Raw genomic sequence first — 57,550 nt, 5'->3', positions numbered from 1 at the left:
CCTCTTACGACAATCGGCATGCCAGTTGACATTCCGCCTTCAAGACCACCTAAGCGGTTTGTTTTTCTCGTATAGCCTTTTTCTTCATCCCAGATGATTTCATCATGAACTTCACTGCCACTTTTAGAAGCTGCCTCAAAGCCAATACCAAATTCAACACCTTTAAAAGCGTTGATACTCAGTACTGCACCTGCAAGCTTGCTATCCAGTTTGCGGTCATAGTGCACATAGCTGCCGACTCCAACTGGCATCCCTTCAACGATGACTTCGACAATACCACCAATTGAATCGCCGTTTTGCTTCGCTTCGTCAATGGCATCCATCATTTTTTGACCAGCTTCACTGTCATAGCAGCGAACAGGTGATTCTTCTGTTACTTTTTGCAAATCTTCAATAGATTCATAAGTGGTATGGGAAGCTTTTACTCCACCAATTTCAAGGACGTGACCAGCCACTTTGATTCCAAGGTGAGCCAAAATTTGTTTCGCTACTGCACCTGCTGCTACACGAACCGTTGTCTCGCGTGCTGATGAGCGCTCTAATACGTTTCTCATATCACGGTGACCATATTTAATCGCACCATTTAAATCCGCATGCCCTGGTCTTGGACGAGAGATTTGACGCTTCATTTCACTCTCTTCTTCTTCAGTAATTGGCTCTGCACCCATGACCTTTGTCCAGTGCTTCCAATCATTATTTTCAACAACAAGTGCAATAGGAGAACCTAATGTTTTCCCGTGGCGGACTCCACTTAACACTTTCGCTTGGTCTTTTTCAATCTGCATTCTTCTTCCGCGGCCATGACCTTTTTGTCTTCTAGCCAGTTCATAATTGATGTCATCCTGCTCTATGTAAAGTCCCGCTGGAACTCCTTCAATAATTGTGGTCAGTTGTGGACCATGTGATTCACCTGCTGTTAAGTACCTCATGACTTATTCTCCCTTCATCGCATTAACGCTTTTAAGTAAAACTATAATAACACACTTCCTACTAAAAAGTCAGCTACTACCCCTTCTTTTGATAAAAGAAAGTATCAGCAGAGGTTAGTCCAAACTTTTCTGGGTGAAAAATTTGTTCTGTAGAACCAACAAATAATACGCCGTTTTGCTTTAAACTGCTGCTCATTTTTAAGTAAATTTCTTCTTTCGCCTCTTCTGTAAAGTAGATGAGGACATTTCGGCACACGATGAGATCCAGCTGTTTTTCATATGGATCCGCTAAAAGGTTGTGTTTCTTAAATTGAATGTGCTTTCGAATCTCATCCTTCACCGTGTAAAATGAAGAATCTTCTTTGGTGAAATATTTTTGCTTGATTTGATCTGGCACCTCTTGCAAAGATCGTTCATGATATCTTCCTTTTTGCGCGGATTGCAGGACTTTATCATCAATATCCGTTGCAATAATTTGGAAGTCTTTCACAAGCTGATGGCTTGATAGCAGCATTGAGAGTGTATACGGCTCTTCTCCAGTTGAGCAAGCTGCACTCCATATTTTTAGGGTGCCGCTGTTTTTTGAAAGCAGCGGCAGGATTTTTTGATCAAGTACTTCCCAGCGCTGATAGTTTCGGTAAAATTCTGACACATTGATCGTCATTCGATCCATCGTTTCATCTAATAGTGCTTTGTCCTTTTCAAGAGCAGACGCAAATGCCTCAAAATCTTTATATCCTTTTTTATCATAAAGAGATGTTAATCTTCGTTTCATTTGTGCTTCTTTATATAAATTCAGATCTACCCCAGTTAGTTTTTTCCATTTTCCAACAAATACTTGATACTGATCCATCAATGTCCTCTCCTGTCTCATCTATCTTTGTCCTAGTATAGCTGTTTTTATCATAAATTTGTATCATCTCATGCGAAAATTCGTATAGAAATCTCAATATAAAAAAGCCAAAGTGATCGTTTGATGAACACTTTGGCTTGAACATTAATAAATCCAGCTTGAGATCGTTTGATCCCAGTTTGTCAGTTCTTCTTGTTTGAAGAACAGGTTGATTTCTCTTTCGGCACTTTCTGGTGAGTCTGAGCCATGGATAATGTTTTTGCCAACAGTTAATCCATAGTCGCCTCTTATTGTTCCCGGAAGCGCTTCCTTCGGATTTGTCTTTCCAATTATCTGCCTTGTTACGTCTACGACTTGTTCACCTTGCCATACCATCGCAAATACAGGTCCTGACGTAATAAAGTCAACCAATTCACCGAAAAATGGTTTTTCTTTATGCTCTCCGTAATGTGTTTCTGCTACTTCTTTTGGAATGCTCATGAGCTTTGCTCCAACAAGCTGAAGCCCCTTTTTTTCGAATCTTGACACAATTTCACCGATTAATTGTCTTTCCACACCATCAGGTTTGACCATAAGAAATGTTTTGTCCATATACGTTTTCCACCCCGTCGTTATGTATGTATAGGCTTACATTGTTACAAAGTGATCGTATCATTTTTTTTTATAATAATCAATTTTTGACAAAAAATTTCACAAAAAAACCAATCAACGAAACGTTGATCAGAATTTTCGTTTACCAATATATTTTGCAATCGACGCTAATGAAGATTTAGCCCGCCCACGCGGAAGTTGATCGAGCTGTTCAAATGCTTTTTTCAAATACATTTCACTCACTCGAATGGAACGGTCGATCGCATCTGTTTGTTTGAGATGTTCAATCACAGGTTTCAGCTGCTTTTCCGTCGTTTCACTATTGATCAGCTTCAACTGACCTTCTAACGTCGGGTTCTGAAGCGCATATAAAACAGGAAGAGTGACATTTCCTTGTAAAAGGTCCCCACCAACAGGCTTGCCTAATTCTTCTTCAGTTGATGTAAAATCAAGGACATCATCAATAATTTGGTACGACATACCAACATAGTACCCAAACCAGTAAAGGGCTTTATGTGTTTTTTCATCTGTTCCAGCTGCAATCGCACCTAATTGGCAGCTGCCTGCAATAAGCAAGGCTGTTTTTCGCTTAATTCTTCTTAAATATGTACGAAGGTTTTGGTCCATGTTGTATTTATCTTTGACTTGTTCTATTTCCCCAAGACAGAGCTCGACGACCATTTTTGACAAAATTTCATGTGCCATTGGGTGATTGATTTTCGTCATGTACTCGAGTGACCTTGCAAATAAGTAATCCCCCGTGTACATCGCAATTCTGTTGTCCCATTTTGCTTTAATCGTCGGTTTTCCTCTTCTCAGTTCTGCATCATCAATGACATCGTCATGGACAAGTGATGCCATATGAATTAATTCAAGCGCTACGGCTACATATTTAATTTTATTAATATCATAGTCACCAAACATGCCTGAAAGGAGAACAAAAACGGGGCGGATTCGTTTTCCGCCCGCTTGCAGCAAATGAAGACCGGCTTCACTTAATAATGCATAATCAGAGCGAACGGTTTGTTCAAGCTCTTTTTCAATTATATCGATATCATGATTTAGAAAAGAAATCATTGCTTTTAGTTTCATTATTTTCACCCAAATATCGTTTATTCAAAGCTTCTTTCCGATATGTGTTGCTGCTACACCGCCTGTAAATGGATGATACGAGACATCAGATAGACCGGCCTCTTCAAAAAGAGACGCCAGTTCTTTCATGCCAGGGAACGTTTTGGCTGATTCTTGAAGCCATGAATACTCCTGATAGCTTTTGGCAAACAGTTTGCCAAAGAGCGGCATGATGTATTTGAAATAGACATAATACCCTTGTTTAAACCCAATCATCTCAGGCTGTGATGTTTCAAGGCAGACAACCATTCCACCGGGTTTTACCACTCGTGTCATTTCCTTTAGCACTGTTAAATAATCAGGGACATTTCGAAGGCCAAAACCGATTGTGACATAATCAAATGAGTTGTCCTCAAAAGGAAGCTCCATTGCATTGCCGTGGAGCAGCTCAATTTGATTGTAGCCGCCTGTTTCCACCTTCGTTTCGCCAACACTCAGCATATTTTTACTGAAGTCAAGACCTTTGACCTCGCCTGTTTCTCCAACAGCGTCTGCAAGCGCAATCGTCCAATCGGCAGTTCCGCAGCATACATCTAGTGCTTTGGCTCCTTTTTGAACATTCATGAGCTTCATTGTTTTATCGCGCCATTTTTTATGCTGTTTAAAGCTAATGACAGAGTTCATTTGGTCATAGTTTTTATAAATTTTTTCAAATACACCGTGTACTCGCTGTTCTTTTGATTGCTGCATGACTTACCCTTCTTCCACTTTCTGATGGTACGCAGGTTCATTTTTCATATGATCCAAGCGATTTAATAGCTCTTTTTGAACGATCGGAGATGAAACTAGATGCTCCTTGATTGATCGTTTGGCCTTTTCATAGCCTTCATTCTCAAAGTTGTCAAAACATGTATAGGCGTCCGTATAGCTATCGTTCAAAAAAAGTTTTAAATGTTTGTCGTCTTCTGCTTGTTTCATAAAACGTTTATAAACAAGGAAGCGACTTGCAATTTCATTCCAATGCGTCAATTGAAAGTGCTCAGAAATTCTTTGGAATAGCGCAGATTCCACTGTAGCAACACTTTTATAAAAGTGGGCTGCATCTTGAATGGATCGATCATATAGTCTAATTTTATGTTCATTAATCTCTTTGATCGCCGTGGCGAGAGTGCGGATCATGTAAATATCTTTCATGTCAGAGAGAAGAGAGTAATAGAGACCGCTGAAATAGTCTCCTGCTAGGATGGTCAACTGACGATTTTTGAATTCGTCTTGTTTGATGGCTGCAGCAGTTGTGACTTCGTCATGGGTATCAAGGGCAATTTGCACAAGCATCGCCGTTAAAATATAATTTTCTTTTTTCTCAGCATCGATTTGAGCTTCATCAAACATTGCATGAAAAAGAAGGAGCTTATCTTCATCGATGAGCGGCGCACGCAAATGCTTCGCCAAATAAGGATGAGAAAGCTTTTTGTTTAATTTTATATTCAGATTAGATAAAATTCCGTAGATGTCTTGCAAAGATATCACCCTTGTCCCAAAAATTACAGTTTCATATGTAGCTCTCTACATTGTATAGAGATTTATTATACCATATCAGGCCTGACTTTCATGCTATCAAGTGCATAGTCGTGCGTTATTTCTTTGCTTCGCTTTGAATTTCACCGAAGCTTGTTTGAATGACAGCATCGCCCCGCACTTTGATGGCTGATGTGTGCTCAGTAAATTGTGCGATAATGACTTCACCTTTATCGAGCTTTTCGGAATGGTGAAATCTTGTATCGGAACCTCTAGTTAAGCCGATCACATTGACACCATTATCAATGGCTTTAATCACCACAAAATCAGATGCTTTATTTTCACTCAATCTGTTCACCTTCCATCTATGGATTAGTCGTTTTTAATAAAGGAAAGCACTTCTGCTCTTGCTGCCGCATCATTTGCAAATGTACCGCGTACGGCTGAAGTGACTGTTTTAGCGCCGGGCTTCTTCACTCCGCGCATCGTCATACACATATGCTCTGCTTCAACGACAATCATCACACCATGTGGATTTAAAGTTTCCACCATGCTATCTGCAATCGTTGATGTAATGCGCTCCTGAAGCTGCGGGCGCTTTGCCACGGCTTCTACTGCTCTTGCCAGCTTGCTGAGTCCCGTTACTTTTCCGCCGCGCGGAATATAAGCGACATGGGCTTTGCCATAGAATGGCACAAGATGGTGTTCACACATTGAATGAAAAGCAATATCTTTGACAAGAACGAGTTCTTCATGATCTTCACCAAAAATGGTTTTAAAATGTTCTTTTGGATCTTCATTTAATCCCGAGAACACTTCTTCATACATTTTTGCTACTCGTTTTGGGGTATCAAGAAGTCCTTCACGATCTGGATCTTCTCCGATTGCTTTTAATATATCGCGTACTGCGTGTTCGATTAATTCTTTATTTATTTCACTCATGTATTATATCCTCCAAAGGCGATTACATTTCATTCAGATTCTAGCACACTTCAGATCCTAAAAGCAAAGGAGAGCGTTCTAAACAAACCATTTGATTCAAAAGGAAAAGCCCCTTATCAAAGGGGCTTTTCTAGACCAGTGTGAAACTGTATATGTATAACTCCTTCAATAGGATCATTACACATAACGATTATTTACCTGCCACCGCGTCTTTAAGTGCTTTACCTGGTTTGAAAGCAGGTACTTTGCTTGCAGGGATTTCGATCTCTGCACCAGTTTGTGGGTTACGTCCTTTACGAGCTGAACGCTCACGTACTTCAAAGTTACCAAAACCAATAAGTTGGATTTTGTCACCATTTTTAAGTGCATCTAAAATTGTATCAAAAACAGAATCAACTGCTTTTGTCGCGTCTTTTTTAGATAACTCGCTTGCTTCAGCAACCGCGTTAATAAGTTCTGTCTTGTTCATGCCTTTCACCTCCTCCCAAAAATATGCATTCAATAGATTGTTATCATTTCTTCACAATTCATCTTCTTTCTATACACTTTTTTTGAAAAAAAGAGCGTCTAGAAAGCGTCATACATGGCTTTTCATTAGAAAACTTCTCTTTGAAGGAATGTTTGTCCAACAAAGTGAAGATTTTCTGTAAGTAGATTAACACATATGAAATACCATATCAAGCATTTTAAAGGGAAGAATCCTTATTCGTCAAGGATTAAGGGCACTTTTGCGAACGAATATTCCTAATTTCAGCCTGAATCTGACTAATCTTTATACAATTGTCTTTTTATGACTTCACCCGCACGCAAAAAAAGACCCCCATCAATGAGAGGTCTCACATCCTATAGAATAATCGCGATCAGACCGCCTGATCCTTCGTTAATAATTCGTTCAAGCGTTTCCTTTAGTTTATACCTTGCATTTTCCGGCATCAGCGAGAGTTTTGCTTGAATGCCTTCTCTGACAAGCGAGCTGAGTGAGCGTCCAAATATATCGGAATTCCAGATAGAAAGCGGATCATCTTCAAAGTCTTGCATTAAGTATCGGACGAGCTCTTCACTTTGTTTTTCTGTTCCGATAATCGGCGCAAACTCACTTTCTACATCTACCTTAATCATATGAATAGATGGCGCGACTGCTTTTAATCTGACGCCGAATCTTGATCCTTGCCTAATGATTTCCGGCTCATCTAAACTCATATCCGACAAAGCTGGTGCCGCAATTCCGTATCCAGTCTGCTTCACCATTTTTAAAGCGTCAGACACTTGATCATACTCCGTTTTCGCATGTGCAAAATCTTGCATGAGCTCAAGAAGGTGATCTTTGCCCCTAATTTCCACACCAACCACTTCTTTTAGGATATGATCATATAGATCATCCGGCGCATACAGATCAATTTCTGCGATCCCCTGACCCATTTCAATGCCTGCTAAGCCCGCTCTTTCGATAAAATCGAATTCACTGAACTGACCTACCACTCGGTCAACATCTCTTAATCTCTTAATATCCTTGACGGTTTCTTTCACTGAATCCTGATAACTCTCTCTTAGCCAATGATCTTCTTTTAGTACCATGACCCAGCTTGGCAGGTTCACATTCACCTCAAGCACTGGGAATTCATATAATGCTTCACGAAGTACACTGAGGACGTCCTGTTCTCTCATACTTTCGACACTCATCGCGAGTACAGGAATATCATATTTTTGACTAAGTTCCTGCCGCAGTGCTTCTGTTTCAGGGTGATAAGGTCTCACAGAGTTGATTACCATAATAAACGGCTTTCCAACTTCTTTGAGTTCGTCAATGACACGTTCTTCTGATTCAATATAGTCATGTCTTGGGATTTCTCCAATTGATCCATCTGTTGTAATCACAACACCAATGGTTGAATGCTCTTGAATGACCTTGCGTGTACCAATTTCCGCTGCTTCATGAAACGGGATTGGTTCTTCATACCACGGCGTATTAATCATTCTCGGACCATTTTCATCTTCATAACCGCGTGCACCAGGCACGGTGTAGCCAACACAATCGACAAGCCTAATGTTGACATCCAGGCCGTCGCTCACGTGAATGGATGCCGCTTGATTTGGCACAAATTTTGGTTCTGTGGTCATAATGGTTTTTCCTGCTGCGCTTTGCGGCAATTCATCCTGTGCTCTTGCACGGTCTGCCTCATTATTGATATTCGGGAGCACCACGAGCTCCATAAACTTTTTAATAAACGTAGATTTCCCTGTACGAACAGCTCCAACGACTCCTAAATATATATCGCCTCCTGTTCGTTCAGCGATATCCTTGAAAATATCGACTTTTTCCAAGTGATCCCCTCCCGGACTTGCTATCCTCGTTTTCAAATAAAATACTCTATACTTCAATCAAACGGTGCTTGAAAGGTGTCAGGACAATATATGTGTATGACGTTGTCCTATTTGAATATGACACCTTTTTTGTTTTGAGAGTATGTTTAGCCATAAAAAAACCTTTCTCCTCATTTATATGCAGAGGAGAAAGGTTCATTCTTGTTTATGACGTCTTTTTTTCTAAAAAAGCCGGCTCACCTTTTTTGTTGATCGTATATGGAACAGAAAACGCTGGTACAAACGGGGTTTCCTGCCAATAGACATCTTGAATATTTTCACCTGGTTTCAGCTTTTGTTTCGTATTTTTCAAAATCTGGGCAAAATCACTGCGATAGTCAACATAGATTTCGCCATTTGAGGAAATCAGTAATGGAAGTGATTCACCCGTGACAGGGCTCGTCACTGTAGGCGGTGCTTTTAACCCTAGTTTTTTTTCATTTAACGTATATAAATCTTTGGATACTACTTTGCCATATGGCGGATATGTATGTTCATCTTGATATATTTTAATCCTTAGACGTAATTCACTGATCGTTTGTGTCATTTTGACATCAAGCAGTTTCACCGTTGGATTTTGTTCGACGTCTGTGAGGACATAGATATATTCGCCCCCGCCTTCAAAAGATGTCGACGGTACATCGTGTAAATATCTTGGTGACAGACGCTTAAAGTCAATGACATACTTCTGATAAATAGGTGTGTCGCCTTCTTTTGTTTCAATCGGTAAAAGGCCATTTGTCGCTTTTTGAAAATCTTCAATTGCGGTCTGCACACTTTGCAGCTGCTCTTTATATGGCACGCGGTTTTCAGCTTTGCGATTCTCTGGATAGAGGCACCCCGTAAGTAAAATAAGTGTTAACAGCATGACACTGATTTTTGCTTTGATCATCACATTCTTCCTTTTTCTTTATTCATTGACCGGCCCGCTAAATACAACTAAAAACACAATGACACCTGATATGAGCATTAAGCTGTACGCGACAGTTGAGGCTGTTATTTTCAGAAACCGGCTCTTCAGCTTAAATCTACTCAGATAAATGGTTACAACGGCTAAAAACATGAGCCCCATTGAACCAAGCGCAAACCACATCTTGATTAAAGCAAAACTCATCGTGCCTGTCCCCCTTTAATACAAACGAATTGTAAGCGTTTATATTTCATTCTAAACCAAAATTAAGTCAAATATCAATCATTTTTCCAATCATTCAGAAAAAAGTGCATAAAAAAACTGAAGCAAAGAGGGGGACTCTGCTTCAGTCATTAGGTCGACTATTTTTCCTCATTCTGTAGAGGCAAAGCTCTATTCAAACTTCATTGTTATGTTATGCAAGTCTGCCCCTTCTTGCATCCTCTACACGCCTAAGTTCAGTCTTCCAATTACTTTGTTTGGTTTTCGAACATGTTCACAAGGTCTTCCATCTCATGTGTTTTCACACGTGCCATTAAGGATTCTACAGCATCGTCTACCTTTTTCCCTTCAAATAGGACGCCGTAAAGAGCCTCTGTAATCGGCATGCTGACCTTGTATTCTTTGGAGAGCTGATAAGCGCCTTTTGTTGTGCGGACGCCTTCGACAACCATCCCCATTTTTTCAAGCACTTCTTCGAGCTTATATCCTTTACCGAGTAAATTCCCGCAGCGCCAGTTACGTGAATGAACACTTGTACATGTGACAATCAAATCTCCAACACCTGTTAACCCGGCAAACGTAAGAGGGTTTCCTCCCATTTTTGTGCCGAGGCGGGCGATTTCAGCAAGACCCCTTGTGATGAGCGCTGCTTTCGCATTATCGCCATATCCGAGTCCGTCTGTGATCCCTGCCGCAAGAGCGATGATGTTTTTCAGCGCCCCGCCAATTTCCACCCCAATCACATCAGGGTTTGTGTACACTCTGAAGTTGTTGTTCATAAACAAATCTTGAACAAATTGAGCCGCTTCAATATGTTCTGATGAAACTGTAACAGTTGTCGGATGACGCAAGCCAACTTCTTCAGCGTGACTTGGTCCTGACAGGACAACAACTGCTTCTCTTTTTGCTTCTGGGACTTCTTGTTCAATCATTTGAGAAATTCTAAGAAGCGTATCTGGTTCAATTCCTTTACTGACATGAACAAATGGCACCTTTGACGTAATGAACTCATTTGCCTGTTTCAATACTTCTCGAATGGCCTTTGTTGGCACAGCGACAATAATCGCATCTGTCCCTTCTAGTGCCTGTTTCATATCTGTTGTCGCTTGAATAGATGCTGGCAATGCAACATTAGGCAAGTAATCATGATTTTCATGTTTCTCATTGATTTGATCAATTAATTCTTGTCTATGTCCCCACATGTGTACATCATGATGATTATCAGCTAATACAAGCGCAAGAGCTGTTCCCCAGCTCCCTGCTCCAAGTACTGAAATTTTCTTCATCCTGCTCACCCTTTTTATTTTCTCGCTCTCGCAAATATTTTAATTGGTGTTCCTTCAAAACCAAATGCATCTCGAATTCGGTTTTCTAGGAAACGCTCATAAGAAAAGTGCATAAGTTCTGGATCATTTACAAACACAACAAAGGACGGCGGTTTGATCGCCACTTGTGTTGCATAGTAAATTTTCAGACGCTGTCCGTTATGGGTCGGCGTTGGGTTCATCGCTACAGCATCCATTATAATATCGTTTAGAATGTTCGTTTGAACGCGCATCGCATGATTTTCACTAGCGGTAATAATTGTTGGCATTAACGTGTGAATTCTCTTTTTCGTAAGAGCAGACATGAATAAGACAGGTGCATAATCAAGGAATTGAAAATGCTCACGAATGTTTTGCTCAAATTCCTTCATTGTACGCTCGTCTTTTTCAACAGCATCCCACTTGTTCACAATGATCACAACGGCTTTACCCGCTTCGTGTGCGTAGCCGGCAATACGTTTATCCTGTTCAATAATGCCTTCTTCACCATCAAGAACAACAGCGACAACATCCGATCGATCAATGGCTTTCAACGCACGGAGTACACTGTATTTCTCTGTTGTTTCATAAACTTTCCCTTTTTTTCTCATACCTGCTGTGTCGACAATGACAAAGTCACGTTGGTTGTACGTAAACATTGTATCTACAGCATCTCTTGTCGTACCAGCGATGTTGCTGACAATGACACGTTCTTCACCGAGCATCGCATTCACCAAAGAGGATTTCCCTACATTTGGGCGGCCGATTAAGCAGAACTGTACCACTTCTTCATCATACTGTGTATCTGGTAAGTTTTTGAAATGCTCTGCGACAGCATCAAGCAGATCACCTAGACCGAGTCCGTGCGTTCCAGAAATCGGATACGGTTCACCAAATCCAAGTGCATAAAAGTCATACACGTCGCTTCTCATTTCAGGGTTGTCCAATTTATTGACAGCAAGTACGACAGGTTTTTTCGTGCGATATAAAATTTTTGCGACTTCTTCATCCGCAGATGTGACGCCATCTCTTCCATTGACCATAAAGATAATAACATCCGCTTCATCCATTGCGATTTCAGCCTGATGGCGAATTTGCGCCAAAAACGGCTCATCTCCAATATCAATTCCACCAGTATCTATTAAATTAAAGTCATAATTTAACCATTCAGCAGAGCTATAGATTCGATCTCTTGTTACACCAGGTGTGTCTTCTACAATCGATATTCTTTCGCCTGCGATTCGATTAAAAATTGTAGATTTTCCAACGTTGGGCCTTCCAACAATGGCTACGACAGGTTTACCCATAGTACCCTTCCTTTCAATCCAGCCGCGATTCAATATGTTCATCATCATGTTTCAACCGGGATTTATAATTTTCATTCAGTTTTATGAAATAAACCCTTCAAACATGAAGGGTTCAACTTATATATTATATCAATTTTTAATCAGACCACAATGAATAACTTAAAAATGTTTGACAATCAAATAAAGATCTTCTCCAATGCCGTGTGCAATTCCATCTAAAATGGCCTCTAAATTCATGGCATACATGTCGAGCTCTTCTTTATTTTCACAGAAAAAAACGGCTGTTCCGCCAATGACCCGCTCTTTATTTGTTGTCGCCACAGCCAATATAAATTGTTCAATGGTGTTCGCCATGCCCTATTACCTCACTTTCTTTTTAATGAAATCTGTCGGCATTCTAATGGCATTTTCTAAAATAGGCACCTCTTCTAATACACGGACAGCCAAATCTTCACGCTGCCATTGCGGTAAAATGAATACGCCAAGTGTGCCATTATTCAGATCACGTTTTGCGAGCGGACAAAGCGATGGTTCACCAGAATCTCGGTATACACCAAGCACGTTGGATAAATCAAATAAGATGGCTTGCCGCTGCCCAAGGTTTGCGATGGTTGTGGCCGAGTTAAAATTCTTTGGAGTCAAGATGAACCCCATTCCGTGCTCTAAAATCAATTTTTGCTTTTCAGGCAGCCCGATATTCATAATGTAAATATCATTTACGTAAAGTCCTGCGCCGTCAAAGCGAAGTTCCCCTTTTTGAATATTCACGATATCCTTTAATTGGCTCCCTGACATTAATAGTTTTGCCATGAAAAAACAAAGAATACCGACCACTGTCCCAACGACGAGTGAGAAGAAAATACAGGCGGTCGTTGTAATAAGGGCAGTAAGAATGGCAATATAATTTCGACTTTCAAAGGCAATCGCAATGCCTTCGATATATGTACTGCCTCGTGAGACAAGCTCATACGAATCCATTTGGGTCAATGTATTTCTTTCCATATTACGCACATCACGAAATTGCGTGGCTGCAAGCGTCAGAAAGGTAATAGCAGTGAATTCTTCCTGGATCAGTGCAGGCATAATAATAGCACCAAGCCCTGATGCGATAAAACCAAGCGCAATGTGAATCACTTGTCCATGAATATATGTGGGATATTGCCGATAATCAGTTCTTAGCATATAAAGCCTAGCCGCCATCCCAAAGATGACACCAATAATCACAGGAAACGTGTAATCCGTCATGTTGATTTTGCAGCCCCTTTTACTGGTTTTCTAGATGAACGGGTGTTCAAGAGTTTTTCAAGCTGACCTACACCTAATAGAAAAACAGCTCCTTGAACAGCCATGGAAAGAAACGAGAGATCTCCTATGACAATGGAAGATGTGAGGCGATGAATCGTAAGCGCATAAAGGGCTTCCCCCAGACATATAGCCATCATCCATAAAGTGATCCGTTCCGTTAACTGATGCCCATATGTTAAACACATCAAGATCAGCAAGGCAAATACAACCCAGTCCACCTTTATTATCGTGAACCAAACTGGATCATATAATGCAAAAATCATAAAAAAGGCATACGCACTGACCATGGAACCTAATTGCATGAATCGCATGATTCGATGAGCAGGCCGAAAGATTACGAATGACATGCAAGCATATAAAAAGGTCATCAAAAATCCTGCATTGATCCTAATGTCTAAAATAGAAACCATGACATGACTGCATATAATATGAATGAGAACACATACGCCTAGCACATTGCGCCACGTGCTTTTCTCCATGATAAATGTCACCATAATCCAAACGAACCATATTGACCAATAATAGTACAATGCCTCCAACCCTCATCACCTCAATTACATTATGGGAAAATCTCCAGTTTTTAAACGTATGAGAAGGTGCGGGATTTGCATGAAATAAACAAGAGGTGACACCCTAATAGTTGAGGAGGGATGTATAATGGGTAAGGATAGACAGGAAAAACGCCTAAAGGCGTCAAGAAGAGTTGAATCTGACCGCGATCAATCCATTCATCACAAAGGGGCAACAACTTTAGAAGGCCCGGAAGACGCTCGCAAAAGAAATCAATAAAAAAAGACATGTGATCACCACATGTCTCAGCGTGCAAACAAACCCTCGCATTCAATGTCAGTCCTGCGCATTCAATGTCAGTCCTGCGCATTGGTGCTCATGAATGTCAAATTCGCTCCGCAAAAAGCAGCTGTCTTTCGTAGACAAAAAAGTTTTCTTTCACACTGAAAAGAAAACAAAGGGCTAAAATTTCATTTAGTCCTTTGTCTTCTTATTTCTTAAACTATAGTACGTAGTATCCACGCCTCTTTCTTTCAGCCAATGACTTGTTTCCCCTGTAAGCACAATTGGAGCTTGCCGTAGCTCCTCAATTGTTTTCATGCCAAGTACTGTCATCAACATCTTCACATCATCTTGTAGATCAATGATATCAGAAATGAGGCCCTTTTCTCCTCCACTCGTCAGGGATTTTAAGAAAAAGCCGGCTAATCCAGCGGCAGACGCACCAAGAGCAATTGATTTTGTCACATCAAGTGCATCTTGAATGCCTCCAGAAGCTAGGACGGTTTGATCTGGAAAGGCTGTATGTACTTCAGCCAGACTCGCTGCAGTTGGAATTCCCCACTGGTCAAAATAGCGAAGTGCTTTTTGACGGCGCAGGTTCTCGATTTTAGAAAAATTCGTTCCCCCAAATCCACCTACATCAACAGCAGCAACTCCAGCATCAAATAATTTCTTTGCTGTTTCCTTACTCATCCCAAATCCAACTTCTTTGACGACAACAGGTACCTCAATTGATTCAGTGATGGCTGCGATCCGCTCAACAGCACCTCTGAAATCACGATCTCCTTCAGGCATGACGATCTCTTGAATCACGTTTAAGTGAATTTGGAGCATGTTTGCCTCCAGCATGTCAACGGCATCCCGTGCTTGCTGAATTGTCGCCTCACTGCCCAAATTGGCAAAAACGAGTCCATCTGGATTCACCATTCGAACCACTTCATACGTACGACGTTCGTCTGCATCTTTCAATGCAGCCATTTGTGATCCGACTGCTACTGGAATATTGGTTTCCTTCGCTGCGATAGATAAAGAGCGATTAATCTCATAGGTCGATTCTCCGCCTCCACCAGTCATTGCATTGATAAAAATTGGCGAACCGAAAGTCAGTCCGCCAATTGTCGTATGTGTATCAATTTGTGATGTCGCAAGATCTGGTAAACTGGCGTGAACGAAGGAAACATCTTGTAAACCTGTTGCAGCATGCTGGCCAGTCGACAAAGCATGCTCAATATGCTGTTTCTTTCTTTCTGCTCGCGTCAATTTTGATCACCAAATTATTTTAGTTTATTGAGTTTATCACCAATCAGGTCACCAAGCTGGAATCCGCTTGTATTTTCTTCTTTCGCCTGATATTGACGGTAATCCTCTTCGATTTGTTTTTCAGGATTCTCTTCTAATTCACGAATGCTAAGTGAAATGCGCTCTTCATCTTCATTGACATCAAGCACTTTCACTTTCACAGTCTGCCCTTCTTCAAGGACTTCTTGAGGAGTACCGATATGTTTGTGTGAAATTTGGGAAATATGCACAAGTCCTTCTACACCTGGCAGAATTTCAACAAATGCTCCAAAGCTCACAAGACGTTGAACGGTTCCTTCAAGAACATCACCTTGTTTTACCTTTTCACCAATTTGGCTCCAAGGTCCTGGTAATGTTTCTTTAATAGATAGTGAGATACGTTCGTTATCACGGTCAACAGCAAGAACTTTGACTTTTACTTCCTGTCCTTCTTCAACAACGTCAGATGGCTTTTCGACATGCGCATGGGATAGTTGAGAAATGTGAACTAATCCATCAATGCCGCCAATGTCAACAAATGCACCAAAGTCAGTCAGGCGCTGCACTTTTCCATCAATCACACTGCCTACTGCAAGCTTTTGCAGGAAGTCTTGCTTCTTGTCTAATTGTTCTTGCTCAACGACTGCACGATGCGATAGAATCACGCGGTTTTTTTCGCGGTCAAGCTCTACCACAACAAGCGAGAGTGTTTTTCCTTTGTAGTCAGTGAAGTCTTCTACATAGTGTGCCTCAACAAGAGACGCAGGAATAAATCCGCGAACACCAATGTCGACCACTAGACCACCTTTGACAACGTCTTTTACTTCTGCTTCAAATACTTCTTTTGTTTCAAACTTTTTCTCTAGGTCTTCCCAAGCGCGGTCTGCATCAACAGCACGTTTCGATAAAATCAAAGCATCGTCTTCGACCTTTGTTACTTTAAGCTCTAACTCGTCGCCATCTTTCACGACATCTGATGCTTTTTCAACGTGAAGACTTGATAATTCACTGATTGGGATGATCCCAGGTTGTTTCACATTGACGATATCTACATTGACATGCTTGTCCTCAACTTTAGAAACAATCCCTTTCACTACATCTCCAACCTCTGGTACCTGAACATCGATTTGATTCATTTCCTCTGTCATTTCGATAACCTCCTTGGTCCAAACCTACACAGCTTAGTTAAAACGACTGGGTGAATATGTGTCCTTAGCATGATGATTGCCAGCCGAATATGTATTATAGAAACATTCAAATCAACAGAATTGCTTGAATGATCAATAAAAATAGTATTAGTATAAACTTCTAATAAAAGACCTTGTTTGTCAAGAGATAAACCTCTAACTTATAAAAGTTTTCTAAAATTTCTTACTGTTTTTCTACACGCTCTGCTGCATCTAAAATTTTACCTGCAACCTCTTGAATAGAAAGGGAAGTCGTGTCAATTTCAATGGCATCATCTGCTTTCTTCAGCGGTGATACCTCCCGCTCAGAATCAAGCTTGTCACGTCTTGCAATCTCTTCGATCAGCTGATCGTAATTGACATCATAGCCTTTTTTCTGATTTTCTTCAAAACGACGTTTTGCTCTTTCCTCTACTGACGCAAGCAAGAAAATTTTCACTTCTGCATCTGGAAGAACATGCGTGCCAATGTCTCTTCCATCCATGACGACACCGCCTCGGTTCCCCAGCTCTTGCTGCCTGCGGACCATTTCTTCCCGGACAGCTCGATGCTTTGCAACAACAGAGACTTGATTGCTTACGCGGTCTGTTCTGATGTCTTCTGTGACATCGATCGTGTCTAAATGTACTTTTTGACCTTCGTCAGTTGACACAAGTTCAATGACTGTCTTTTTCAATAACGCATCAAGTGCCTGTTCGTCTTCAAGATCTACGCCTTGATTGAGTGCCGCAAGTGTAATTGCGCGGTACATCGCACCTGTATCGATATAAATATATGATTTTTTCGCTGCGACAATTTTTGCCACAGTGCTTTTTCCTGCTGCAGCAGGACCGTCAATTGCGATAGATAATTTCTTTTTCATAATACCTCTCCTTGATTGAATCTCCCTTATGAATTGTAACACGATCACCGCTCAAACGGGGGAATTTTCTATCAATCCTTTTGCTTAAATGTCTCAATCCAATCTTCAATGCTCATGTTATTCACACCCTCATATTGCACGACTTTTGACAAAAATAGTTCTCCTTTCGTCAAGTGAAGGGTGACCTGAACCACCAAAAGCAGAATGAGCTGAATGAGCACTGCTTTGAATAGCCATCTTTCCATTGTTTTCATACAAAAAGCCTCCAACGCTAGATTCTTTCTCTCTAGTATGGAAGCTTTTGACAACCTTTATTCTTATACTTTTTTCACACGTGTTAGAAGCTGCTGCTGGAAGCAGTACTTCATGATGTGTTGCTGGTGGTCGTTTGTGATTTCAGTAAATTCCATGATCGCTCTTGTTTTCCCCGTCTGTTCATCTTGATAAACACGATTCATTTCTGCAATCGCTTTAATTTTCACTGGTTCTTTAAGTGAAAGTTCAAACTCTGTGACGACCTCGCCATATTCTTTTAGTGAGATACCTTCTGGAACAGCAATTGCTACACCGCCAGCACTCATATTGACAATAAATGTGTCGAAGGTTTCTTCACCATTTTGCGTAATGGACGCTTTCACCATCGTATCCACTCGAAGATATTCTCTTCGCTGAAGCCGGATCATTTCTTCTTTTGGCGGAATCGAAACGACAATCATCGGAATATCTTCTTTTCTTTTCCCAATGACTTTGCTTGTACATTTGTATGGAATTTGATTTTCATCGAAAAAGAAGACGGTGATTTCTGTTTCTTGATTTAAATAGATCGTGCGCCCCGTTTCTTTATCAGCTGGATAATTAATGCAAATATCATCGTTATTATTTTCCAAAACTTTCGATTTTGCAGTTTTCACTTCTTTGTTCTCATTGACATACTCAATTGTGATTGCATCCCCTATTTGTAACATTCCTCATCACTCTTTTCATCTGTGAAATCGTATCCTCTCTTATATTAAACCATGTATAAAACAAAAGGAAAAGGCTTATTCGCCTTTTCCTCGCTTCCTTTTCTATAGGTCTTTATATATAGGTTCTGCATTTTTTAGTTTATCTACTCTTTCTTCTTTTCCAGTATCTGCATTAATGAACATTCGGTACGTGTCGTTTTTAATGGTTCCTAAAAACTCATAGCAGAGAACTTCCTCTGACATATCATTTTGAACAAGAGCTACATGTGTATCCTCGATCTTCACATGTTTATTTAAGGTCTTTTCAGCTTCTTTTCGAGAAATTTTTGGTGCTTTCATGTCACGTTTTCTGTGATTCATTAAATAGTCTTTCGCTGAGAATCCCACAACCTCTCCATCATCTAAAGCGACTTTCATTCGAATACTATCTGGATAAAGCAATACGTTATTCTGTAAAGGGACATAGGTAAATACGCCGATATTATCAAATTGTGCACTCTCATCTAAATGAAATGATTCAGTATCGAATCCATGCTTCTTTAAGAAACTTAGTGCTTTTTCTGAGGCATCATTTAAACTGATTTTTTGTTTGTTCACTTCACGGTTCTGAAGAAGATAAACAGGATGGCCTCCTTTTTCAGTCAAGTCTAAATAAAAGTTTGCCCGGTTGTCAGGGTCAGACATTGACAGGCTGTAGACATCACGGTTCGTTTTACTCCCACTTTTTCTCACCTTAAAATCTTGGTTATGGTCAGGCGCAAATTGCTGGGCGATGCGGATCGCTTCTTTTTTTGAAATCTTTTGGCCTTTTAAGTGGTTGTAGCCTTGCGTTTCTGATTCAGTTGACACATTTGTAGGGCCGAGATCAACATCTGCAAACGCATCAGCATTTCTCTCAACGGTTTTCAATCCGTCAATGATGGTGTTGTCGTTTTTTCGATCTCCATCAGCCAGTGCCATTTCAACATCCATCCATTTTAAATTTTTGTTGAGTACGAGATGCTGCACTTGTCTAAGCTCGTTTTGAATATCTGCCGCTTGATCATATAAAGTGGTAATGGTTTTGTGTGTATCCTTGTTTAATGGTTCATCTGATAAAGATTTAAGTGACGATTTGTAGCTAAAGTCACCGACATTCGCTAGAAACTCTTCTGTTTTGTTAAAAGGCATCAATGTGAGCGGAAGCTGGCTGACATTGTTATGCGCTTCTGATGACATTCTCCATACATCTGCAAGTGCTGGAGATATAGATGTTTGGCTGTTCATCGCAAGTGTAGCGCCAAGTTTATCGTGCAGCTGATCGACTTGATACGTTAGATCATGGAAGGCTCTTTGATAGTTGTTCTCTGCATGAAGCAGTACTGCATCTTTTTCTTGATGCTCCTTATAGCCCCAGTATCCTGTTGAGATGACAGCAATTCCTAAAATAGCAATCAATATTCCTCTGATCATTTATTTACACCTCTTTTTATTCACAGAAAATATGTTTCCCGATTCGTTTAATTTGTGGCCTTCCCCAAATCCATGGGCTTGTTGCTGTATCAGGATTAAAGTAATAAACGGCGCTTTCAGATGGGTCCCAGCCATTAATGGCATCAAATACTGCCTTTTTAGCGGTTTCATTTGGCGCCATATAAAATTGTCCATCTGCTACAGCGGTAAACGCAAGCGGTTCAAAAATGACACCAGCAATCGTGTTTGGAAAGGTCGGGTTGTTTAAACGGTTTAAGATGACGGCTGCGATCGCTACCTGTCCTTCATAAGGTTCACCTCTCGCTTCACTATAAACAGCTTGTGAAAGGAGCTGAATGTCATTGCTTGAAAAACCACCTGGCATGTTGGCTGCTGTTTGTTTCGGCGTTTGATTTGCTTGACCATTTCCTGACTGGTTTCCAGACGAGCTGTTTCCTCCGCTTTGACTTTTTTGATTCTCTTTTGCACCTTGTGCTGTCTTTTTTTGCGTGTTTCTTTGCGCAGGAGCCTTTGTTTGCTGATCAAGAGGTTTCCCGCCATAGTGCGTAAACTGATTCCCTTTTTGCAACTGCTGTTGCACAAACTCTTTATAGTATTTCGTCTTTTGAACTAATAGGCTTTTTGTTTTTTCCCCTACGAGTCCATCGACTTTCTTTACACCAAACTGGCTTTGAAAATTGCGCACGGCCCAGTAAGTTCCCCAGCCATACACCCCGTCTATTTTTCCATTGTAAAAACCATTGTATTGGAGCCTTGCCTGGAGCTCGACGACATCTTCTCCTGTAGCTCCCCGCTGAATCACTTGATTTGTGAAAGCTTCACTTTTTTCAGCTGTCATCAATGAAGACGCGAGCAGAACAATTGAGAAGATAAGGACGATTTGTTTCATGAAACGAGCTTTGTCCATATTTGATCCTCCTGTACTTTTGATGTTTGAATATATGTTTCTTCCGATCCCTATTTTTATACATTCATCACAGGAGGGAATTGGATGGAAAAGACAAAAAACGCCCTAAAGACGTATAGGACGTTTTCCAATTTAAATTTGTACCATCTTCACCGCACGGGCTTTTTTGGCTTTCCGCAGACCAAACCACCATAAAAAAATCATGAACGGTAACATAATATATCCCCAATTTTTCATGCCAAGAAGAATGAAATCATATAAGCCATGAAAAAGGATAGGAAGTATTAAAGAGAGAATCAGCCATTTTCGCTGCTCTTTTTTATCAGAGAAGCGAGCTTTACCTATATAAAACCCCATCACCACACCAAATAAAGCGTGGCTTGATACAGGCAGCAAGGCACGTGTAAACGCGTACTCTACCCCATGACCAACTAAGTACAGAATATTTTCAAGTGTCGCAAATCCAAGCGAGACACTTGTTCCATAGACAATCCCGTCATAGTGTTCATCAAACTGTACGTGCGCATAGACACTGACCATTAAAATAAACCACTTTAATGATTCTTCTAAAAAACCCGATGTCACAAATGAAATCACGATAGGATTCGTGGCGATATTTTCCTCTTGGAGGACATACTGAATAAACATGGTTGGAAACACAAGTATGACACCTAGCATAAAAGATCTGATGACCATATGAACCGGCTCATTGTCGTATTGATCTTTCAAATAAAAATAACTTAAAAGTGCGATGCCGGGAGCTAAACCTGCTGAAATGATTGCGATCATAATCAGACCTCTTTCCCTACATTATCCTTTATTATCGTACCACGAATCACCCCTTTTTTATATGACTCGAGCCCATTTTCCCAAAAATAATCTTCTATATAATCCCAATTTACACAAAAAAGAACTGAATCCCTTAGAAGGACCCAGTTCTTTTTTTACCCGTTGATTCTTTTGTTGATTTCTTCTGCAATTAACCCGCCATGAAATCTTCCATTTTCAATGAAAATTTCGTTGGCGTTGTTACCAGCTGCAATGACCCCTGCAATGAAAATACCTTCTACATTTGTTTCCATTGTTTGTTCATCAAATGCTGGGCGGCCTGATTCTGGATCGATTGTTACACCCATTTTTTCTAAAAATGAATGATCAGGATGATAACCTGTCATCGCAAACACATAATCACTTTTCACTCGATCCGTATGGCCCTGCTGGTTTGTAAAGACAATATCCTGTTCTGTGATTTCCTTCACCTCTGCACCGAACTCCATTCGAATGGTGCCATTTCGAACAAGCGCTTCAAACTCTGGTAAAATCCAAGGTTTGATGCTGGATGAATATTCAGTTCCTCTATATAAAACCGTCACCCTGCTTCCGCATTTCACAAGTTCCAGGGCAGCATCAACACTAGAGTTCTTCCCGCCGATCACCGTCACATCTTTATCAAAGTAGGGGTGTCCTTCTTTAAAATAATGATACACATGAGGAAGGTCTTCCCCTTTTACATTCATATAGTTAGGATGATCATAGTAGCCAGTCGCAATCACAACATAGTCACATGTATAGTCGTCTTTTGATGTATTTACCGTAAAACGGCCATCTTTTTTCGTCACAGCGTTTACCTTTTCAAAAGCATTCACACGAAGGCTTTTTCGTCTGACCACCTCTCGGTAATAGGAAAGCGCCTGAATACGAACGGGTTTCCGGTTTTCAGTGATAAAAGCGACGTCACCGATCTCAAGCTTTTCACTTGTACTGAAGAAGGTTTGGTGTGTAGGGTAATGATAAATACTGTTGACCACATTGCCCTTTTCAATCACAAGTGCATCAATCCCAATTTGCTTGAATGCAATGGCAGCTGATAGACCGCACGGGCCTCCTCCTATTATGATCGCTTTTTCTTGTTTCATTTGTTCCACTCCTGTCGTTTCACTGCAATAACAATTGCTGGGCTGTTTGATTCTTTGCATGATTCCATAAAAAAATCTCCTATTTAAGGATAGGAGATTTTAAGGCGCGATGCAAATAAGTCGCTTAAATCCAGCCTCTGAATCGAGAAGCTTCAGCCATTTTACGTACACCGACCATATATGCCGCTAGTCGCATATCAATACGGCGGTTTTGCGCCATTTCATAAATATTATTAAATGATTTCACCATCATATCTTCTAAACGAGTTTCCACTTCTTCTTCTGTCCAGTAGAACCCTTGGTTATTCTGAACCCATTCAAAGTATGAAACAGTCACTCCACCCGCACTTGCAAGTACGTCTGGAACAAGCAGTACACCACGATCTGAAAGAATTTTTGTCCCTTCCAATGTCGTTGGTCCATTTGCTGCTTCTACGACAATTTTGGCTTTAATGTTCGCCGCATTATCTTCTGTAATTTGATTTTCAATGGCTGCAGGTACTAAGATATCACAATCTAGCTCAAGCAGCTCTTGGTTTGTAATTGTATCATTAAATAATTTAGTGACGGTTCCAAAGCTGTCACGTCGGTCAAGCAAGTAGTCAATATCGAGACCATCTTCATCATACAAACCGCCGTAAGCATCTGAAATTCCTACGATTTTCGCTCCGGCATCATACATAAATTTAGCCAAGTAACTTCCTGCATTTCCGAATCCCTGAACGACAACACGAGCCCCATTGATGTCAATTCCTTTTTTCTTCGCCGCTTCTTTGATACAGATCGTTACACCTTTTGCCGTTGCAGTATCACGTCCATGTGAGCCTCCAAGAACAATTGGTTTTCCTGTAATAAATCCTGGCGAGTTAAATTCATCAATTCTAGAATACTCATCCATCATCCATGCCATGATTTGAGAGTTTGTAAACACATCTGGTGCTGGAACATCTTTTGTTGGTCCAACGATTTGGCTAATTGCGCGAACATAGCCGCGGCTTAGTTTTTCAAGCTCCCTAAATGACATTTCTCTTGGATCACAGATAATACCGCCTTTTCCTCCGCCATAAGGAAGATCCACAATACCACATTTTAAACTCATCCAAATTGAAAGCGCTTTTACTTCTTTTTCAGTAACGTTCGGGTGGAATCGAATTCCGCCTTTTGTTGGACCGACAGCATCATTATGCTGCGCACGATAACCAGTGAAAATTTTCACCGATCCATCATCCATACGTACTGGAATTTTGACCGTTAATAGGCGAATTGGCTCCTTCAGCAATTCATACACTTCTTGCGGATAGCCCAATTTATCAAGCGCTTTATGTATGACGGTTTGAGTTGACTTTAAAACATCTAGCTTATCTTCTGCGTTATGAGCGGCGTTTTGATCGGCTGCCATTAAAATAAACCCCCTAGAAATCTTTCATGATCTACTGCTCCCTTTCAAGCAATAGTATACACCTTCGTACTGGTAAAGCAAAGGTAAAAAGCGTTTTTTATCAAAATAAAATATCAGCGTTTATAAATATAAAAATGGATATAAAAAAATACTGTTGTTTCATCACAACAGTATTAAATATAATAGAAAAAAGTGATTAAAAATACAGTTGAATCGTTTTCACTGCATCTTCCTGCATGATCACTTTTCCGTATTCTTTTAACCGGTGAATGGTTAATGTCGTCGGTGAACCGAACTCCGCTAAAATAGAAATGACCGTATCTGCAGACAGTTCTTCGAAATCATCTAGGCTGAGAAAATATTGACCTTCATAATGGTAAACTGTACCCCCTAAAAGTCCAATACGACTTAAACTATGGGACAGTTGAATCACATCTTCAAACGAGGCAAATTGATAGAGCACATGCTTGCTCTCGTCGAGCTTGACTTGCATCTCAATGTAATCTTCATCAAACTCATCATCAGCATCTTCCTGCTGACTCTTTGTCACAATGACGACCATCCCCTGCGCCTGAAGAGAAAATACTTCAACAGCAATCGGTCCATTCGCTTCAAAACCGAGCTCCTGATTCGCTTCGTTCATCATGTCTTTAAACAGCTGATGAACTTTGAACGAATCTTTCCAAAGGTCTTCTTTCGTAAGACCTCGGTCTGTCAGATCATCTAGTGTGAGAAAAATTTTGATTTTATTATAATTCAGACGCTCTAGCCGCATAACGTTCCCTCCTGCCTCTTCTAACACACATCATACTGTAGTATATGAGATGATGAGTCATAGGTTCTTAATTTTGTATTCAGTTTACACTGTGTCAAGACGGAAGACAAGCATGAAGCTATGCTTACGGTGACTTTTATGGAAAATATTGATGGGGCATCAACTTAGCGCGTTTTTAGCGGCATTAAATAGATCAGATGGGTTTCTGGTTCTGCTCCAAGACGCATCGGAATCTTTGTTGTTCCGTAACCATTACTAATCAGAAAGAAAGCACCTTTGACTTGGCCTGTTCTTCCTTTTTCATACGGACCAAATTTCCCAATACGAATTTGCCCCCCATGGGTATGACCACTCAAAACAAGATCAATTCCCTCTTCTTCACTCATCAAGTGATGCACATCTGGGTTGTGTGATAAAAGGATATTCACATCTTCTTTGACAAACTCCGGCCGTATCGCTTCATAATCTGCTTTTTCAAGCCGGATATCATCGATTCCGCCTATTTTAATGGGCTGTCCTTCAAAATTCCACACAGCCGTCTCATTTTGCAATGTCGTCACCTGATAGGTATGGAGGATGTCTTTGAGTTTTTGCTGATGCAGCTCATGGTCATTATTCCCCCACACAAAATACACCGGGGCAATCCTTGCTAAACGTTTCACATTTTCTTCGACTCTAGCATAAGGGACTCCCTTTTCAGCTAAGTCCCCGCCGATCATAATGACATCAGGCTGCTGCTCTTTTACTTCCGCTAATAAAGTATCACTAATTAGACGGCGATGTGTATCAGAAATAAAGAAAATAACAGCAGGTCGATCTGACTGAAGTCCTTCTATTGTAAAGTAATGCTTTTTGATGTTGTTTTGTTTTGCCGTTTTCACCATTTTCGCTGTTACACACACACCTGTTGTCACAGCGGCTATGGCAGCAGTAAATCCGATGGCATATTTCATTATGAATGACTCCCTTGTATCAGCTTTCTTTTATAGGACGCTTGAATGAAAAAAGACGTTTCAACTGTTTAAACGTCTTTTGCTCATTTATTTACTTTCATAATAGAGATTGATATCATATTGCGTCTGCATGAAGTGGAAAACGGCCTCGCGCTCTTTCCATTGATTTGATTGAGGCCATAAATCTGTGCTTTTCTGTATAATTTCACATCTGAGCTTATGATATTCATCCTCAGCCTTTTCTTCTTTTTTCTTATAATAATACGATGCGTAAAAAGCAAACACTTCAGCCATGATCCAAAACAGAAACACCTCATGGCCAAGCAATGTGGCAATCATCGCTTCCGGCTGCAGGGAGCCCCCGCTATTAGCTGTTATCACAAAATAAAACAGAAGAATCGCAAGTGATAAAAGGGCTGTCCATTGCCACCTTTTGCATTGTTTTGCAAATCCCTCGTATTTGCGCTTCCTTTTGATCAATGTTTCAATCATTTTCTGTGTCGGCTGATCCATATAGCGGCTGATTGCGTGCAATGTCATCACATACACCCTTGTCCCTTTTTTCTACATATGTATGTGCTTTTCGATTCATTCATGTCAAATATTAATTTTCTAATGGGATATTCAATACTTGTCCGCTGTACACGCTATTCCCTTTTAAATGATTGTAAGCTCGAATTTTCTCTTCCCCTGATCGGTTTTGATAGTACTTCATGGAAATTCGATACAAGTTTTCCTCTGGTCCAACAGTATGCTGCACGACACGAACAGGCTTTTCTTCCTGCTTCTTCTTCTCTTCTGCTTCTTTTCGCTTTTTTTCTTCTTGCTGTTTTTGAAGAGCGAGCTGTTGCTGCTCACGCTTTTTTGCAGCTTCGGCCTTTTCACGCTCAGCCTTCTCTTTAGCGGCTTGTTCTTTTTTCTTTTGCTCTGCTTTTTCTTTTGAACGCTGCTTTTCTTTATCAGCATCTTTCTTTTTCTTCTCATCATCAGACGCATCCGCTTTGTCAGCGCTTGAATCATTTTTTGTTTCAACAAGTGCTGACGGGACTGGATCTGTGTCAGCACTCGATGTTTTATCAATATAAACACCTTGATTGTTGTTATCGTTAATTTCCTTTGATGTGTAATAAATCAACAGGAAGAAAACCGTGACGACAATAATAGGAAAGATAATAGCCAGTGTCGTAAACAATGGATTACGCACCTTTTTGGTTCGCTGCTTTTTATATTCATGAAAGTCTTCTCTTGTAGGAAAGTGAGAGTCATCTGAAGGATGCACTTTTTCTTCTTCAAGATTTTCCTCTACATCATCATCATGAATGTTTGTCAGCTGCTGCTTTTTTCTCTTCATTCTCGACATTTCTTCCATGTTCATCCCTCCCCCAATATTTAAAACGAATTTGACATGCAAAGACTAAGTCAATGACAAAGTGTGTCATGACAGGAACGAATAAATTCCCTGTCCACTCGTATAAAAGTCCTAAAAAAATACTAATAGAAACCACAAGGATAAACAAGAGTATTTTTGACAAGTAGCGAAAGTGAAGAAGTGCAAACACAATGCTTGCAATCTCCAGTCCAAATTGCTGCTGAACGATCCCGCGAAATAAAATTTCTTCTGAAAAGGCAATGAGCAGCGTTAACCAAACAATATGCGGGATGCTGCGGTTTTTGAACATTTTTTCATTTAATCCGCCATCATCATACATATGAGCTGGAAACACCTTCATGACAATAGCGTCGACAATAATCACAAGCAAAGCGCCGCCAATTCCGTAAGTCAGGATACGCATATCTCGGATCTGCCATAGGGCTGTAAAATCAGTCCAATGATCAAACATAAACATCCCTAGTAAAAAAGAGACAATCAGCATGAGCAGCTGTGTGAAATACAACTGTTCTACTACTTGTCGATCGGTTAATTTTTCAATAATACGGCGATGTTGTTCAATCAATGCTGCGCCTCTTTTGTCAGATGAAATAGACGATCCAGCTCGGTCTTCCAGTGTTTCATTTCATTCAGCTCCAATGGTTGATCTTTTTTTTCGTAATCAGACAGGTCAAGTCCGCATGAAGAGCAGCAGTTCCCAAAGGAAGCGTCCTCCGTTAGATCAAGCTGCTCATCAAAGTATGATAACAGAGATTGCCTAAAGCAGCGATGGCCAGTGATATGCTCTTTAAACTGCCACACTTTTTTTAGCTTTTCTGTTTGTCTATCCTGCAGCTTTTCTTTCAGCTTCTTCATGAGTAAACGGGGCTGTTCAGTTTGGTACATCGTGTAATAATGCGAGAGCATTCGCGCGCGCGTCTCCTGAAGCCCTGCTTCCATCAATTGTTCACGTAATTTCTTTTCATCATTGATCGGCATTTGTGATAATCGGGCTAAGAAAAAATCAATTTCCGGGTCATCAAATCCTTCTGCTTGAATCAAATGACTTTGAATATCCGCATCCTCTTCTGTATATAAAAGAACGCTCACACTATTTTTCCCGTCCCGTCCAGCTCTTCCAATTTCCTGCATAAATGCTTCAATTGACTGAGGCGGACTCATATGAATCACAAAGCGTATATTTGCTTTATCAATTCCCATTCCAAAAGCACTTGTACAGCAAATGAGATCAATTTGACCGCTGATAAATTGCTGCTGGATCAGCATGCGGTCCCCTGACTCCATTCCGCCATGATAAAACTCTACACGTTGATGCGTTTTTTGTTTCACCAAACGTGAAATATCTTCTGTCATTTGCCGGGTCGGACAATAAATCAGCCCAGGCCCTTGAAGGGTTTCCACAAGCTCAAGTGCTCGTTTCTCTTTTGCTTCTTTCGTTTCATGCGCCTCTTTTAATAGTGCAATATTCGGCCGGTTAACTGAATGAATATGAACCTCTGGATGCTCTAGCCGCAACGTTTGCACAGTATCTTTTAAGGTTTGTTTCGTCGCAGTTGCCGTTAGTGCTAAGGCGACAGGATTACCGAGCGCTTCCCTCCATTCCCCAAGCTTGGAATATTCCGGGCGGAAATCATGTCCCCATTCCGATATACAGTGAGCTTCATCTACAACGAATAGACCAACATGCATCGCTTTGAGCTGCTCTACCAATACCTCTGACATAAGCGCCTCAGGTGCGACAAATAAAAATTTATATGATGGCAAATGCCGAATAATATGTCTTCTTTCCTGAAAGGACAGTGTACTGTTAAGCGCAGCCACTCGCTTTTCACCGCGCATTTTCATGCGTTCCACTTGATCTTCCATGAGTGATAAAAGAGGTGAAATGATCAGCACTAACCCGTCTGTCAAATAGCCCGGAATTTGATAACAAAGTGACTTCCCGCCACCAGTAGGAAGCATGGCAACCGTATCTTTTTGTTGAAGTACACTTCGAATAATGTCCTCCTGACCTGTTTTGAAGGCATCATAACCAAAATATCGCATCAGCGTCTGATGAAGCTTATCCATTTGCTTTCACCATCCTTGTCAATGCCAATCGTATTTGAAAATAAGTAAATGAATGCTCGAGACTTTCTTTGATCAGCTTCATCTTGTTGGTTTGGAGCTGACCGGCTACCTCATGTATCGCCTGTTGAGCTTCACTGCTGACATATGGTTCGATCGAGAAGCTCGGCTCATGTATCGAGAGCTCCACAATATGATCTTCAATTGTCGCTTTTTTTAATGAACGAATATGAGCAATTTGATCAATACTGAACCCTTTTTGTACAAGCTCAAGCGTTTTATGGGTAGAGGTGGTCAGCACACGTTTGAATTGAAGATCATCTATCATTCGCTGGATGATCGGTGCCTCACCTTTTTGCGCACATTGAATAAAATAATGGAGCACATTCCAAAAAAGCAAGTAAACATACCATACATCTTCTTTCATCCATTCCGCCATTTGCTGGTATGTCCGTCCGATTCTTTCATTGGAAGTCAATGAATAAACAAAAAGCAGTGCCTCTTGATCAGTTAAATGAGCAAGAAGTGTTTCAAGCTCATGATGGATATCTTCAGAAAGCTTTTTCTTCTGGTGATATTGCGAGAAGAAGGATTTTGTCCAGTTTTGAACCGATATATCTCTTTGAATCGGCACATAGTGTTGTGACCGCGCTGCATGATGTGAAAGGACCTGCACAAGTAAAGACAGCCTCATCCATAACACCTTTGCTTTATCATGATACTTGGCACCATCAAAATAAACTGGCATTGGTTTTTCAGTGAAACACTGCCTGAGCATACTTATTCCTGCATCTGTGGCAATGAATGCATCCCCTGTCTTTCTGATGAAGTTCTGCTCTTTTAGCCTTTGTACAGAGCGGTCCAACTGATCCCTCGTAAAAGCTGGATAGCAGCCGAAGTAGCTAGAAAGCTGAAACAAACTTGCATCCTGTATCGTTTGTGATGATTTTTTTCCTTTAAAAAGATGGTAGACAGCACTAATGGAGCGTTCGCCGTTCAATTTATGTACGCTGTCCATCAACATGACATCCAAGTAATGAATCGTCATTGACCAAAGCACCTGTCTTCCTGACAAAATTCGAATATTTTCTCCCTTTATTTTAACAGATTTCATTGAAGAAGAAATGTTTAAACTCAATTAATGGGGGAAAGTTATGAACAAACCCTTATGTGATAAGCATTCTCAATCACTTTACAGTTGAAATGTGAATTTAAAATCATTACAATAAGGTTTGAGGAAATTGGTTTTTTATCGGTGAAACTAAAAAGGTTAAACCATTTGTTCCATCGAACAATCTGGGAGGTATTTTTTTAACATGGCAAAATATACAATTGTAGACAAAGACACATGTATTGCTTGCGGCGCATGCGGTGCAGCTGCTCCAGACATTTATGATTATGATGATGAAGGCATTGCATTTGTCACGCTTGATGACAATCAGGGGACTGTAGAAGTTCCAGAAGTACTTGAAGAAGATATGCTTGATGCATTTGAAGGTTGCCCAACTGACTCAATCAAAGTTGCGGACGAAACTTTCGATGGTGATCCACTTAAGCATGAATAGGATAAAAGCCCCTTTAAAAGGGGCTTTTTTATATTAACTATTTTGAAGTCGGCGTTTATTTTCAAACCACGGACGCATTTTGACAAAAATGAAACTAAAGACGATGGTGATGATGATTCCTTTAATCAGGTTAAAAGGCAAGATCCCTGCTGTAATGGTTGCCTTTAGCACATGATCTGACAGGACGGGTGCATTCAAAAACCATGTATAAGCAGGAAGGAACAAGAAATAGTTTAAGATGCTCATCATGACTGTCATCAGTAATGTTCCGAGAATCATGGACCACGCTAACCCTCTTGCTGATTTAATCTTTTTAAAAATAAAAGCCACCGGTAAGATGAATAGTACTCCTGCTGTAAAATTCGCTACTTGATCCACAGGAACACCGGACATGCTACCATGAATGAGGTAGTGCAGTAGATTCTTTAAAGCTTCAACAGCAATCCCAGCACCTGGCCCATAAATTAAAATCGCAATAATCGCAGGAATATCACTAAAATCAATTTTTAAATACCCAGGAAGCCCAGGGAAAGGGAAATTCAATAACATTAATACAAATGCGATACTGCTAAGCATGCTGATGACAACTAAACGTTTTACTTTACTTTGATTCAATATTCTCTCTCCTTTTCGATCAAATCTTTCGAAAAGAGGATTGTTCAATTTTAGCCACAAAAAAACCGCTCTGAATACATACACAGGAGCGGGAAATTTAGGCTACACAAATAAACGTATAAACAGACATGTTTTCAACGTTTACGAACCTCCATCTTCTCCCATCCAGACTATACTGTCGGCTTCGGAATCACACCGAATCCTGCCAAAAAAGGCTCGCGGGCTTAGAGACTATGTCTCATCACCGCCGGTAGGGAATTACACCCTGCCCCGAAGATTGATCATTATTCAATTCGACATCATTATATATGATATATGAGCATTTGTACAGATAAAAATCCTGAGCAAATTCATCAGTTTTAAGAAATCGTAAAAAACCTAAAATTTATAATGACAAATGCGTAAAAATTGGTTATCTTTTGTTTAAAGGTGTCCATTCTTGATCAAGACACTAAAAAATGTTCGTGTTTTCTTTTTCGCTTTACTGCTTTAATTTGATTGACACAGCGAAAAGGAATATGGTAAATTATCAGATATTTATGACGTTTATTTTAGGAGGAAATCTTACGATGTTTCGAGTATTAGTCTCAGATAAGATGAGCAATGATGGTCTTTTACCACTATTAGAATCAGATTTTGTTGAAATTGTTCAAAAAAATGTAACAGAAGCAGAAGATGAATTACACACGTTTGATGCCTTACTTGTCAGAAGTGCCACAAAAGTAACAAAAGAACTTTATGAAAAAATGACTTCATTAAAAATTGTTGGCCGTGCCGGTGTGGGAGTCGACAACATTGACATTGATGAAGCAACAAAACACGGTGTGATTGTCATCAATGCACCAAATGGAAATACGATTTCAACGGCAGAGCATACGTTTGCGATGATCTCATCTCTCATGCGTCATATTCCTCAAGCGAATATTTCTGTTAAATCAAAAGAATGGAACAGAGGCGCATATGTCGGTGCTGAGCTTTACGGAAAATCTCTTGGGATTGTTGGCTTAGGCAGAATTGGAAGTGAAATCGCCCAGCGTGCAAGAGCATTTGGCATGACGGTCAACGTATTTGACCCTTTCCTCACAAAAGAACGTGCCGAAAAAATTGGTGTCAATGCAAAATCACTTGATGAAGTGCTTGAAGTATCAGATATTATTACGGTACATACACCTTTAACAAAAGAAACTAGAGGACTTCTCAATAAAGAAACAATCGCAAAAACGAAAAAAGGTGTTCGTCTAGTAAACTGTGCACGCGGCGGCATCATTGACGAACGAGACCTTCTTGAAGCACTTGAAAATGGTCATGTCGCAGGGGCTGCTCTCGATGTATTTGAAGTAGAACCACCTACTGAGAATCCACTTGTGGATCATCCAAACGTCATTGCCACTCCGCATCTTGGTGCATCTACAAAAGAAGCACAATTAAATGTGGCGGCACAAGTCTCTGAAGAAGTTCTTCAATTTGCAAAAGGACTCCCGGTCATGTCATCTATTAATCTACCAGCGATGACAAAAGACGAGTTCAAAAAAATCCAGCCTTATCATCAATTTGCAGGAAAACTTGGACGTCTTGTTTCTCAATCGATGAGAGAACCTGTAAAAGAAGTCAGCATTTCATATGAAGGATCTATCGCAAAACTCGAAACATCATTTATTACAAAAAGTCTGCTTTCTGGCTTTTTGAAAGAGCGTGTCGATTCGACTGTAAATGAAGTCAATGCTGGTATGGTGGCAAAAGAACGTGGCATTAGCTTTAGCGAGAAAATTTCTTCAAGCGAATCTGGCTATGAGAACAGCATTTCCATTGAAGTCAAAGGTGACCTTTCCACCTTTACATTAAAAGCAACGTATATCCCGCATCTAGGTGAGCGTGTCGTTTCTATTAATGGTTTCAATATTGACTTTTACCCAGATGGGCACCTTGTCTATATTCAGCATACTGACGCACCTGGTGTCATCGGTCAAGTTGGAAAAATTTTAGGCGACCACGATGTGAACATTGCGACAATGCAAGTAGGCCGTAAAGAAAAAGGCGGCGAAGCCATCATGATGCTTTCTTTTGATAAGCACCTTGAAGATGAAATTGTCCAAACGTTAACTAAAGTGAGCGATATTCTTTCTGTACGTCTGATTGACCTATAAAAAAATGGTAAACCTCATGCAAAAGCATGAGGTTTATTTTGTTGAAACGATTAAACGTTCACCTGTACGTATGAGATGCGTTGTCAGTGCATTGATTTTCTTCAATTGATCAACGGTCATTTGATGTGCTTTAGCAATAGACCAGAGCGTGTCCCCTCGTTGTATGACATATGTATGTTTCTCATATCCATCTACATGGAGGGCTGGCTCTTGGAAACGATCTCTTGCAATGATTGTGAGCGGATCTACTGCATCTTCTTTACTAACTGACCAATTACCCCTGTGCACCTCAAAATGCAAATGAGTGCCCCTAGAGGCGCCTGTGTTGCCTATGATGCCGATCGGCTGCCCTGTTTGTACATGGTCACCATTCTTTACAAAACGCGCATTTAAATGCGCATAGACGGTTTCATATCCATTTGGATGCCGAATAAATACAACTTCACCATATGTAGCAGATACATAGGAACGAGTAACCACACCTTCGCTAGCAGCAAAAATGGATTCTCCTTCTGGTGCAGCAATGTCTAACCCCTTATGCGAACCACCTCTTGTCCCAAACAAATCAGTGACTTCACCTTTGATTGGTTCCACCCACTCGGTTGTTTTCTCTGCATGGGCAAACGGTGATAAGGTCAAGAACAAGAAACAGCTAGCACATATGTAGCAATACCTTTTCATCAGTGACTTCCCTTCTTTGAAGTTCTTTTCATGACAGCTTAGTATACCTCAAGGAAGCCCTTTTCTATACATGAAAAAAGAACGCAATAAGTTGCGTCCTCAGATTGTTGACAAAGGGCTAAAATGAACTTGATTTTAGCCCTTTGTCTTCGTTTCAGCGTGATAGAAAACCTTTGCAGTCTAGGAAGGACGAGCACCGGAGCAGAGTGAATTTGGCATTCGTGAGCACCGGAGCGCAGGACTGACAAAGAATGCGAGGGTTTGTCTACACGCTGAGAACGCAATAAGTTGCGTCCTTTAGCGTTCTTTGATAACAACTGGGTTTGGCAGTGCCGGTACCTCTAGCGGTTCTTTTAATTCATATGGGCCTACTTGATCTGTTCCTGCATTTTGTATTGTGACATCTGTAAAACCGAAATCTTTCGCTGTGAGCAGCAGTCCTTCAATAAGTAAAATATGATCAATTGAGTCCGTTAATTGTGCTGATGCTCCAAACGTGATGGTTGCATGTTTTCCTTTTGATGTCACCTTTTGAATAGGCTCTTCTTTAATGAGTGGATCGAGTCCTGCATCATTCGCCCGCTTCATCGCCTCTACCGCATCTTTATAAGAAGGATAATCATCTTTTGAGGGCACCAAAAATGTTCCGCTCTTATTTTCTAAAACGTAGTAAGCGTGCTTTGTTTGTTTATTAATTGAAATGGTACCTAGACGGCCATTCGTCCCTAATTGAAGGTGCGAGCCATTGACAGACTTGACCTGTACTTGTTTATATTGGCTCCATTTTAACGTTTCTTTTACCATGTCTTTAAAACGGTTGGCTTCTTTTAATGTATCAAGAGACAAATCATTTTTCAGCTGAAAAATCAGTGTATCCCCTTTTTCACTCACATCCACCATATCCATATAGGCTTGAAGAGGTTTTGTCATTTCAGGCAGCTCCAGTTTTTCATATGTATCAAGAAGCGCCTGCACATCGTCATGCTTATTTTCTTTTTGAATACTGATTGGGACAACTTGAGAAGTCGATTCATCTATGTATGAAATCGTCATATACTTTTCTTTGTCAGATGCATAAGCAACATGTGAAGGATCATTTGTGTTTTTTACCGCCTCTAATGTAGCATTCACCTGTCCTTTTTCAGCACTCGAGTCCATTTTCACTTTCTTTATATCTTGAGCAGCCGGCTGAAATAAATGAGGAGAAATCAAAAACGCCATAAATAAGACCACAACGGTTGCGACCGCTGGACCGATCCATCTGGCACTTTTCTTTTTCTTCCCGCTTGCCATCAGCATTTGCTGGTAAATCTGCTTAGATGAACGGTTGTCCTCCACCTTTGGAAGCTGACTGAGTAATACTTTAATTCGTTCTTCGCTCCAATTGGACCTGTTCGTTTTCATTCACTAGCTCCTCCTTCAAAAGCTCCATATGTTTTCGGAGCACTTTCAGGCCTCGGTGCTGCGTTGTTTTGACTTTGCTTTCCGAGAACTTTAGCGCCTTGGCCGTCTCCATGATTGAGTAGCCTTGGATAAACCTTAAAATGATGACGGCTCGTTGATCAATGGTGCAATGATCAAGTGCGGCATAAATTTCTTTGATATTTTCATCCTGTACAGCCAATTCATCTGGGAGCAGGTCTGGATCTTTTACATCCTGTTTATCCCAATCAAACGTGCCGAGCACCCGTTGTCTGATGGTTTGCTGTTTGCGAAACCAGTCAATTGCCACATGCCTTGCAATTGAAAACAGCCATGTTTTCTCGCTGCTTCTTCCTTCAAAAGTTTTATATGAGTGAAGTACCCGAATGTAAACCTCCTGCACGAGATCCTCTGCCTGATTTTTATCTTTTACCATATAAAATAAAAATTGGTACAAATCTTGATGGTACGAATCATATATTTTTTGAAAGGTTTCATGCATAGGAAACCCCTCCGTTCACTTATTTTTGTCGAGTGACTCTCACAAAACGTTACATTACAACTTTATGACAAATATATTACAAGATCGACAATTTGGAAAGGGCTTTTAGTTTAACTTCTCCTTAAAAATATGAAAATAGAAAAAACACTTCATTTTCTTTCGAAAAGAAGTGTTTCTCATGTAACAAGATTCTTCGTCAAGATTAGACGAGTTCCTGCTTTTTTTTCGGAATATAGAAAGTGAAGTGAGTACCTGTTCCAGCTTTACTATGTGCATGAATGGAGCCTTGATGCGCTTCTACGATGTTCTTCACAATCGCAAGGCCCAGCCCCGTACCGGAACGTCCTCTTGTTCTTGCTTTATCTGCTTTATAGAACCGTTCAAAAATAAATGGGAGATCCTCTTCAGGAATGCCGCTTCCCGAATCTTTCACATCCATCTTGAGCCCATTTTCCACCGATTGAACTGAGAAGTGAACTTCTCCGCCTTCTGGTGTATGACGAATGGCATTATCGATGAGATTTGTAAAAACCTGTTCTATTTTATCTGGATCAAATACAAAATACGGTTCTTCTACTTGAATTTCATACGTCAGGTTGATTTGTTTTTCTTTCGCAATTCCAAGGAATTTACGGTAGATTTTTTCAGTCAGCTCTTCTGTATCAGTTGATTCAAGATTCAGTGTAATATGACCAGCTTCCATACGTGCGAGATCGAGAAGATCATTCACAAGACGCCCCATTCGAAGTGATTCATCATAGATAATTTGGGCAATCTCTTTCTTTTCCTCTTCTGATCCGGCAATGTCATCGACAATCGCTTCACTATAGCCCTGGAGCATAGCAATAGGTGTGCGGAGTTCATGACTAACATTTGCAATGAAGTCTTTTCTTAGCTTATCCAGTCTTCTCTCTTCTGTCATATCGCGAAGTACCGCTACCGCTCCTCTGACATCTTGCTGGTTATAAAGCGGAGACATGAGAAGAACCCAAGTACGCCCTTGCAGCGTGACTTCGATCATTTGCTCTTTTTCCGTACTGACGGCAGTATGAAACAATTCACGCGCTTCTGGCGGCAGTTCATCCCCATCTTTGATCTTCATATTTTGCTCGTAATACCAAGCCTGCAAGAATCTTTCTGCAGGAGGGTTTGTCATGAGAATCGTTCCATCAATATTGATCGTGATGACACCGTCTGCCATACTGCTGAGAATGTTGGACAGATGTTCTTTTTCTTGATTTAAAGCGGTTATATGAAATTTAAGCTGCTTACCCATTTGATTAAAGGCGATCGCCAGTTCCCCAATTTCATCTTGCGTTAAAATAGGAATCTTTGTATCAAATTTCCCTTTCGCCAAATCTTGTGCTCCCTCTCTCATCTTTCTGAGAGGATAGGTGACACGAGTGGATAAGAAGAAAGCGAAAATCGTCGTCAGCACAATCGCAATTCCGGCTGCGAGGAAGATATAACGCGTCGTATGTTTTGTTGTCTGCTCTACTGCGAGGAGGGATTGAGAAAGAAAGACCATTCCTTTCTTTCCGTTCGCCTCGTAAGGAACACCTACTACAATGCGTTCATCCTTCTGATTGCCTGTATCAGATTCAGCTCGTTTACTGATTTTTTTTCGTTGTGTCAGTGCTTTGTTCAAATCTTTGTCTGCTTCAATTTGTTCTTTTGTGATCGCAGGAAGCTTGCCGCCTTTTTCAGACGAATACCATTCTAGTCCATCCTCTTGAACAATCGCGATACTTGTCAATTTATCAGCTAGTTCTGATGTAATCGATCTTGCAAGCGATTGATCCTCATGGCTTTCTAAAATGACTGCTACTTTGTTGGCCATTTGTGTTAAATCAGACTTTGCTTCTTCCACATGGTAATTCTCAATGAACTCTAAAAGAAGCACAGTTAAAATCGATAAAACAATGAGCACGAGGAAAAGAATGGTTAACCATAGCTTTCCTACGACACTTTTCCACAGCTTCATTCAGCGCCGACCTCAAATTTGTACCCGACACCCCATACTGTCACGATTTTTTTCGCTGCTTCTGGTGACACTTTATTTAGTTTTTCGCGAAGCCTTTTGACGTGGGTATCCACTGTTCTCAGATCCCCAAAGAATTCATACTGCCACACTTCTTTGAGAAGCTTTTCCCTGTCATAGACCTTATCCGGCGTTTTTGCCAAGAAGTACAGAAGTTCGTATTCCTTCGGCGTGAGGCTGACTTCTTTTCCATCTGCTGTGACCCGGTGTGCGTCATGATCAATGGATAGATGAGAAAACACAAGAACATCTTTTGTGGTTGTTCCAGTATTAAGGTATGACGTTTGAGACGATCTTCTTAGCAGTGCTTTCACACGAAGAACCACTTCACGCGGGCTGAAAGGTTTGACGATATAATCATCCGTTCCTGCCTCAAAGCCTTGCACACGGTTAGCTTCCTCACCTTTTGCTGTCAGCATAATAATTGGTGTGGCTTTTTTATCTCGGATTTGATTACACACTTCAATCCCATCTGTCCCAGGCATCATTAAATCAAGCAAAATGAGGTCATAATCGGTTTGAAGTCCTTTTTGAATGGCTTCATCCCCATTTTCCGCTTCATCAATTTCATAATTTTCCCGTTCTAAATACATTTTTAAAAGGCGACGAATTCTTGCCTCATCATCGACGACTAATATTTTCGTTTGAGTTGTGTGTTCCATTAGACAATCCTCCTGCTTTCTCCGTTGTTACATACATTTTAACAAAAAGCCGAATCGAATCATAAAAGTTGGCCTTTTTCATGCGATTACGCGTAAGAATGAAGCCCCGCAATCACTAGGTTGACAAAGATGAGGTTAAACATAATGATCGCAAATCCGATTACAGCAAGCCAAGCGGACTTTTCACCATGCCAGCCTCGTGATAACCGAAGGTGGAGATAGGCGGCGTAAAATAAAAATGTAATTAAAGCCCATACTTCCTTCGGGTCCCATCCCCAGAATCTCGTCCATGCAATTTGTGCCCAGATCATCGCAAAAATAAGACCACCTAACGCAAATACTGGGAATCCTATGGAAACAGCCCTGTACCCAATTTCATCGACTAAATCGAGATTCACTTGTCTTACGAGCGGCTGAAGCAGCGCACTTAGTCGTTTGCGAATGATCAATCTTAGCAGTCCATAAATAATCAGCCCAACGCCAAATGACCACAGCACTGTATTCACCTTTCTACCTGAAAAAACAGGCGGCAGATCAACTACAGGCTCTAAACGATCTTTTGTGATAAGCTCTCCTTTATGAGGTCCTACTAAGGCAGGCAGCTCATAGACCATGACGCTCTCTTTTTTATTTTTATCTACCCAATTAAATTCCGCTTCATACCCTATCATTCTAAAGATGGACGTGACAGCGATAAATGCAAGGGTGACCACAATCATAAACATGACTAGCTCTAAGCCAAAGGTTTTCTTCCCCGGTTTTGTTTGATCGACATGCTTCAAAAGAAAAATCACACCTGCCACAAAACTGATCGCCAAAATGGCTTGACCAAGCGCTGCTGTCGTGACGTGAATATATAGCCAATTACTTTGAAGCGAAGGAATCAGCGGTGAAATATCCGATGGAAACATGCTTGCATAAGCAATGATTAATAAAGCGATTGGAAGTGTGAATAAACCTAGCACAGACACTTGATAGACAAAATATAAAATAATAAATGCGAGCACCAGCATCATGCCAAAGGCTGTGGTGAATTCAAACAGATTACTGACTGGTGCGTGACCAGACGCGATCCACCTTGAAATAAAATAGCCAAATTGACTCAAAAAACCAATGATGGTGAGCGTTATGCCGATAAGTGCCGCCTTATTTTTGCGCGGACCCTCTTCATTCTTTTTTCCTTTAATGGCCCCTCCAAAAAAAGGAACTGCCGCTAAATACAATAGAAAAGCTGCAAATAACAGGTTTTCACTGACTGCCGCCATCTAACCCTTCCCCCTTGCTTTTTCTGATACTTGTTGTATCAGGCAGTTCTTTTTGATCCACTGGCTGTTTGATGCCACTGCCGTGCAGTAACACCTTGAGATCAGACTTTAAGCCGAACCAGTTTTTGTTTGTATGTCCTGCCACAAACACTTTTCCATCCTTTACCGACAGCCAGATTCTTCTATGCTGCCAGTACATCCCTTGTACGACACCAATCATAAAGATGATTCCGCCAACAATAAGTACCCAGAGTGTTAAGTCTTTTCGAACCGTTAAACCTGTCACGTTTTTTGTTTCAACCCGGTCAAATTTCATTTTATAAAGATTGTTATCTGAACCCTCTACTGTCTCTTGAATTGCGACAAAGCTTTTTTCACCTTTTGGTTTTTCAGGAGAGATCATTTCAAATACGAACGCAGGATTATTCGGATTCCTCGTTTTCGTACTAGGTGTGCCATCTTCGTCAAAATAAAAATCAGGCAAATAACTCATCACCTTGACTTTGTAACCGCTACCAAGATCATATTCTGACTTAGGCTCCAGCAGATTAATCTTCACTGTTCCGAAAGATTTCTCAGTATCTTTTCGAATCAGCTGAAAGACCATTTGATCGAGTTCATTTTGTTTAAAATCCACTTGATATAATGAGAAATTGTCAAACTTAAGCGGTTCATTCACTTTAATATCGTGTTCTGTTACCTGCTTTAGCTTTGGCTTTTCACCAAAAACAACTTCCCCTTCACGTTTGTATAAAACGGCATCGGTTTTATAACTTTTGACGACTTGACCATCGCCAGCCTTTTCAATCGCATTTTCAAAGACTTCTTTTTCTTTTTCAGATTCATAGCGGTCAATTGAAAACGCGTTATTCTTTAAGAAGTATTGGCCTCCCGTCCCTGGGATTGGTGCCGTTTCGCCTTCTCTTACCCATAATGTTTCATCCACGTACATTCCCGGAACAAACCGGAGCATGGATCCAATGAGAAATATAATTAATCCAATATGATTGACGTAAGGCCCCCAGCGGGAAAAGCGGCCTTTTTCAGCTAAAATATGTCCATCTTCTTCTCGTACGCGGTAACGCTTTTGTTTCATCTTACTAAGGATGCCTTCATATGTATGTTGATCTAATGTTTGGTTTGTTTCGCTGAAAAGACGCTGCCTTCTCATAAAGCCTTCTTTTTTGACAACCCCTTGATTTTTGAGTGCGCGATAAAGTGGAATCACTCGATCAAGGCTGCAAATCACAAGGGAAATTCCGATAGATGCGACAAGGGCTAAAAACCACCAAGAATTATAAAGATCATGGAATCCAAGGATGTAATATAACTTGCCAAACGCCCCATATTGCTCTTCATAATAAGTGGAAGCTGATGCATCTGGCGGAATAAACCGCTCCTGCGGAAAAATAGTTCCTAGCGAAGAAGCTAACAGTGTGATGACAATGAGCCACACACCCACTTTTACGGAAGAAAAAAAGTTCCATACTTTATCAACAATCGTTTTGTTGTATGTTTGCGAGCGTCTTGCACTGCCGTCATATCTCATATCAAGCAGCTTTGATGAATTTTTCTCTTTTGCTGCAATGGGATTCCCGCATGATTCACATAGAACAGTACCGATTGGATTAATATGTCCACACTCGCACTTTACCTCTTTCATTCTATGACCCCTTTGGTTTAATCAAATTCATATATTCATAGACATTACGTTCTGTCATCGTTCCCTTTATGACTTTGATTACTTTGCCTTCAGGATTAATTAAAAATGTGGTTGGCAGCGGCGTAATATCATATGCCTCTGTCACTTGACGATCTTTGTCCATGGCAACAGGAAAATTCACGCCATAAGCATTCATAAAATTCTTCACAGCAATATTGGATTCTCCCACATTTACGGCAACAATTTCGACACCGCGATCCTTGAACACTTCATACTGATTTGCCATATAAGGGAATTCCTGCTTACATGGACCGCACCATGTACCCCAAAAATTGAGAAAGACACCTTTGCCTTTTAAGTCCTTTAATTCAATCCGTTCCCCATCTACCGATTGAAGGACAAAGTTCGGCGCAATAGATCCTTCTTTGATTTGATCCTGTTTGGCAAATACTGAGTTATACATCGTATAACACAGTGCAGCAAGCATCACGAGGAGAATGCCCGTCCGTATGAAAAATCGTCTTTTCTTCATCTGAAGTACCCCTTCCCCATAGACATTCAGGTAAATTATAGCATTCTCCTTCTTTTGATGCTTCTTCATTTTTTGAAGTTTATGTGAAAATTAAAAAGCGCTTTTCCCATGATCCGCAATCGCTCTTAGGCGTTTTACTTCATGCGGCGTCAATTCTCTGCGATCTCCTGGTCTCATGCCTTCAATATGAAGGAAAGCATATTGCTCTCTTTTGAGTTTTAAAACGTCGTGGCCGATTGCTTCAAACATGCGGCGAACCTGTCTATTTCTGCCTTCATGAATGGTTAATTGCACAATACATGTTTGCTTTCGTTTATCAATCGAGAGCATCTTGGCACGGGCAGGTGCTGTTTTTTTATGGTCTAACATGATTCCTTTTTCTAGCTTTCTAAGCAATTCTTTTGAAGGGATGCCTTTTAGTTTCGCTGCATACGTTTTATCAATTTCATATTTCGGATGCATGAGCTTATGGGCAAATTCGCCATCATTTGTAATCAAAATTAAACCGCTCGTATCATAATCCAACCTGCCGATTGGATACAGACGCTGCGGAACATCATCAAAGAAGTCTGTCACGACTTTGCGTCCTTTATCATCCTCGGCAGCTGAAATGACGCCGCGCGGTTTATAAAGCATAAAGTAAACCGGTTCTTCTCTTTCAAGCTTTAAGCCATTGACTTCAATTTTATCTGAAGAGCCCACCTTTACTCCGAGCTCTGTCACTGTTTCACCATTAACGGTAACTCGTCCTTCTTTAATTAATTCTTCAGCCTTTCGTCTAGAAGCGACGCCGGCATGGGCAATTACTTTCTGTAAACGTTCCATTTGTCTTTCACCTCATGTACTATCTTACTTGCTTGGCTTGAAACAAACAAGCATTCGTGGAAAAATAAGCGTTTCATCTGTCTAATTTCAACAAAAAAGCTGTTTTCCATCCACGAAATAAAAAAAGCGCCTGATTAGGCGCCGCTAAATAACAAACTGACGATAATAATTGATGCAATGATCCCAATCAGGTCTGCAAGCAGCCCCACTTTCAATGCATCTCCCATTTTTTTAATACCAACTGCTCCAAAATAGACGGTTAAAATATAAAGGGTCGTATCCGTTGACCCTTGCATAACGGCGGCAAGCTTGCCGATAAAAGAGTCTGGACCATAAGTCGCAATTAAGTCTGATGTCATACCAAGCGCCGCTGTTCCTGATATAGGACGAATAAACGCAAGCGGCACCACTTCTGTAGGAACTCCAATCGCTGTGAACACAGGTTTCAATAATTCCATGACAAAGTCAAGGGCACCTGATGCTCGGAAAATCGTAATGGCGACAAGCATACCGACTAAATATGGAATGATTGAAAAGGCAATTTGAATGCCTTCTTTCCCGCCTTCTACAAATGTTTCGTACGTCGGTACTTTTTTAATCGTCCCTGCAATTAATATTCCTGCGATGATCAGTGGAATCAAAGCAAGTGACAGCCAGTTAATAAATGCCACAAGATCACCCCCGCCTGCTTCTGCGATAGTGGAAATAGCGATCAATCATAATCGCACCGATACCTGAAATAAGTGTCGCCAAAATGGTTGGGCCTACAATATCTGTTGGCTGATCTGCGCCATAGGTCATACGAATGGCAATGACAGTCGTTGGCACAAGTGTGATAGAGGATGTATTGACTGCTAAAAAAGTGATCATAGACCGGCTCGCCTCATTTTTTCCGCCATTTAATGCTTTCATCTGCTCCATCGCCTTAATCCCAAGTGGAGTGGCAGCATTGCCAAGCCCAAAGAAATTTGCCATGAGATTGGACAGAATATACCCCATCGCTGGATGATTCGCAGGAATCTCAGGAAATAGTTTTGAGATAAAGGGCCGGCATAATTTACTAAAGAAATGTAACAACCCCGCTTCTTCTGCGATCTTCATCAATCCTAGCCAGAATACAAGAACACTAATCAGCCCTATTGAAATGGTGACCGCTTCTTTTGATCCTTTAAAGACCGCTTCATTCACTTCATGCATCGTTCCGTTAAACATTGCATAGACAAGACCGATGACCGTAAGGAATACCCAAATCAGATTGACCATGAAGATCCGCCTATCGATGTCTGAAAGACAGACTTAAACATTTCTTGAAAGCTTTTTTGAGGCATTCGGTTGCGTTTGTTTTCATAAAAAATCGGGACTTGCTCAATCACCTGACCATCCAGTAAGAAGGTCATTTTCCCTACTACATCTGGGATCGCTTCTTTGTTTTTCTCCCATTTCTTTTCAGGCGTCAGCATTTCCGTTTCGATTTCCACTAGTTTTTTCTCATCCTCATTTAGTAAATAGTCCACATCCCGCTTAATAAACGCTTTTTTTTCGTAAAAAGTCCCTTTTAACGAAGCGAGCCTGCCTTTTTCAGCAAGCACATACGTTTTATAGTGATCAAATGCATACTCAAACATTGAGATATGATCCTTCCAATCATCCGGTGCATTAATCGTCACAGCAATGAGCGCAGCATCTCCTTTTGCAGCTGTGGAGACAAGTGTGCGTTTTGCAAGTTTTGTATATCCTGTCTTCCCTCCAGTCGAATATTGATACAAACCCGTGAGCAGCTTGTTTTTATTTTTCCAATAACCCTCGATTGTTTTTGCTTTATAAAAGGTGGTACCGGCAATTTTTTGATATTGCTGATGCTTCATGGCGTACTTCGTTAAGATCGCCATATCATAAGCTGATGAATAATGGTTTTTATGATCATCGAGTCCATGCGGATTTTGAAAATTCGTATTCTCCATGCCTAGTTCAGAGGCCTTTTGGTTCATCATAAAAATAAACCCTTCTAAGCTGCCGCCAACATGTTCTGCAATGGCAACAGCTGCATCATTTCCAGAGCGCAGCATGAGCCCGTATGTCAAGTCTTCTAAACTTACCTTCTGTCCTTCCTTTAAATAAATCGAAGAACCTTCCGCTTGAATCGCACGTTTTGACACTTTGACCATGTCGTTCATTTTTCCTGATTCAATGGCTAATACAGCCGTCATAATTTTTGTGATACTGGCGATTCTTCTTTTTTCGTGCTCGTCCTTTCCAAATAGGACTCTGCCTGACTGTCCATCTATTAAAATGGCGCTTCTCGCACTCACCGATAATGAGACGTCTGCTTGAGCGTGTGAGGAAAAAGGCAGTAAGAGTGTTAATAGAAGAAGGACTGCTGTTCCAATTTTTAAATAGGGCATGTTCATTCACGTCCTTGTCCGTTTTGTACAAGTGTATGCGCGGCTGAAAAAGTTATGATGCCTCGTCCATAAAAAAAAGCGACTCGATGATTAGAGTCACTTTTCATTCTTCTTTATACCATTTTCATTTGCTGATGAGATGTTGTATATTCCAGCTCTTCTCTCATCGTTAAAAACTCTTTTTCTAATGAAGAAAACAAACGTTTGACTTCAGCCGATACTTCATGATGGAAAACAATGCAGCTTTTTCCTGTGTAGGCTGAACGGCTATCTTCATACCATGTATCCTTTTTTGGTGTAAAAAATTCTTCAATACATTGATGATAAATACGATGAAGCGTCTGCTGTGCGGCTTGCTGCGGGAATGTCTGCTGCTGCCCGATTTTCCTGCAAACCGCCGCGGCATCCTCGCTATAAACTGCAAGCTTCCGCAATGTACTTAATATGTCACAATAATAGGCTTCCGCTTCCGGGTTTAATCGTTTCAAGCTTGATAAGGTAGCTTCGTTCAGAAAATCATTCATTTCAACTGCAACCTTTGATAAAAAAACGCCTGCTTGATCAACTTGAGCCTTTACATTCATATGTGCCATTTGTTTCGTGTTTACCTTCCCCTCATGGCTTTGTCACCATTTTATCTTTCAAACAAAGGTTTTAGACCTAAAATCTTTGTTATATTTTATCATACATTTTTCCTTATTTTGAACTATTTTATCTCTTCAAATGTTTGATTGAAGTTTTCAAAAAAGAGATCAGCCTCTTCTTGTACCCCATCTGCTTCCACATTCTCTGGAAGTGGCGGTAATTCATCTAAGGCTTTTAAACCAAATTGCTCTAAAAAGGTAGGTGTTGTCCCATAAAGGATCGCTCGTCCCGGTCCATCGGCACGTCCTACTTCACAGAGCAGTGCTTTGGCCACTAAACTATGCAGCACTCGTTCTGATTTAACGCCTCTGATCTCCTCGACTTCGCTGCGTGTAATCGGTTGTTTATACGAGACAATGGCGAGCACTTCTAGCGCTGCCTGTGACAAACCTTTCGATGGTGTCTCTACTAATTTTTTTAAATATACGCTGTATTCTTTTTTCGTCAGCAGCATATATGAATCTGCATATTCAATAAGCTCAATCCCTCGTTCTTGTTTTTGATATTCTTCCTTTACGGCAGACATAATATCAAGCAATGCTGCCTCATCAACTTCAAGAACAGACATGAGCTGTTTTCTTGTTAAGCCTTCGTCACCTGCTGCATATAGCAGCGCTTCTAAGATGGCTTTCCAATTCACGATATCAAGCGTCATGAATCGTTTCACTCCCTATGATATAAATATCTTCAAAGTTTCCTTCCTGCTCCAGCATGATTTGATGGCTTTTCATCAATTCGAGAACAGCAAGAAACGTCACGACAAGGTGTTCCTTTTGATCATGTTGAAATAAAGTCATGAAATTGGTCCGCTTTTTTGTTTTTCTTAAATGGTTCATAATCTCATTCATTTTGTCTTCAATCGGGATTTCTTGTCTTGTAATCTTTGATGGTGCTGGTTTTGTTATTTTTTTGCGGTTCAATACCTTCTGGAACGCACCTAACATATCATACACCGTGACGTGTAAGTTTGTGTCCTTCGCTTCTGCTTCTTTTGCAAATTCACTTAAATCACTTGGTGGTTTTGTGAAGGCGTTTTGCCGCTCTTCTTCACGTTCCTTCAGTTCTTGCGCTGCATTTTTATACTTGCGGTATTCAATTAATTTGCCAATCAGCTCATCACGAGGGTCCTCTTCTTCTTCCATCAGGTCTTCATCAAACAGCTCTTCCTCTTGTTTTGGGAGAAGCATTCTGCTTTTAATGCTCAGGAGGGTTGCAGCCATCACCAAATACTCACTTGCAACATCAAGTTCAAGCTCCCTCATCGTGTGGACATATAATAAATACTGCTCCGTAATTTTAGCGACGGGAATATCATAAATATCAATTTCCAAACGGTTAATTAAATGTAAAAGCAAGTCCAAAGGACCCTCAAACGAATCTATTTTCACCTGATATTCCAGCATTCTTTTCTCACCATTTCTACTGTCTTCTAAGTACCGTTTTCATCGGCTAACCTTTAGTATAAGACACCATAAAGCTCTCGTCCAATATAATTTCGACTATGAGGCAGCAGGCAAAAAAAGAAAAACAGTGGATTCGCCCATACCAATGAGGGCATTTATACATAGAATACCATTGTAATCAGAACTGATGAAAAAGGAGGCCGTAACATTATGGGAGATGGTTATTACTTCGGCGGAGGATTTGCGCTTATTGTTGTGCTGTTCATCTTGCTGATCATCGTTGGCGCGGCTTGGGTTTATTAAAGAAACAGAGCGTCCTTTCATAAAGGGGCGCTCTTTCTTCTTTTCTTTTCGGTATGTTAGACTGATAGTGGAAAAGGAGATGACCGCTGTGTATCCTAAAGCGTACGTGGCTTTTTTACATGAATTTCATACGACAAGAGATTATTTTGAGTGTCATGAAATTCTTGAAGAATTTTGGAAAGAAGACCCTCCTCATCAGCGCAAAAAGCACTGGGTGGGTCTCATTCAACTTGCTGTTGCTTTGTATCATCAAAGACGAGGAAATGGAAAAGGAGCAAAACGGCTGATTTCAAACAGCCTTCATATATTAGATTCGGACCGGAACGTACTAACAGAATTAGGTCTTGATGAAGAGGCATTTCTTTTGCTGCTGAGAACACTGAAAAAGAAAATCGATGAAGATATGCCCTACGAAAGTGTGATGCTGCCAATCCGAGATGAAACGCTTCTTTCTTTATGCCAAGAGATGGCGGAAAAAGAAGGCTTAACCTTCGGACAGGAGAGCAACTTATCCCATACATTCTTAATTGAAAAGCATAGACTGCGTGATCGAACGGACGTATTGCTTGAACGTGAAAAGCAGATGGAACGTAAAAAAAGCAGAGGCATATAACCTCTGCTTCAGCGTGTAGACAAACCCTCGCATTCGGTGTCAGTCCTGCGTGCCGGTGCTCACGAATATCGAATTCGCTCCGCTCCAGTACTCGTCCTTCCTAGACTGCAAAGGTTTTCTATCACGCTGAAAAGAAGACAAAGGGCTAAAATAAAGTTCATTTTAGCCCTTTGTCAACAATCTAAAGCAGAGGCATATAACCTCTGCTTTTACATGTGTGATATTTAGTTTGTTTCACTGTGACACTTATGAAAGAAGCCTTGCGTTAATTCATTTGGAATGAGTGTTTTCGTTTTGAATACTTCTTCCACGGCTAATACCATTTCCTTGCCGATGCCTTGGTCACGATGGGACGGATTGACACTAATATGTTCGATTTGTACTTGGTCGTCTGTTTTCAGCACACCAATCGCACCGACGATATCCTCGCCATCTTTCCAAAGGAACAGCTGCCGATCTTCATCCATTTCATACGACTTTATCGTCTGCTGAAGCTGTTTGACGTCTTTCTCACCCGGCATAAAAGACAGGAGTCCCATGGCAATTTTTTCAAAAGACCTCTTGTAACGAATTAACATATATACCCCTCAATATTAAAATTATCCTATTTTCCAGCAAATGTCTTATGAATCACTTGCTCATCACACATTATAAACACTTTTAGGTTGTTTTTAAACTCTTTTTCATCAAATTAACGAAACGTTCGATTTAGGTTGGCCATTTCAATAGCAGCTGCAGCCGATTCACTGCCTTTATTTCCAGCCTTTGTACCGGCTCTTTCAATGGCTTGTTCAATAGATTCTGTTGTCAGTACACCAAAGATAATCGGCACCCCTGTTGAGATGGCACTTTGTGCGATTCCTTTAGCCGCTTCATTACAAACATAATCGTAATGGGATGTTGCCCCGCGAATCACGGTTCCAAGTGTAATGACTGCATCATATTTTTTTGTTTCTGCTAGTTTTTTTGCCATATACGGAATTTCAAAAGCCCCTGGCACCCACACGACATCAATATCGTCACCGTTTGCTCCGTGTCTGAGCAATGTATCTTCTGCTCCATCTAGCAATTTACTTGTAATAAAATCATTAAATCTAGCGACGACGATTCCAAACTTTAATCCTTCTGCTACTACATTCCCTTGTATTGTATTCATATGTTCATCATCCTTTTTTGTGATTTTTATTTTGTTTTCATTGTCGTTGTTTGCTTGTTTATATATGCCTGCAATGCTTCAATCGTTAGCATCTTTAAATCGTGTTCTTTTTGAATTTTTTGTAGTTCGGGTACGCGGGCCATGGTTCCATCTGCATTCATAATTTCACATATGACACCCGCTGGCACTGAACCCGCAAGTTTAGCAAGATCAACGGCCGCTTCTGTATGACCTGGTCTTTCTACTACGCCTCCCTCTTTCGCAATAAGAGGGAAAACATGACCTGGGCGGGCAAAATCTTCTGGTTTTGACTCTTTATTTAACATGGCCAAAATGGTCGTTGAGCGCTCAAAAGCACTTATACCAGTTGTCGTTGACGTATGGTCGATGCTTACTGTAAATGCTGTATGATGTGCATCCGTATTTCGCTCGACCATGGGATGCAGATCCAAGTGTTTCGCAATCGAGGCATGAACTGGTGTGCAAATAAGACCTCTTCCATGTAAAGCCATGAAGTTAATGACTTCCGGCGTTGCATGCTCAGCAAGTGCCACAAAGTCTCCTTCATTTTCTCTGTCTTCATCATCTACTACGATAATGATTTCTCCTCGTTTCAGGGCATTTACTGCCTCATCAACTGAATGATACATACAATCGCCTCCTAGAATCCGTGCTCTTTTAAAAATGATGGGGTTAATCGTGATGGCTGCTTTTCGTTTTGCTCTTTTGTTAAAAAGCGATAAATGTATTTACCGATCATGTCACATTCAATATTTACTACATCCCCCATAAATTTAGTCGGAAAAATAGTTCCTTCAAGCGTATGTGGAATGATAGAAACTGTCACATGAGCATCTCGCAAATCGAAAATAGTCAAGCTGACGCCGTCTATTGCGATCGATCCCTTTTTTGTGAGCATATCTGTGAGGGTCTTGTCCATTTTCAAATCATAGTAAATGGCATTACTCTTCTTTTCTACACGGGTAATCACAGCCGTTCCATCAACATGGCCTGAAACAAAATGACCGCCGAATCGTCCATTTGATGACATCGCTCGCTCTAAATTCACTTGGCTACCTGGCGCAAGCTGATCAAGTGATGTCGCTTTGACCGTCTCAGGCATCACATCTGCCGCAAACTGTTCTTTTGTGAAGCTTGTGACAGTGAGACAAACGCCATTGATGGCGATACTATCGCCTAGGTGAACATCTTCTAGTACACGACTGCACTTGATGATGATTTCCATGGCATCTGCGGATCTTTTGCTCAATGACTGAACTGTACCCACTTCTTCAATAATCCCCGTAAACATGTGATCCTCCCTTTCTCTTTCTTTTGTATTTCTCACTTTATGAAAAAGCGATGTTTGGGACATGTGATCGATTGAACACCTTCGTCGCTTTTTATGGTCCATACAAGATGAGGGATCACCTAATAAACACTGCATGCGATGACTATATTGACATACAGAAAGCCCCGGAAAAATTCCGGGGCTGTGGTTTTTTTGCATTAGAAATAAAACTATGATCAACACATATTTTTTGTTCATACATAGCTTTCGTTATCCTTCTCCCATCCAGACTTTCACTGTCGGCTTCAGCTTCTCACTGAATCAACCGTTAATAAATTAACGGGTCACGGGCTGTAAAGCATTTGCTTTATTACCGTCGGTCGGGATTTTCACCCTGCCCCGAAGGATACAATCGATATTTAGCTGTCCTTAGGGGCTATTATAGCGATCCTTGTTGTCAAATGCAACAATCAAGATTTATTCACCTGTTCATAAAAAAAGCCTCCTTATGGGAAAGGAGACTTGTTAATTGACGACTTTTACTACTTTTATAAGACCGTCTATTCTTTTTTCATTACTAAAGTATGCTTTAATACGATCGCCTTTTTTCAGATCGGCCACATCATCTTCAAATTTCTTTCCATTAAAAATGATTTTCGTGCCATTTTTGGCTTGACCGTAATACTCATCACCATCAATTTTTGTAATGGTATATTCATAGATTGTGTAATCTTTGTCATTATTTGTTAAGCTTTCGCCAATGGCTGTTGGCACATCTTCAATTTTCATGCCATTCATGTATAAATAACCTGCGCCTAAACAAAGCAGTAAAACAAATAAGATTGCGATTTTTAATTTGATTTTCCCCATATTTAGAACCTCCATCATCTGCACTTCGCCTATTTGTATGTTCTATTCCTTCTTTTGATGAAATAAAACCAAAAAAGCTGATTTTCATTAATGGTTACTTATATAACGATTCAAATGGACTTTTGGTTCCACCTTTTCATCATTACATATGATACGAATATGCGTTCTTTATTAAGGGGGTCTTTTTTCCTCTTTATCTGTTAGCAGGGTGAATAAGATAGACGAGCTTTTTGATTATATTCTTTTCTCTAGTGCGAATAGATCTTCCTCTAACAATTGAGATCTTTGAACAGCGATATTTCGGCTGTCACGAACCCCTTGATTATAATAGTAGCTTCCAAGATGTTTTGTGATAAATTCTAATATATTGATGGCTGCTAATTCACCAATCTCCTCTTCTCGTTCTTCGGCAAAGTAACGCTGAATAGCAATCATCATCTGATTTTTTTCTTCTTTTGTTAATGGTTTCAAAGTATCTCCTGCTTTCTTTCAGCATGATCACACGCTTTTTAGATTTGCCCTTTCACTTATTTTTAGAGCTGCATATGGTGACACTCACGAATACGAATGTTTGTTCTCTTATCATATCACAAAAACGTGTCCATCACACCCTAAAAGAAAAAGCGTGTTTTAATCAATTGATCAAAATACGCTTTCTTTATATAGACTATTTATTTCAATATGGACAGTATCGTCGCTATAGAATGATCTACAAATGAACGCTCTGGGCGAGATTTCATGAGGACTGTAAGTCCAATAAAAGAAACAACCAGCGCCTGTGCTAAGGCTTTGGCATTCAGACTGCATTCGAGCTCACCCGAGCGAATACCTTGTACAATTTTTTCTTCAAAAATGACCGAAAGATACATTTGATGCTCTCTTGTGAGAATTTCAAATTTCTCTTCGTGGGGGGCAAGCTCGACTATTGTATTGATGCAGAAGCACCCTTTACTCGGCCCATCTCCATATTCCTCTTCTACTAATTCAGTAAATAATGTACGAAATGCTTCCTTTGCAGACAGATTGTTTTGCAGTTTTGATCGAATATGTGCTGCATGCTGAGTTGTATATTTGCGTAATGCTGCTTCAAACAATTCCTCTTTATCACCGAACGCTGAGTATAAGCTCGGCCGCTGTATTCCCATTTTTGCAGTTAAGTCGCTTAATGTAGTGGCTCTGAACCCCTTCTCCCAAAAAAGAAACAAAGCCTCATCTAACGCTTTTTCCTCATCAAATTCCCGTTGTCGAACCATCATCAACCCTCATTTCTATCATAAAAATCTCTTCACTAGATCAATCATCTATTTCTTATAAGGATATTTTTTACTTATCGGTACATTATCATTTTATTTTATTGACGTATCATTGTCAAATTGACTGCCTCTCTCAAGATCTTCACTACATCACCTTGACTTTAAAACGTTTCTATGGTTATCCTTAACAGGAATTATTTTATATCGAACAGTATATTATACTCTTTAGTACAAAAGGAGATGATGACATGCATGAAAAAAGAAAAATGAATGCCGTTGAACATTCTGATCTGGAAACGACTCATTTACAAATAACCACCCGATCAACGATGACTCGCAATATGGCTCTACTGTTTGCGACAGCCTCCGGGATGGCAGTTGCAAACATATACTTTGCACAGCCATTATTAGACTCCCTCGCATCCGAGTTTGGTATCAGCTATTCAGCCATTGGTATGGTCATTACGATTACTCAGCTTTGTTATGCGCTAGGACTGCTACTGATCGTACCACTTGGTGATCTGTTCAACCAACGGCGGCTCATTGTAGCTCAAATGCTAGTATCCGTGTTATCTCTCGTTCTAGTCGGTATCGCCCCTACCGCCACCGTCCTGTTCATAGGACTAGCTGCGGTGGGACTGCTTGCTGTAGTCACTCAGGTACTCGTAGCATTCGCAGCGACATGGGCCGCTCCTGAAGAACGCGGCCGCATAGTAGGCTTGGTTCAAAGTGGAATTGTGATTGGTATTCTTCTCGCACGAACGTTTGCTGGTGTACTAACCGATCTCGCCGGCTGGAGATCAGTCTATCTCGTTTCCGGCGTGATGATGCTGATCATAACTGGGGTGTTGTACCGGTATCTTCCTCGTGCTGACAACAAGAGAATCGCCATATCCTATGTAAACTTGCTCGCTTCAATGTTTACATTGTTCAGACAAGAACGAATTCTACGCATCCGTGGCGTACTGGGTTTTCTGATCTTTGTTGTGTTTGGCACGCTGTGGACTTCACTTGTGCTGCCTCTCAGCACTACGCCATACAATCTGTCACATACGGCGATTGGTGCATTTGGCCTTGCTGGAGTTGCCGGAGCATTAGGTGCCGCTCGAGCTGGAAGCCTTGCTGATCGAGGCTTAGGACAGTTAACAACGTGCATCGCCCTTGTCCTATTACTCTTTTCATGCTGTTTTATTTTTTTCACTGAATATTCCCTCATTTTATTAATCGTTGGTATCGTCATTCTTGACCTATCTGTGCAGGCCGTTCATGTGACCAATCAAAGTATGATTTTCATGGTCCGGCCTGAGGCGAGAAGCCGACTGACTGCTGCTTATATGATTTTTTATTCCCTCGGCAGTGCGCTCGGTTCTATTGTATCAACTAACATATACGCAAACGCTGGCTGGAATGGGGTATGTTTATTTGGAGCCTCTATCAGCGCCTTAGCCCTTTTATATTGGATGATCACCTACCGCTTCACGGCACAGATCACAGGAACATCAGATTTAAAATAAAAAAACACCGCAATTAAGCGGTGTTTTGGATTAAGCATCGATAACTTCGACTTTTTCCATGCCTTGTCCTTGTTCCATATCAAGAACAGCTTCGATACCAGATGTTACTTTGCCAAAAACAGTGTGAACACCGTTTAAGTGCGGCTGTGGGTCATGTACGATAAAGAATTGGCTGCCGCCAGTGTCTTTACCAGCGTGTGCCATTGATAATGAACCTCTCTCGTGCTGATGAGGGTTTCCTTCTGTTTCACATTTAATTGTGTAACCAGGTCCTCCAGTTCCATTACCGTTTGGATCGCCGCCTTGGCTTACGAACCCTGGGATCACGCGGTGGAATTTCAATCCATCGTAGAAGCCTTCATTCGCTAATTTTTCAAAGTTTGCTACTGTACCTGGAGCAGCCTCTGGGTAAAGTTCAAACTCAATTTTCTTTCCATTCGTTAATTGTATGTATCCTTTTTTCGCCATTTTTCACATTCTCCTTTCAGGTTAAACAACGCTCATTATAGCACATTTTCGGTCATGTTAAACATCCCCTGCTTACCTAATATGATTTACCTCTTTTGCCAACATTGATAAAATAAAAGAGCTTGATCCTTTTCTCCTAAGGAAATGATCACAGACTGAGCAAAACACTTCATCATATTGGAGGTTTCAAACATCTTTAAAAGATAATTGAAACGTCAGACTGATTTGTTACGTCTATATGATGGAGTACGATTCAAATCATGTACTCAAAAGATGAGTTTCTCACCATCGAGAAACGCTTTCGACTTGAAGGAGGTCAACATGTTTAAAAAAACAATGCTTGGTATGATGGCAGCGCTCCTTTTACTGATTGGTGCGCCAAAAGTCAGCTTAGCGGATGCAGCTGTCGGCGATGTCATCGTCACACTCGGGCAAGACTTAACACCGGCTGATCGCCAGAAGGTGCTTGACGAGTTGAATCCACCTGAAAATGCGACAAAAATTGAAGTAACCAATAAAGAAGAGCACGAATATTTAGGAAAGTATATCCCTCGCTCTCAAATCGGGACTCGAGCATTATCATCTTCATCTATCACTATTGAAAAATCAGGTACGGGTCTGACTGTGGATACACATAACATTAAGACCATTACAGATGAGATGTATTTAAATGCTTTAATGACCGCAGGCGTGAAAGATGCAAAGGTTGTCGTGACGGCGCCGTTTGAAGTATCTGGCACAGCAGCACTGACAGGTTTATTAAAAGCCTATGAGGTGTCAAGCGACAAAGCCATTCCCGAAGATGTGAAACAGGTGGCTAACGAAGAGCTTGTAACAACATCTAAATTGGGTGACTCTATTGGAAAAGACAATGCTTCTGCCCTGATTGCAAAAATCAAAGATGACATTGCCAAAAATGGAGTTCCTAAAACAACAAAAGAAGTGGAAGAAAAAGTAGATCAAGCCGCTTCTGATTTGAACTTAAATCTGACGCAGGACCAGAAAGATCAACTTGTCTCTCTCTTCGATAAAATGAAAAATATCAATATCGATTGGAAACAAGTCGGATCTCAAATTGATAAAGCAAAAGACAAGATTACAAAATTCATAGAATCAGATGAAGGGAAAAACCTTCTACAGAAGATTTGGGATTTCTTTGTCTCTATTTGGAACGCGATCGTCTCTGTATTTACTGGTGGAAAATAAATGTCATAGAAAAAGCTGCCTGATGATCAGGCAGCTTTTTTTAAGTCGATGATTTCACTTTTGATTGATAAGGTAAATCCAATTTGACAATGTCCTCATATGTCTCACGCTCAACGACAAGCTGCGCTTCACCATCTTCTACAAATACTACAGCCGGGCGCGGGATGCGGTTATAGTTGTTTGACATGCTGTAGCCATAAGCTCCTGTACAAAAGACAGCTAACAAGTCTCCCTGTGATAACTCTGGCAGATCAATATCCCAAATGAGCATATCTCCACTCTCGCAGCATTTCCCTGCAATGGACACAGTTTGATCATGCGTTTGGCTCATTTTATTGGCGCTCGCTGCTTCATATTTTGCTTGATATAAAGCAGGTCGAATGTTATCACTCATTCCGCCGTCAATGGCTACATAATCGCGAATTCCAGGTACATGTTTGGATGAGCCGATCGTATAAAGAGTGGTTCCCGCATCTCCAACAAGTGAGCGGCCTGGCTCAATCCAAATTTCAGGCATCTCAAATTCATAGCGGGCTACATTTTCTTTCACCGCTTGAATAATTTTCTCCACGTATTCAGTTGCTGGAAGTGGTTCGTCCTCTTCTGTATAACGGATGCCAAAACCTCCGCCTAAGTTCAGCACTGTGGAAATAAAGCCAAATGATTCTCTCCATTCATCTAGCTTCAAGAAAATCTTATCTGCCGCAAGGACAAAACCAGCCGTATCAAAAATTTGTGAGCCGATATGACAATGAACACCTAAGAGCTCGATCACTTCTGATTTAAGCACTTGTTTCACCGCTTCGTCTGCTTGTCCATTATGAAGATCAAAACCGAATTTTGAATCTTCTTGACCTGTTGTAATGTAGTCATGCGTATGTGCTTCGACACCCGGCGTGATGCGGAGTAGTACTTTCACCTGTTTTGACAGCTCTTGACCAAGCTGTTCAATGAGCGTCATTTCATAGAAATTATCAACGACAATACAGCCAATTCCGTGCTCTAGTGCCATCTTTAATTCTTCTCTGCTTTTGTTGTTACCATGGAAATGGATTTTTTCTACTGGAAACCCGGCACAAATGGCTGTGTGCAGCTCCCCACCTGAAACGACATCAAGTGATAAGCCTTCTTCTTTTGCCAGCTGGAACATAGCAATAGAAGAAAACGCCTTACTCGCATATGCCACCTGAGCTTTTAGTTCTTCTTCAATAAATGCTTTCTGAAAGCTTTTT

General features: G+C 40.7%; 66 protein-coding genes and 2 riboswitches (1 of these 68 cut by a window edge). Of the genes, 7 read left to right on the top strand and 59 right to left on the bottom strand.

Annotated elements, in window-relative coordinates; genetic code table 11:
• From aroC to N521_RS13050, 17 genes are all read right to left on the bottom strand, one after another.
• Nucleotides 1-929 carry the 5' portion of a chorismate synthase gene (aroC, locus tag N521_RS13130; protein ID WP_035391655.1) on the bottom strand. Its footprint begins 244 nt before the window's first position, so 929 of the gene's 1,173 nt are visible here — the first part of the coding sequence; it begins with the start codon at nt 927-929; its stop codon lies off the left edge, out of view.
• Nucleotides 930-1,005: 76 nt separating this feature from the next.
• Nucleotides 1,006-1,782: a CheR family methyltransferase gene (locus N521_RS13125; RefSeq protein WP_035391652.1), complete on the bottom strand. Its 777-nt coding sequence runs from the start codon at nt 1,780-1,782 to the stop codon at nt 1,006-1,008.
• Nucleotides 1,783-1,926: 144 nt separating this feature from the next.
• Nucleotides 1,927-2,373, bottom strand: coding sequence for a nucleoside-diphosphate kinase (gene ndk / locus N521_RS13120; protein ID WP_003216015.1), 447 nt, complete (start codon nt 2,371-2,373; stop codon nt 1,927-1,929).
• Nucleotides 2,374-2,502: 129 nt separating this feature from the next.
• Nucleotides 2,503-3,465, bottom strand: a complete 963-nt coding sequence (hepT, locus tag N521_RS13115) for a heptaprenyl diphosphate synthase component II (protein WP_007500951.1) — start codon at nt 3,463-3,465, stop codon at nt 2,503-2,505.
• 24 nt (nt 3,466-3,489) lie between these two features.
• Nucleotides 3,490-4,194: a demethylmenaquinone methyltransferase gene (locus N521_RS13110; RefSeq protein ID WP_035391650.1), complete on the bottom strand. Its 705-nt coding sequence runs from the start codon at nt 4,192-4,194 to the stop codon at nt 3,490-3,492.
• Between the two features lie 3 nt (nt 4,195-4,197).
• Entirely contained in the window at nt 4,198-4,965 is a 768-nt protein-coding gene (locus N521_RS13105) for a heptaprenyl diphosphate synthase component 1 (protein WP_007500958.1), read from the bottom strand.
• A 115-nt stretch (nt 4,966-5,080) separates the two neighbouring features.
• Nucleotides 5,081-5,311, bottom strand: a complete 231-nt coding sequence (mtrB, locus tag N521_RS13100; protein ID WP_008344541.1) for a trp RNA-binding attenuation protein MtrB — start codon at nt 5,309-5,311, stop codon at nt 5,081-5,083.
• A 23-nt stretch (nt 5,312-5,334) separates the two neighbouring features.
• Nucleotides 5,335-5,904, bottom strand: a complete 570-nt coding sequence (folE, locus tag N521_RS13095) for a GTP cyclohydrolase I FolE (protein ID WP_003215789.1) — start codon at nt 5,902-5,904, stop codon at nt 5,335-5,337.
• Between the two features lie 190 nt (nt 5,905-6,094).
• Entirely contained in the window at nt 6,095-6,373 is a 279-nt protein-coding gene (gene hbs / locus N521_RS13090; RefSeq protein WP_003215863.1) for a non-specific DNA-binding protein Hbs, read from the bottom strand.
• Nucleotides 6,374-6,747: 374 nt separating this feature from the next.
• Nucleotides 6,748-8,226 carry a stage IV sporulation protein A gene (gene spoIVA / locus N521_RS13085; protein ID WP_008344534.1) on the bottom strand — a complete coding sequence of 493 codons (1,479 nt, stop codon included), beginning with the start codon at nt 8,224-8,226 and terminating at the stop codon, nt 6,748-6,750.
• A 205-nt stretch (nt 8,227-8,431) separates the two neighbouring features.
• On the bottom strand, nt 8,432-9,157 hold the full coding sequence (locus N521_RS13080) for a hypothetical protein (protein ID WP_007500961.1): 726 nt from the start codon (nt 9,155-9,157) through the stop codon (nt 8,432-8,434).
• Between the two features lie 18 nt (nt 9,158-9,175).
• A complete protein-coding gene (locus N521_RS13075) occupies nt 9,176-9,379 on the bottom strand; it encodes a DUF2768 domain-containing protein (protein ID WP_017367508.1) in 204 nt (67 codons plus the stop codon).
• 266 nt (nt 9,380-9,645) lie between these two features.
• The gene (locus tag N521_RS13070; RefSeq protein ID WP_008344529.1) at nt 9,646-10,683 is read right to left on the bottom strand and encodes an NAD(P)H-dependent glycerol-3-phosphate dehydrogenase; all 1,038 of its coding nucleotides are present in this window, start codon (nt 10,681-10,683) and stop codon (nt 9,646-9,648) included.
• A 14-nt stretch (nt 10,684-10,697) separates the two neighbouring features.
• A complete protein-coding gene (gene der, locus N521_RS13065; RefSeq protein WP_008344528.1) occupies nt 10,698-12,008 on the bottom strand; it encodes a ribosome biogenesis GTPase Der in 1,311 nt (436 codons plus the stop codon).
• Nucleotides 12,009-12,167: 159 nt separating this feature from the next.
• Nucleotides 12,168-12,362 (bottom strand): capping complex subunit for YIEGIA, encoded by a 195-nt coding sequence (locus N521_RS13060; RefSeq protein WP_008344527.1) that lies wholly within the window; start codon nt 12,360-12,362, stop codon nt 12,168-12,170.
• A 6-nt stretch (nt 12,363-12,368) separates the two neighbouring features.
• Nucleotides 12,369-13,253 (bottom strand): YIEGIA family protein, encoded by an 885-nt coding sequence (locus tag N521_RS13055; protein ID WP_007500964.1) that lies wholly within the window; start codon nt 13,251-13,253, stop codon nt 12,369-12,371.
• Nucleotides 13,250-13,843 carry a YphA family membrane protein gene (locus N521_RS13050; RefSeq protein WP_442852763.1) on the bottom strand — a complete coding sequence of 198 codons (594 nt, stop codon included), beginning with the start codon at nt 13,841-13,843 and terminating at the stop codon, nt 13,250-13,252. Before N521_RS13050 ends, N521_RS13055 begins: the two co-directional genes overlap by 4 nt.
• Nucleotides 13,844-13,970: 127 nt before the next feature.
• Here N521_RS13050 and N521_RS19325 point away from each other — a divergent pair, with 127 nt between their 5' ends.
• Complete coding sequence (locus tag N521_RS19325; protein ID WP_008344525.1) at nt 13,971-14,102, top strand: YpzI family protein; 132 nt, start codon at nt 13,971-13,973, stop codon at nt 14,100-14,102.
• Nucleotides 14,103-14,297: 195 nt separating this feature from the next.
• On the opposite strand, the gene fni is transcribed toward N521_RS19325, so the two are convergent.
• From fni to N521_RS12965, 17 genes are all read right to left on the bottom strand, one after another.
• Nucleotides 14,298-15,365, bottom strand: a complete 1,068-nt coding sequence (gene fni / locus N521_RS13045; RefSeq protein ID WP_035391645.1) for a type 2 isopentenyl-diphosphate Delta-isomerase — start codon at nt 15,363-15,365, stop codon at nt 14,298-14,300.
• A gap of 14 nt (nt 15,366-15,379) precedes the next feature.
• Nucleotides 15,380-16,531, bottom strand: a complete 1,152-nt coding sequence (gene rpsA / locus N521_RS13040; RefSeq protein ID WP_008344519.1) for a 30S ribosomal protein S1 — start codon at nt 16,529-16,531, stop codon at nt 15,380-15,382.
• A 223-nt stretch (nt 16,532-16,754) separates the two neighbouring features.
• Nucleotides 16,755-17,432 (bottom strand): (d)CMP kinase, encoded by a 678-nt coding sequence (gene cmk / locus N521_RS13035; RefSeq protein ID WP_007500974.1) that lies wholly within the window; start codon nt 17,430-17,432, stop codon nt 16,755-16,757.
• A gap of 71 nt (nt 17,433-17,503) precedes the next feature.
• Entirely contained in the window at nt 17,504-17,686 is a 183-nt protein-coding gene (locus N521_RS13030; protein ID WP_035391644.1) for a DUF5359 family protein, read from the bottom strand.
• A gap of 63 nt (nt 17,687-17,749) precedes the next feature.
• Nucleotides 17,750-18,397: a flagellar brake protein gene (locus tag N521_RS13025; protein ID WP_035391642.1), complete on the bottom strand. Its 648-nt coding sequence runs from the start codon at nt 18,395-18,397 to the stop codon at nt 17,750-17,752.
• 102 nt (nt 18,398-18,499) lie between these two features.
• Nucleotides 18,500-19,849: a germination protein YpeB gene (ypeB, locus tag N521_RS13020; RefSeq protein ID WP_035391640.1), complete on the bottom strand. Its 1,350-nt coding sequence runs from the start codon at nt 19,847-19,849 to the stop codon at nt 18,500-18,502.
• Nucleotides 19,850-19,865: 16 nt separating this feature from the next.
• Complete coding sequence (gene sleB, locus N521_RS13015; RefSeq protein WP_035391637.1) at nt 19,866-20,777, bottom strand: spore cortex-lytic enzyme; 912 nt, start codon at nt 20,775-20,777, stop codon at nt 19,866-19,868.
• 132 nt (nt 20,778-20,909) lie between these two features.
• Nucleotides 20,910-21,566 carry a glutamic-type intramembrane protease PrsW gene (gene prsW, locus N521_RS13010; protein WP_008344507.1) on the bottom strand — a complete coding sequence of 219 codons (657 nt, stop codon included), beginning with the start codon at nt 21,564-21,566 and terminating at the stop codon, nt 20,910-20,912.
• Between the two features lie 155 nt (nt 21,567-21,721).
• Entirely contained in the window at nt 21,722-22,693 is a 972-nt protein-coding gene (locus tag N521_RS13005) for a YpdA family putative bacillithiol disulfide reductase (RefSeq protein WP_035391634.1), read from the bottom strand.
• 124 nt (nt 22,694-22,817) lie between these two features.
• Nucleotides 22,818-24,092 carry a Glu/Leu/Phe/Val family dehydrogenase gene (locus tag N521_RS13000; RefSeq protein WP_007500982.1) on the bottom strand — a complete coding sequence of 425 codons (1,275 nt, stop codon included), beginning with the start codon at nt 24,090-24,092 and terminating at the stop codon, nt 22,818-22,820.
• 196 nt (nt 24,093-24,288) lie between these two features.
• Entirely contained in the window at nt 24,289-24,867 is a 579-nt protein-coding gene (locus N521_RS12995; protein WP_007500984.1) for a genetic competence negative regulator, read from the bottom strand.
• 164 nt (nt 24,868-25,031) lie between these two features.
• Nucleotides 25,032-25,820 carry a metallophosphoesterase gene (locus N521_RS12990; RefSeq protein ID WP_017367513.1) on the bottom strand — a complete coding sequence of 263 codons (789 nt, stop codon included), beginning with the start codon at nt 25,818-25,820 and terminating at the stop codon, nt 25,032-25,034.
• Nucleotides 25,821-25,907: 87 nt separating this feature from the next.
• Entirely contained in the window at nt 25,908-26,360 is a 453-nt protein-coding gene (locus N521_RS12985; RefSeq protein ID WP_007500988.1) for a DUF2663 family protein, read from the bottom strand.
• 64 nt (nt 26,361-26,424) lie between these two features.
• Nucleotides 26,425-27,189, bottom strand: a complete 765-nt coding sequence (locus tag N521_RS12980; RefSeq protein WP_019744027.1) for a LysM peptidoglycan-binding domain-containing protein — start codon at nt 27,187-27,189, stop codon at nt 26,425-26,427.
• Nucleotides 27,134-27,775 carry a CPBP family intramembrane glutamic endopeptidase gene (locus N521_RS12975; RefSeq protein ID WP_019744028.1) on the bottom strand — a complete coding sequence of 214 codons (642 nt, stop codon included), beginning with the start codon at nt 27,773-27,775 and terminating at the stop codon, nt 27,134-27,136. Before N521_RS12975 ends, N521_RS12980 begins: the two co-directional genes overlap by 56 nt.
• A complete protein-coding gene (locus N521_RS12970) occupies nt 27,772-29,280 on the bottom strand; it encodes a RecQ family ATP-dependent DNA helicase (protein ID WP_035391632.1) in 1,509 nt (502 codons plus the stop codon). The genes N521_RS12975 and N521_RS12970 overlap by 4 nt, the downstream gene beginning before the upstream one ends.
• Complete coding sequence (locus N521_RS12965; protein WP_035391630.1) at nt 29,273-30,325, bottom strand: YpbB family protein; 1,053 nt, start codon at nt 30,323-30,325, stop codon at nt 29,273-29,275. The genes N521_RS12970 and N521_RS12965 overlap by 8 nt, the downstream gene beginning before the upstream one ends.
• A 268-nt stretch (nt 30,326-30,593) precedes the next feature.
• On the opposite strand from N521_RS12965, the gene N521_RS12960 reads away from it, so the two are divergent.
• Nucleotides 30,594-30,842 (top strand): ferredoxin, encoded by a 249-nt coding sequence (locus N521_RS12960; RefSeq protein ID WP_008344492.1) that lies wholly within the window; start codon nt 30,594-30,596, stop codon nt 30,840-30,842.
• Between the two features lie 33 nt (nt 30,843-30,875).
• Here the strand turns inward: N521_RS12960 and N521_RS12955 are convergent, their stop codons facing one another.
• Nucleotides 30,876-31,457 carry an ECF transporter S component gene (locus tag N521_RS12955; RefSeq protein WP_008344490.1) on the bottom strand — a complete coding sequence of 194 codons (582 nt, stop codon included), beginning with the start codon at nt 31,455-31,457 and terminating at the stop codon, nt 30,876-30,878.
• A 149-nt stretch (nt 31,458-31,606) separates the two neighbouring features.
• Nucleotides 31,607-31,739: riboswitch (FMN riboswitch) on the bottom strand.
• A gap of 287 nt (nt 31,740-32,026) precedes the next feature.
• Here N521_RS12955 and serA point away from each other — a divergent pair.
• A complete protein-coding gene (gene serA, locus N521_RS12950) occupies nt 32,027-33,601 on the top strand; it encodes a phosphoglycerate dehydrogenase (protein ID WP_008344488.1) in 1,575 nt (524 codons plus the stop codon).
• A gap of 33 nt (nt 33,602-33,634) precedes the next feature.
• On the opposite strand, the gene N521_RS12945 is transcribed toward serA, so the two are convergent.
• The 15 genes from N521_RS12945 to N521_RS12875 all read right to left on the bottom strand — a co-directional run bounded on the left by N521_RS12945 (nt 33,635) and on the right by N521_RS12875 (nt 47,644).
• Complete coding sequence (locus tag N521_RS12945; protein ID WP_035391628.1) at nt 33,635-34,282, bottom strand: M23 family metallopeptidase; 648 nt, start codon at nt 34,280-34,282, stop codon at nt 33,635-33,637.
• A 297-nt stretch (nt 34,283-34,579) separates the two neighbouring features.
• On the bottom strand, nt 34,580-35,686 hold the full coding sequence (locus tag N521_RS12940) for a hypothetical protein (protein ID WP_017367519.1): 1,107 nt from the start codon (nt 35,684-35,686) through the stop codon (nt 34,580-34,582).
• Nucleotides 35,646-36,206 (bottom strand): RNA polymerase sigma factor SigX, encoded by a 561-nt coding sequence (gene sigX / locus N521_RS12935; protein WP_007501006.1) that lies wholly within the window; start codon nt 36,204-36,206, stop codon nt 35,646-35,648. The genes N521_RS12940 and sigX overlap by 41 nt, the downstream gene beginning before the upstream one ends.
• A 202-nt stretch (nt 36,207-36,408) precedes the next feature.
• A complete protein-coding gene (locus N521_RS12930) occupies nt 36,409-38,190 on the bottom strand; it encodes an ATP-binding protein (protein WP_008344481.1) in 1,782 nt (593 codons plus the stop codon).
• The gene (locus tag N521_RS12925; RefSeq protein ID WP_003215596.1) at nt 38,187-38,909 is read right to left on the bottom strand and encodes a response regulator transcription factor; all 723 of its coding nucleotides are present in this window, start codon (nt 38,907-38,909) and stop codon (nt 38,187-38,189) included. The genes N521_RS12930 and N521_RS12925 overlap by 4 nt, the downstream gene beginning before the upstream one ends.
• A gap of 86 nt (nt 38,910-38,995) precedes the next feature.
• The gene (ccsB, locus tag N521_RS12920) at nt 38,996-40,174 is read right to left on the bottom strand and encodes a c-type cytochrome biogenesis protein CcsB (protein ID WP_035391625.1); all 1,179 of its coding nucleotides are present in this window, start codon (nt 40,172-40,174) and stop codon (nt 38,996-38,998) included.
• Nucleotides 40,158-41,837, bottom strand: a complete 1,680-nt coding sequence (gene resB, locus N521_RS12915) for a cytochrome c biogenesis protein ResB (RefSeq protein WP_035391623.1) — start codon at nt 41,835-41,837, stop codon at nt 40,158-40,160. The genes ccsB and resB overlap by 17 nt, the downstream gene beginning before the upstream one ends.
• 1 nt (nt 41,838) lies before the next feature.
• The gene (resA, locus tag N521_RS12910) at nt 41,839-42,369 is read right to left on the bottom strand and encodes a thiol-disulfide oxidoreductase ResA (protein WP_035391621.1); all 531 of its coding nucleotides are present in this window, start codon (nt 42,367-42,369) and stop codon (nt 41,839-41,841) included.
• A gap of 90 nt (nt 42,370-42,459) precedes the next feature.
• Nucleotides 42,460-43,194: a 23S rRNA pseudouridine(2605) synthase RluB gene (rluB, locus tag N521_RS12905; protein WP_007501012.1), complete on the bottom strand. Its 735-nt coding sequence runs from the start codon at nt 43,192-43,194 to the stop codon at nt 42,460-42,462.
• A gap of 134 nt (nt 43,195-43,328) precedes the next feature.
• Nucleotides 43,329-43,865: a spore maturation protein gene (locus N521_RS12900; protein ID WP_035391619.1), complete on the bottom strand. Its 537-nt coding sequence runs from the start codon at nt 43,863-43,865 to the stop codon at nt 43,329-43,331.
• A 4-nt stretch (nt 43,866-43,869) separates the two neighbouring features.
• Nucleotides 43,870-44,457, bottom strand: coding sequence for a nucleoside recognition domain-containing protein (locus N521_RS12895; protein ID WP_007501015.1), 588 nt, complete (start codon nt 44,455-44,457; stop codon nt 43,870-43,872).
• Entirely contained in the window at nt 44,445-45,596 is a 1,152-nt protein-coding gene (locus N521_RS12890) for a D-alanyl-D-alanine carboxypeptidase family protein (protein ID WP_017367523.1), read from the bottom strand. The genes N521_RS12895 and N521_RS12890 overlap by 13 nt, the downstream gene beginning before the upstream one ends.
• 113 nt (nt 45,597-45,709) lie before the next feature.
• Entirely contained in the window at nt 45,710-46,189 is a 480-nt protein-coding gene (locus tag N521_RS12885; RefSeq protein ID WP_007501019.1) for a YpuI family protein, read from the bottom strand.
• Between the two features lie 113 nt (nt 46,190-46,302).
• Nucleotides 46,303-46,896 carry an SMC-Scp complex subunit ScpB gene (gene scpB, locus N521_RS12880; protein WP_008344462.1) on the bottom strand — a complete coding sequence of 198 codons (594 nt, stop codon included), beginning with the start codon at nt 46,894-46,896 and terminating at the stop codon, nt 46,303-46,305.
• Nucleotides 46,886-47,644 (bottom strand): segregation/condensation protein A, encoded by a 759-nt coding sequence (locus tag N521_RS12875; protein WP_007501021.1) that lies wholly within the window; start codon nt 47,642-47,644, stop codon nt 46,886-46,888. The genes scpB and N521_RS12875 overlap by 11 nt, the downstream gene beginning before the upstream one ends.
• Before the next feature lie 210 nt (nt 47,645-47,854).
• Between N521_RS12875 and N521_RS19315 the strand changes: the two genes are divergently transcribed.
• Nucleotides 47,855-47,947, top strand: a complete 93-nt coding sequence (locus tag N521_RS19315; protein ID WP_008359694.1) for a YjcZ family sporulation protein — start codon at nt 47,855-47,857, stop codon at nt 47,945-47,947.
• Between the two features lie 88 nt (nt 47,948-48,035).
• Entirely contained in the window at nt 48,036-48,560 is a 525-nt protein-coding gene (locus N521_RS12870) for a DUF309 domain-containing protein (RefSeq protein WP_035391617.1), read from the top strand.
• Nucleotides 48,561-48,784: 224 nt separating this feature from the next.
• Here N521_RS12870 and N521_RS12865 read toward each other — a convergent pair whose 3' ends face one another.
• The 7 genes from N521_RS12865 to N521_RS12835 all read right to left on the bottom strand — a co-directional run bounded on the left by N521_RS12865 (nt 48,785) and on the right by N521_RS12835 (nt 53,130).
• Nucleotides 48,785-49,138: a GNAT family N-acetyltransferase gene (locus tag N521_RS12865; RefSeq protein WP_008344455.1), complete on the bottom strand. Its 354-nt coding sequence runs from the start codon at nt 49,136-49,138 to the stop codon at nt 48,785-48,787.
• A gap of 113 nt (nt 49,139-49,251) precedes the next feature.
• Nucleotides 49,252-49,716, bottom strand: coding sequence for a 6,7-dimethyl-8-ribityllumazine synthase (gene ribH, locus N521_RS12860; RefSeq protein WP_007501031.1), 465 nt, complete (start codon nt 49,714-49,716; stop codon nt 49,252-49,254).
• Between the two features lie 26 nt (nt 49,717-49,742).
• Nucleotides 49,743-50,366: a 3,4-dihydroxy-2-butanone-4-phosphate synthase gene (ribB, locus tag N521_RS12855; RefSeq protein ID WP_017359786.1), complete on the bottom strand. Its 624-nt coding sequence runs from the start codon at nt 50,364-50,366 to the stop codon at nt 49,743-49,745.
• A gap of 11 nt (nt 50,367-50,377) precedes the next feature.
• Nucleotides 50,378-51,028, bottom strand: a complete 651-nt coding sequence (gene ribE, locus N521_RS12850) for a riboflavin synthase (protein WP_035392630.1) — start codon at nt 51,026-51,028, stop codon at nt 50,378-50,380.
• Nucleotides 51,029-51,276: 248 nt separating this feature from the next.
• A riboswitch (FMN riboswitch) is annotated at nt 51,277-51,418 on the bottom strand.
• Between the two features lie 114 nt (nt 51,419-51,532).
• Nucleotides 51,533-51,877: a hypothetical protein gene (locus tag N521_RS12845; RefSeq protein WP_008344451.1), complete on the bottom strand. Its 345-nt coding sequence runs from the start codon at nt 51,875-51,877 to the stop codon at nt 51,533-51,535.
• 234 nt (nt 51,878-52,111) lie between these two features.
• Nucleotides 52,112-52,348, bottom strand: coding sequence for a DUF2164 domain-containing protein (locus N521_RS12840; RefSeq protein WP_017359788.1), 237 nt, complete (start codon nt 52,346-52,348; stop codon nt 52,112-52,114).
• Nucleotides 52,349-52,548: 200 nt separating this feature from the next.
• Nucleotides 52,549-53,130: a TetR/AcrR family transcriptional regulator gene (locus N521_RS12835; protein WP_035391615.1), complete on the bottom strand. Its 582-nt coding sequence runs from the start codon at nt 53,128-53,130 to the stop codon at nt 52,549-52,551.
• 248 nt (nt 53,131-53,378) lie between these two features.
• On the opposite strand from N521_RS12835, the gene N521_RS12830 reads away from it, so the two are divergent.
• Nucleotides 53,379-54,644 (top strand): MFS transporter, encoded by a 1,266-nt coding sequence (locus N521_RS12830; protein WP_035391613.1) that lies wholly within the window; start codon nt 53,379-53,381, stop codon nt 54,642-54,644.
• 30 nt (nt 54,645-54,674) lie between these two features.
• Here N521_RS12830 and N521_RS12825 read toward each other — a convergent pair whose 3' ends face one another.
• Nucleotides 54,675-55,112, bottom strand: coding sequence for a peptidylprolyl isomerase (locus N521_RS12825; protein WP_007501040.1), 438 nt, complete (start codon nt 55,110-55,112; stop codon nt 54,675-54,677).
• A gap of 321 nt (nt 55,113-55,433) precedes the next feature.
• Here N521_RS12825 and N521_RS12820 point away from each other — a divergent pair, with 321 nt between their 5' ends.
• Entirely contained in the window at nt 55,434-56,318 is an 885-nt protein-coding gene (locus N521_RS12820; protein ID WP_017359791.1) for a DUF1002 domain-containing protein, read from the top strand.
• A gap of 40 nt (nt 56,319-56,358) precedes the next feature.
• Here N521_RS12820 and lysA read toward each other — a convergent pair.
• The coding region (gene lysA / locus N521_RS12815; protein WP_035391611.1) for a diaminopimelate decarboxylase at nt 56,359-57,550 on the bottom strand (1,192 nt) is incomplete at its 5' end.

The organism is Bacillus sp. UNC125MFCrub1.1, from assembly GCF_000701305.1.
Taxonomy (GTDB): domain Bacteria; phylum Bacillota; class Bacilli; order Bacillales; family Bacillaceae; genus Bacillus; species Bacillus altitudinis.
This window is presented reverse-complemented; position numbering and strand designations above follow the sequence as displayed.

Coding starts and splice junctions, on each gene's coding strand:
- N521_RS12820 (WP_017359791.1), top strand. CDS start 55,434: ATGTTTAAAAAAACAATGCTTGGTATGATGGCAGCGCTCCTTTTACTG.
- folE (WP_003215789.1), bottom strand. CDS start 5,904: ATGAGTGAAATAAATAAAGAATTAATCGAACACGCAGTACGCGATATA.
- sigX (WP_007501006.1), bottom strand. CDS start 36,206: ATGCATGAAACCTTTCAAAAAATATATGATTCGTACCATCAAGATTTG.
- N521_RS12835 (WP_035391615.1), bottom strand. CDS start 53,130: ATGGTTCGACAACGGGAATTTGATGAGGAAAAAGCGTTAGATGAGGCT.
- rluB (WP_007501012.1), bottom strand. CDS start 43,194: ATGGAACGTTTACAGAAAGTAATTGCCCATGCCGGCGTCGCTTCTAGA.
- N521_RS19315 (WP_008359694.1), top strand. CDS start 47,855: ATGGGAGATGGTTATTACTTCGGCGGAGGATTTGCGCTTATTGTTGTG.
- N521_RS12875 (WP_007501021.1), bottom strand. CDS start 47,644: ATGCTGGAATATCAGGTGAAAATAGATTCGTTTGAGGGTCCTTTGGAC.
- N521_RS12865 (WP_008344455.1), bottom strand. CDS start 49,138: ATGTTAATTCGTTACAAGAGGTCTTTTGAAAAAATTGCCATGGGACTC.
- serA (WP_008344488.1), top strand. CDS start 32,027: ATGTTTCGAGTATTAGTCTCAGATAAGATGAGCAATGATGGTCTTTTA.
- ribE (WP_035392630.1), bottom strand. CDS start 51,028: ATGTTTACGGGGATTATTGAAGAAGTGGGTACAGTTCAGTCATTGAGC.
- ribB (WP_017359786.1), bottom strand. CDS start 50,366: ATGTATCATTCAGTTGATGAGGCAGTAAATGCCCTGAAACGAGGAGAA.
- N521_RS12985 (WP_007500988.1), bottom strand. CDS start 26,360: ATGACATTGCACGCAATCAGCCGCTATATGGATCAGCCGACACAGAAA.
- N521_RS13125 (WP_035391652.1), bottom strand. CDS start 1,782: ATGGATCAGTATCAAGTATTTGTTGGAAAATGGAAAAAACTAACTGGG.
- N521_RS13070 (WP_008344529.1), bottom strand. CDS start 10,683: ATGAAGAAAATTTCAGTACTTGGAGCAGGGAGCTGGGGAACAGCTCTT.
- resA (WP_035391621.1), bottom strand. CDS start 42,369: ATGAAGAAAAGACGATTTTTCATACGGACGGGCATTCTCCTCGTGATG.
- N521_RS12930 (WP_008344481.1), bottom strand. CDS start 38,190: ATGAAGCTGTGGAAAAGTGTCGTAGGAAAGCTATGGTTAACCATTCTT.
- ccsB (WP_035391625.1), bottom strand. CDS start 40,174: ATGGCGGCAGTCAGTGAAAACCTGTTATTTGCAGCTTTTCTATTGTAT.
- N521_RS12825 (WP_007501040.1), bottom strand. CDS start 55,112: ATGGCGAAAAAAGGATACATACAATTAACGAATGGAAAGAAAATTGAG.
- N521_RS12980 (WP_019744027.1), bottom strand. CDS start 27,189: ATGGAAGAAATGTCGAGAATGAAGAGAAAAAAGCAGCAGCTGACAAAC.
- N521_RS12885 (WP_007501019.1), bottom strand. CDS start 46,189: ATGGCACATATGAATGTAAAGGCTCAAGTTGATCAAGCAGGCGTTTTT.
- N521_RS13055 (WP_007500964.1), bottom strand. CDS start 13,253: ATGACGGATTACACGTTTCCTGTGATTATTGGTGTCATCTTTGGGATG.
- N521_RS12960 (WP_008344492.1), top strand. CDS start 30,594: ATGGCAAAATATACAATTGTAGACAAAGACACATGTATTGCTTGCGGC.
- N521_RS12895 (WP_007501015.1), bottom strand. CDS start 44,457: ATGGTCAATCTGATTTGGGTATTCCTTACGGTCATCGGTCTTGTCTAT.
- sleB (WP_035391637.1), bottom strand. CDS start 20,777: ATGGACAAAGCTCGTTTCATGAAACAAATCGTCCTTATCTTCTCAATT.
- N521_RS12845 (WP_008344451.1), bottom strand. CDS start 51,877: ATGGGGAAAATCAAATTAAAAATCGCAATCTTATTTGTTTTACTGCTT.
- prsW (WP_008344507.1), bottom strand. CDS start 21,566: ATGATCGCAATCATTTCAGCAGGTTTAGCTCCCGGCATCGCACTTTTA.
- hbs (WP_003215863.1), bottom strand. CDS start 6,373: ATGAACAAGACAGAACTTATTAACGCGGTTGCTGAAGCAAGCGAGTTA.
- hepT (WP_007500951.1), bottom strand. CDS start 3,465: ATGAAACTAAAAGCAATGATTTCTTTTCTAAATCATGATATCGATATA.
- ribH (WP_007501031.1), bottom strand. CDS start 49,716: ATGAATACAATACAAGGGAATGTAGTAGCAGAAGGATTAAAGTTTGGA.
- N521_RS12830 (WP_035391613.1), top strand. CDS start 53,379: ATGCATGAAAAAAGAAAAATGAATGCCGTTGAACATTCTGATCTGGAA.
- N521_RS12995 (WP_007500984.1), bottom strand. CDS start 24,867: ATGCGGCTAGAGCGTCTGAATTATAATAAAATCAAAATTTTTCTCACA.
- N521_RS12940 (WP_017367519.1), bottom strand. CDS start 35,686: ATGAAAACGAACAGGTCCAATTGGAGCGAAGAACGAATTAAAGTATTA.
- rpsA (WP_008344519.1), bottom strand. CDS start 16,531: ATGACAGAGGAAATGAATCAAATCGATGTTCAGGTACCAGAGGTTGGA.
- N521_RS13000 (WP_007500982.1), bottom strand. CDS start 24,092: ATGGCAGCCGATCAAAACGCCGCTCATAACGCAGAAGATAAGCTAGAT.
- ypeB (WP_035391640.1), bottom strand. CDS start 19,849: ATGATCAGAGGAATATTGATTGCTATTTTAGGAATTGCTGTCATCTCA.
- N521_RS12945 (WP_035391628.1), bottom strand. CDS start 34,282: ATGAAAAGGTATTGCTACATATGTGCTAGCTGTTTCTTGTTCTTGACC.
- N521_RS19325 (WP_008344525.1), top strand. CDS start 13,971: ATGGGTAAGGATAGACAGGAAAAACGCCTAAAGGCGTCAAGAAGAGTT.
- cmk (WP_007500974.1), bottom strand. CDS start 17,432: ATGAAAAAGAAATTATCTATCGCAATTGACGGTCCTGCTGCAGCAGGA.
- resB (WP_035391623.1), bottom strand. CDS start 41,837: ATGAAAGAGGTAAAGTGCGAGTGTGGACATATTAATCCAATCGGTACT.
- N521_RS12965 (WP_035391630.1), bottom strand. CDS start 30,325: ATGACGATTCATTACTTGGATGTCATGTTGATGGACAGCGTACATAAA.
- N521_RS13005 (WP_035391634.1), bottom strand. CDS start 22,693: ATGAAACAAGAAAAAGCGATCATAATAGGAGGAGGCCCGTGCGGTCTA.
- N521_RS13075 (WP_017367508.1), bottom strand. CDS start 9,379: ATGAGTTTTGCTTTAATCAAGATGTGGTTTGCGCTTGGTTCAATGGGG.
- N521_RS13025 (WP_035391642.1), bottom strand. CDS start 18,397: ATGTTACAAATAGGGGATGCAATCACAATTGAGTATGTCAATGAGAAC.
- N521_RS13030 (WP_035391644.1), bottom strand. CDS start 17,686: ATGAAAACAATGGAAAGATGGCTATTCAAAGCAGTGCTCATTCAGCTC.
- N521_RS12890 (WP_017367523.1), bottom strand. CDS start 45,596: ATGCCCTATTTAAAAATTGGAACAGCAGTCCTTCTTCTATTAACACTC.
- scpB (WP_008344462.1), bottom strand. CDS start 46,896: ATGACGCTTGATATCGTGAATTGGAAAGCCATCTTAGAAGCGCTGCTA.
- N521_RS13110 (WP_035391650.1), bottom strand. CDS start 4,194: ATGCAGCAATCAAAAGAACAGCGAGTACACGGTGTATTTGAAAAAATT.
- ndk (WP_003216015.1), bottom strand. CDS start 2,373: ATGGACAAAACATTTCTTATGGTCAAACCTGATGGTGTGGAAAGACAA.
- N521_RS12970 (WP_035391632.1), bottom strand. CDS start 29,280: ATGGATAAGCTTCATCAGACGCTGATGCGATATTTTGGTTATGATGCC.
- N521_RS13080 (WP_007500961.1), bottom strand. CDS start 9,157: ATGATCAAAGCAAAAATCAGTGTCATGCTGTTAACACTTATTTTACTT.
- N521_RS12990 (WP_017367513.1), bottom strand. CDS start 25,820: ATGAAATATGCCATCGGATTTACTGCTGCCATAGCCGCTGTGACAACA.
- N521_RS13060 (WP_008344527.1), bottom strand. CDS start 12,362: ATGGCGAACACCATTGAACAATTTATATTGGCTGTGGCGACAACAAAT.
- N521_RS12925 (WP_003215596.1), bottom strand. CDS start 38,909: ATGGAACACACAACTCAAACGAAAATATTAGTCGTCGATGATGAGGCA.
- der (WP_008344528.1), bottom strand. CDS start 12,008: ATGGGTAAACCTGTCGTAGCCATTGTTGGAAGGCCCAACGTTGGAAAA.